The organism is Mycobacterium sp. 1465703.0, from assembly GCF_001672975.1.
In the GTDB taxonomy this organism is placed as follows: Bacteria; Actinomycetota; Actinomycetes; order Mycobacteriales; family Mycobacteriaceae; genus Mycobacterium.
In genome coordinates this window covers 1-57671 of sequence record NZ_LZKU01000053.1, presented here as the reverse complement: position 1 = coordinate 57671, position 57671 = coordinate 1, and the positions used below count along the sequence as shown (strand labels likewise).

Sequence of the window (57671 nt, the reverse complement as noted above, 5' to 3'; positions counted from 1 at the left end):
GAGGACGGTGCCCGACTGCAGCCGGGCCAGCCGTTGCTCACGCTGCGAGCCGAAACCCGCGGCTTGTTGACCGCCGAGCGCACCATGCTGAACCTGATCTGCCACCTGTCCGGGATCGCCACCACGACCGCGCACTGGGTGGACGCCGTGCACGGCACCAAAGCCAAGGTGCGCGATACCCGCAAAACGTTGCCCGGGCTGCGGGCTCTGCAGAAATACGCGGTCCGGGTCGGTGGCGGGGTGAATCACCGGCTCGGGCTCGGCGACGCGGCGCTGATCAAGGACAACCACGTGGTGGCCGCGGGGTCGGTGGTCGAGGCGCTGCGGGCGGTGCGCGAAGCGGCACCGGATCTGCCGTGCGAGGTGGAAGTGGATTCACTCGAGCAGCTGGACGAGGTGCTGCCGGAAAAGCCCGAACTGATCCTGCTGGACAACTTCCCGGTGTGGCAGACGCAGATGGCCGCGCAGCGCCGCGACGCGCGCGCACCTGCCGTGCTGCTCGAGTCCTCGGGCGGTCTCGGCCTGGAGAACGCGGCGGCCTACGCCGCGACCGGGGTCGACTACCTGGCCGTCGGCGCGCTGACCCATTCGGTGCGGGTGCTCGACATCGGCCTCGATATGTAGATGGCGGCGGGGTTTCAGCGACGGGCGGCGGGGTGTGCATCGTGGGTGACGAGTGTGAATCCTGGGCGGGGTTTCTCGGCGTGTCGCCGCCCTGGACGCACACTCAGCGCCAGCAGCGCGCACTCGAAGCGGCCCCTGCGTCTGGGTGGCTCAGGCGATGTCGGCGACGAACACCCCTATCCGGCGCAGCTGTACGCGTGCCAACCCCGGCAGGCCGTCCCCGTCGGAGCCGGCCGGAAGAATCCGCGGGTTGATCACGTGTACCGTCCGGTTGCGGCTGAATTCCACGTCCGCCTCCCCGGCGGCCAGCACGTTCTTCACCCAGTTGGTTTTGCCGTGACCCAGCGCGATCGCCAGCGTGTTGCCCTTGCGGTACGCGGTCACGATCGTCTGGTAGGGCTTACCGGAGGTGCGGCCTCGGTGCTTGATCGTCGCGGTCCCGGGCAGGTACCGCGCGATCGGCTTCAGCGCCGGGTTGACGTATTTGATCTGAAAACGCTCAAACCAGGGCGGGAAGACCATCGGGACGCCCGGCGCATTGTTCGGGTGATCCTTGGCGGACATGACGGCTCCCTGGGTCGGCAACGCGGGGTACGGCCTCGATACCGGCACTGTACCGGTCGGAAATCGACTTGAGTTCCTCTGGGACAATGGACACCGTGAGCACCATCCAACCGTCGCCGATGGCCCGCATCGACCTGCGGGGCGCGGAGTTGACGGCTGCCCGATTGCGGTCGGCGCTGCCGCGCGGCGGCGCCGACGTGGAGGCGGTGCTGCCAAAGGTCCGGCCGATCGTCCAGGCCGTCGCCGAGCGCGGCGCCGAAGCGGCCCTGGAATTCGGTGCCACCTTCGACGGAGTCCGGCCCGCGGCCATCCGGGTGCCCGACGCTGCGCTCGCCAAGGCCCTGACCGAACTGGACGCGGGCGTGGCCGACGCGCTGCGGCTGATGATCGAACGCACCCGCGCCGTGCACGCCGACCAGCGTCGCACCGACGTCACGACCACCCTGGGCCCCGGCGCGACCGTCACCGAGCGGTGGGTCCCGGTCGAGCGGGTGGGCCTCTACGTTCCCGGCGGCAACGCCGTCTACCCGTCCAGCGTCGTGATGAATGTGGTGCCGGCCCAGGCCGCCGGCGTCGCCTCGCTGGTGGTGGCCAGCCCACCGCAGGCTCGCTACGACGGACTGCCGCACCCGACCATCCTGGCCGCGGCCCGGCTGCTGGGGGTCGACGAGGTGTGGGCCGTGGGCGGTGCCCAGGCGGTGGCGTTGCTGGCCTACGGTGGCACCGATCTCGACGGCGCCGAACTGGCGCCCGTGGACATGATCACCGGGCCCGGCAACATCTATGTCACCGCCGCCAAGCGGCTGTGCCGGTCGCGGGTCGGGATCGACGCCGAAGCCGGCCCGACGGAGATCGCGATCCTGGCCGACCACACCGCCGACCCGGCGCACGTGGCGGCCGATCTGATCAGCCAGGCCGAGCACGACGAGATGGCGGGCAGCGTGCTGGTCACTCCCAGCGCCGATCTGGCCGCCGCCACCGACGCGGAACTGGCCACCCAGCTGCAGACCACCGTGCATCGCGAGCGGGTAACGGCCGCGCTCGGCGGACGTCAATCGGCGATCATCCTGGTCGACGACCTGGACGCCGGCATCACCGTCGTCAACGCCTACGCCGCCGAACACCTGGAGATCCAAACCGTGGACGCCGCGTCGGTGGCGGGCCGAATACGTTCGGCGGGAGCCATTTTCGTCGGCCCATACGCCCCGGTGAGCCTGGGTGACTACTGTGCGGGATCCAACCACGTGTTGCCGACCGCGGGCAGTGCCCGGCATTCCAGCGGCCTGTCCGTGCAGACCTTCCTGCGCGGCATCCATGTCGTCGACTACACCGAGGCGGCGCTCAAAGACGTGTCCGGACATGTGATCGCGCTGGCCGAGGCCGAAGATCTGCCGTCACACGGCGAAGCGGTACGGCGGAGGTTCGAGCGATGACCGGACAGCCCGGGCCCACCTTGGATGACCTGCCGCTGCGCGACGACCTGCGCGGCAAATCGCCTTACGGCGCACCGCAATTGGACGTTCCGGTGCGGCTGAACACCAACGAGAACCCGCACCCGCCCAGCCAGGCGCTGGTGGACGACGTGGTGCGGTCGGTGGGTGAGGCGGCCGCGGATCTGCACCGCTATCCCGACCGCGACGCGGTGGCCCTGCGCATCGACCTGGCCCGCTACCTCAGCGCCCAGACGGGCGTCCAGCTTAGAGTCGAAAACTTGTGGGCGGCAAACGGTTCGAATGAGATTCTGCAGCAGCTGTTGCAGGCGTTCGGCGGTCCGGGGCGCACTGCGATCGGGTTTGTGCCGTCCTACTCGATGCACCCGATCATCGCCGACGGCACCCGCACCGAATGGCTGCAAGCCGTCCGGGCGGACGACTTCAGCCTGGATGCCGATGTCGCGGTCGCCGCCATCACCGACCGCCGGCCCGATGTGGTGTTCCTGGCCAGCCCGAACAACCCGTCCGGGCAGAGCGTTTCGTTGCCGGACCTGCGACGGCTGCTCGACGTGGCGCCCGGCATCCTGATCGTCGACGAGGCCTACGCCGAATTCTCTTCACAACCCAGCGCGGTGGAGCTGGTGGGGGAGTACCCGACCAAGCTCATCGTCTCGCGCACCATGAGCAAGGCGTTCGCCTTCGCCGGCGGGCGGCTGGGCTACCTGATCGCCACCCCGGCGGTGATCGACGCGATGCTGCTGGTGCGGTTGCCCTATCACCTGTCCTCGCTCACCCAGGCCGCGGCGCGGGCCGCGCTGCGGCACGCCGACGACACGCTGGGCAGTGTGGCGACCCTCATCGCCGAACGCGAGCGTGTCTCAGCAGCCTTGAATCGCATGGGTTTTCGGGTGATTCCCAGCGACGCCAACTTTGTACTGTTCGGAGAATTCGCCGACGCCCCGGCTACCTGGCAACGCTATCTGGATGCCGGCGTGTTGATCCGCGACGTCGGAATCCCCGGCTATCTGCGTGCCACGACCGGATTGGCCGAGGAGAACGACGCCTTTCTGCGGGTCAGCGCCCAGATCGTCGACACCGAACTCGCACCTGTGACCCCCAGCCCGGTAGGAGCACCGTGACCGCGACCGTTACCCGCCGTGCGCGCATCGAGCGCCGCACCCGCGAATCCGACATCGTCATCGAACTCGACCTCGACGGAACCGGCCAGGTCGATATCGACACCGGTGTGCCGTTCTATGACCACATGCTCACGGCGCTGGGCAGTCACGCCAGCTTCGACTTGACCGTGCGCACCAAGGGCGATGTGGAGATCGAGGGACACCACACCATCGAGGACACCGCGATCGCGCTGGGTCAGGCCCTTGGCCAGGCCCTGGGCGACAAGCGGGGCATCCGCCGGTTCGGGGACGCGTTCATCCCGATGGACGAAACCCTGGCCCACGCCGCGGTCGACGTGTCCGGCCGGCCCTACTGCGTGCACAGCGGGGAGCCGGATCACCTGCAGCACACCACGATTGCCGGCAACTCGGTGCCGTATCACACCGTCATCAACCGGCACGTGTTCGAATCGTTGGCCTCCAATGCGCGCATCGCGCTGCACGTGCGGGTCCTGTACGGCCGCGACCCGCACCACATCACCGAGGCGCAGTACAAGGCGGTTGCCCGCGCACTGCGCCAGGCGGTCGAGCCCGACCCCCGGGTGTCGGGTGTGCCGTCCACTAAAGGGGTTCTGTGACAGGCAAATCTGTTGTTGTCCTGGATTACGGCTCGGGCAACCTGCGGTCGGCTCAGCGTGCGCTGGAGCGGGTCGGTGCGTCGGTCGAGGTGACCGGCGACGCCGATGCCGCGGCCGCCGCCGACGGACTGGTGGTGCCCGGCGTCGGTGCCTTCGAGGCCTGCATGGCCGGGCTGCGCAAGATCGGCGGGGACCGCATCATCGCCGAGCGGGTCGCCGCCGGGCGCCCGGTGCTCGGCGTCTGCGTCGGGATGCAGATCCTGTTCAGCCGCGGCGTCGAATTCAGTGTCGAAACCACCGGATGCGGGCAATGGCCGGGGTCCGTCACCCGACTGCAGGCGCCCGTCATTCCGCACATGGGCTGGAATGTCGTCGAATCCGGGCCCGGCACAGTCTTGTTCAACGGGCTCGATGCCGATACCCGGTTCTACTTCGTGCACTCCTATGCCGCGCAGCGGTGGGATGGTTCGCCCGATGCGGTGCTGACCTGGGCCGTCCATGAAGGCCCGTTTCTAGCCGCGGTCGAAGACGGGCCGCTGTCCGCCACCCAATTTCACCCGGAGAAGAGCGGGGACGCCGGCGCGGCCGTGCTGAACAATTGGGTCCGTGGATTGTGACGGACCCCGCGAAAGCGCTTTCTGGCAAGCAACAGCCGACGATGCAGGTAACCCGGTGCAGTCTCGGCACACAGGAGGGAATGTGTTGATCTTGTTGCCCGCGGTCGACGTGGTCGACGGCCGTGCCGTGCGTTTGGTGCAGGGCAAGGCGGGCAGTGAAACCGAATACGGCTCAGCGCTGGACGCCGCGCTGGGCTGGCAACGCGACGGCGCCCAATGGGTCCACCTGGTCGACCTGGACGCGGCGTTCGGGCGCGGTTCGAACCGCGAACTGCTGGCCGAGGTGGTCGGCAAGCTCGACGTGCAGGTGGAGCTGTCCGGCGGGATCCGCGACGACGATTCGCTGGCCGCCGCCCTGGCCACCGGCTGCGCCCGGGTGAACCTGGGCACGGCGGCCCTGGAGAACCCGCAGTGGTGCGCCCGGGCGATCGGTGAGCACGGCGACAAGGTCGCCGTGGGCCTGGACGTCCAAATCGTCGACGGTGCGCACCGGCTGCGGGGGCGGGGCTGGGAAACCGATGGCGGCGACCTGTGGGAAGTGCTGGAACGCCTTGACGGGCAAGGATGTTCGCGGTTCGTGGTCACCGACGTGACCAAGGACGGCACACTGGGCGGTCCTAACCTCGACTTGCTGTCGGCCGTCGCCGACCGCACCGACGCCCCGGTGATCGCTTCCGGCGGGGTATCCAGCCTCGACGATCTGCGCGCCATCGCCACCCTCACCGACCGCGGGGTCGAAGGCGCCATCGTCGGCAAGGCCCTCTACGCCCGGCGATTCACTCTGCCGCAGGCGCTGGCCGCGGTGGCGGAGTAGAACCGCATGGATGTGGACACGCTGGTGGCGCAGGCGTCGGCGATCCTCGACGACGCGACCGAGCCTTTTCTTGCCGGTCACCGCGCCGATTCCGCGGTCCGCAAGAAAGGCAACGACTTCGCCACCGACGTCGACCTCGCAATCGAGCGTCAGGTGGTTGCCGCGCTCGTCGAGTCCACCGGGATCGGGGTACACGGCGAGGAATTCGGCGGTTCGGCCGTCGACTCGGCCTGGGTATGGGTATTGGATCCCGTCGACGGCACCTTCAACTACGCGGCCGGATCACCGATGGCCGGGATCTTGCTCGGCCTGCTGCACCACGGCGACCCGGTGGCCGGACTGACCTGGTTGCCCTTCTTCGGGCAGCGCTACACCGCCGTGGCGGGCGGCCCGTTGCGCAAAAACGGGGTGCCGCAGCCACCGCTGGCCTCCATCGACCTGGCCGACACCCTGGTAGGGGCCGGATCGTTCAGCGCGGACGCGCGGGGCCGGTTCCCCGGGCGCTACCGAATCGCGGTGCTGGAAAACCTCAGCAGGGTTTCGTCGCGGTTGCGCATGCACGGCTCCACCGGCCTCGACCTCGCCTTTGTTGCCGACGGAATACTCGGCGCGGCAATAAGTTTCGGTGGCCATGTGTGGGACCACGCGGCCGGGGTCGCGCTGGTGCGAGCCGCCGGCGGTGTGGTCACCGACTTGGCCGGTGAGCCATGGACTCCCTCGTCGGATTCCGCGCTGGCTGCCGGTCCTGCCGCGCACGCCGAGATCCTCGAACTCCTGCGCAACACAGGCCGCCCGGAGGACTACTGAAATGCCTTCCCATCGCAACGGTCTGGCGGTACGGGTGATCCCGTGCCTGGACGTCGACGGCGGCCGGGTGGTCAAGGGGGTCAACTTCGAAAACCTGCGCGACGCAGGCGATCCGGTGGAACTGGCGGCCGCCTATGACGCCGAAGGCGCCGACGAGCTCACCTTTCTCGACGTGACCGCGTCGTCATCGGGACGGGCCACCATGCTCGAGGTGGTGCGGCGCACCGCCGAGCAGGTCTTCATCCCGCTGACCGTCGGCGGCGGGGTGCGCACCGTGGCCGACGTCGACGTATTGCTGCGTGCCGGGGCCGACAAGGTCTCCATCAACACCGCGGCGATCGCCCGGCCCGAGCTGCTGGCCGAGATGGCGCGGCAGTTCGGTTCCCAGTGCATCGTGCTGTCCGTCGATGCCCGCACGGTGCCCGCGGGTTCCGTGCCGACACCATCGGGCTGGGAGGTCACCACCCATGGCGGCCGCCGCGGCACCGGGCTCGATGCGGTCGAGTGGGCTTCGCGCGGAGCCGATTTGGGTGTGGGCGAGATCCTGCTGAACTCGATGGACGCCGACGGCACCAAAGCCGGATTCGACCTGGAGATGCTGCAAGCGGTGCGCTCGGCGGTCACGGTGCCGGTCATCGCGAGCGGCGGCGCCGGGGCGGCCGAACACTTCGCGCCCGCGATCGCCGCCGGGGCCGACGCGGTGCTGGCGGCCAGCGTGTTCCACTTCCGCGAGCTGACCATCGGTCAGGTGAAGGCCGCCATGGCCAAGGCGGGAATCGCGGTAAGGATGGCGCGATGACGCTTGACCCGCAGATCGCCGCGCGGCTGAAGCGTAATGCCGACGGCCTGTTCGCCGCCGTCGTGCAGGAGCGGGGCAGCGGCGACGTGCTGATGGTCGCCTGGATGGACGACGCGGCGCTGGCCCGCACCCTGGAAACCCGTGAGGCGACGTACTATTCGCGGTCTCGTGGCCAGCAGTGGATCAAGGGAGCGACGTCCGGTCACACCCAGTACGTCCACTCGGTGCGACTGGACTGCGACGGCGACACCGTGCTGCTGACCGTCGATCAGGTCGGTGGCGCCTGCCATACCGGCGACCACAGCTGCTTCGACGCCGACGTGTTGCTGCAACCGGAGCGCTGACCCGCCCAGCACAGCGGTGCGTGAACCCGCGCCAGCGTGTCTACGCTCACTTCCACAGGCGCGGCCCCCTCGCTTCGACAAGAATGGCGGGCGATGTCGAAATGGCTGTCCTGGAACGTCGTCGTGCCGGTGCTTTCCGTCGTCGTGCTGGCGTTCATCTGGGGCGAACGGCTGGGACCGGTGCTGGTCGGGGTGGCGGCGCTGTTCCTGGTCGGTGCGGTGGTCGCCGCAGTGCACCACGCGGAGGTGGTTGCACACCGGGTAGGTGAGCCGTTCGGGTCGTTGGTGCTCGCGGCCGCGGTGACCGTCATCGAGGTGGCCCTGATCGTCGAGCTGATGGCTTCCGGGGGCAACGAGACGGCGACGCTGGCCAGGGACACGGCGTTCGCCGCGCTGATGATCACCACCAACGGAACCGCCGGATTGTCGCTGCTGCTCGGTTCCCGGCGCTATGGCGTAACCCTGTTCAACGCCGAGGGCAGCGGCGCCGCGCTGGCCACGCTGACCACGCTGGCGACGCTGAGCCTGGTGCTGCCCGCGTTCACCACGACGACCGTGGGCAAGGAGTTCTCACCCGGGCAGCTCGCCTTCGCCGCGGTGGCCTCGCTGCTGCTCTATCTGGTGTTCGTGTTCACCCAGACGGTGCGGCATCGCGACTTCTTCCTGCCGATCGCGCAGAAGGGCCAAAAAAGCCTGTTCACCGACGAGAGCCACGCGGAGCCGCCGACCACCCGCGCGGCGCTGACCAGCCTCGGGCTGATGCTTGGCGCCCTGGTGGCAGTAGTGGGCCTGGCCGAGGAGGAGTCCCCGGCCGTCGAGAAGGCGGTGACCGTCGCCGGCTTCCCGCAGTCGTTCGTGGGGGTGATCATCGCGGCGCTGGTGCTGCTGCCCGAGACGGTCGCGGCGGTGCGTGCCGCGCGGCAAGGACGCATCCAGATCAGCCTGAACCTGGCCTACGGCTCGGCGATGGCCAGCATCGGGCTCACCATCCCCGCGATCGCGCTGGCCTCGATCTGGCTCGAGGGGCCGCTGGTGCTCGGCCTTGGCGCCATCCAGCTGGTGTTACTCGCGCTGACCGTCGTAATCAGCGTGCTGACGGTGGTGCCCGGGCGGGCCACCCGCCTGCAGGGCGAGGTGCATCTGGTGATCCTGGCCGCCTACGTGTTCCTCGCCGTCAGCCCCTGACCGTCAGGCCCGGGCGCGCAGCGTGGCCAGCGCCTTGTCGGCGTGGCTGTCCATGTTGAATTCGCTGGAGATCACCTCGAGCACCGTGCGATCTGTGTCGATGACGAACGTCGTCCGTTTGACCGGCATCAGCTTGCCGAGCAGGCCGCGCTTGACGCCGAACTGGGTGGCCACCGTGCCGTCGCTGTCCGACAGCAACGGGTAGTCGAACTTCTGCGTGTCGGCGAACTTGGCCTGCTTGGGCACGGCGTCGGTGCTGATCCCCACCCGGTTGGCCCCGACCGCGGTGAATTCGGAGGCCAGGTCGCGGAAATGACATGCTTCCTTGGTGCAGCCGGGCGTCATCGCGGCGGGGTAGAAGAACAACACGACGGGCCCGCTGGAAAGCAGGTCGCTGAGCTTGCGGGGCGCCCCGGTCTGATCGGGCAATTCGAAGTCCGCGACGGTGTCACCAGGTTTCATGGCGGACACGCTACGCCGCCGTCGGCGTCGGGTTGGGCCGAAGCCCAGCAACGCGTCTGGGAGGATGGATCAGTGCACGCCCACCTCGCCGCGACGACCTCACGAGAGGATTTCCGCCGGCTGGCAGCCGAACACCGGGTGGTTCCGGTGACCCGCAAGGTGCTGGCCGACAGTGAGACGCCGCTGTCGGCGTACCGCAAACTCGCCGCCAATCGCCCGGGCACTTTCCTGCTGGAGTCGGCCGAGCACGGCCGCTCCTGGTCGCGGTGGTCGTTCATCGGCGCCGGCGCACCGTCGGCATTGACGGTGCGTGATGACCAAGCCGTCTGGCTGGGCGTGGTGCCCCAAGACGCACCGACCGGGGGTGACCCGCTGCAGGCGCTGCGGGACACGCTCGAGTTGCTGGCCACCGCGCCGCTCGAAGGGCTGCCGCCGCTGTCGGGCGGCATGGTCGGTTTCTTCGCTTACGACATGGTGCGGCGCCTGGAGCGGCTGCCGGCACTGGCCGTTGATGACTTGGGCCTGCCGGACATGCTGTTGCTGCTGGCCACCGACGTGGCGGCGGTCGACCACCATGAGGGCACCATCACGCTGATCGCCAACGCGGTGAACTGGAACGGGACCGATGAGCGGGTGGACGAGGCCTACGACGACGCGGTCGCCCGCCTGGACGTGATGACCGCGGCGCTGGGCCAGCCGTTGTTGTCCACCGTCGCGACGTTCGCAAGGCCTGAGCCGCGCTACCGCGCGCAGCGCAGCGTCGAGGAATACGGGAAGATCGTCGACTACCTGGTCGACCAGATCGCTGCCGGTGAAGCGTTTCAGGTGGTGCCATCGCAGCGCTTCGAAATCGATACCGAGGTCGACCCCATCGACGTGTACCGGATATTGCGGGTCACCAACCCCAGCCCCTACATGTATCTGATGCACGTGCCGAATGGCACTGGCGGAACTGACTTTTCGATCGTCGGGTCCAGCCCGGAAGCGTTGGTCACCGTCGCCGACGGCACCGCGAGCACCCACCCGATCGCCGGAACCCGGTGGCGCGGGGAGACCGACGAAGAGGATCAACTGCTGGAAAAGGAGCTGCTGGCCGACGAGAAAGAACGGGCCGAGCACCTGATGCTGGTCGACCTGGGCCGCAACGATCTGGGCCGGGTCTGCGCGCCGGGCACCGTTCGTGTCGAGGACTACAGCCACATCGAGCGCTATAGCCATGTCATGCATCTGGTGTCGACGGTGCACGGCACTCTCGGCGAGGGTCGCACCGCGTTGGATGCGGTGACGGCCTGTTTCCCGGCCGGCACGCTGTCCGGCGCGCCGAAGGTGCGGGCCATGGAGCTCATCGAAGAGGTGGAGAAGACGCGCCGCGGACTCTACGGCGGTGTGGTGGGCTACCTGGACTTCGCCGGCAACGCCGACTTCGCGATCGCCATCCGCACCGCCCTGATGCGCGACGGCACCGCCTACGTGCAATCCGGTGGCGGGGTAGTGGCGGACTCCAACGGGCCCTACGAGTACACCGAGGCGACCAATAAGGCCCGTGCGGTGCTCAGCGCGATCTCGGCCGCCGAGACGCTGACCGAACCGGCGGGCGATGACTGAGGCCCGCGCGGGCGCCCGCCGGCTCAACAGCCGGTGGATGATCCGGATTGCCCAGGCGATGCTGGCGATTGCCGCGGGCGCCTTATGGGCGGCCTCGCGTCTGCCCTGGGTCGTCATCCGGTCATTTGATGGGCTGGGACCGCCCAAACAGGTGACGTTGGCCGGTACGGCGTGGTCGACGGCGCTGCTGCCGTTGGCATTGCTGCTGCTGGCCGCAGCCGTCGCCGCCATCGCGGTGCGTGGCTGGCTGCTGCGCGCGCTGGCCGGACTGTTGGCGGTGGTCAGCCTGGCGGTCGGCTACCTCGGCATCAGCCTGTGGGTGCTGCCCGACGTGGCGGTCCGCGGCGCTGAACTGGCCCACATCTCGGTGATGTCGCTGGTCGGAAGCGATCGGCGGTACTGGGGTGCGGGCGTCACGGTGGCCGCAGCCGCGTGCGCGCTCGTCGCCGCGGTCTTGCTGATGCGATCGGCCTCGGATGCGGGGTCGGCCCGTTCGAGCGCAATGAAGTACGGGACACCGGCGAGTCGTCGGTCGATTGCGCTACGCAAAGAGCCCGATGGCGCGATGCTGGAGCAGCCGGAGACGCCGGAAATGTCGGAGCGGATGATCTGGGACGCGCTTGACGAGGGACGCGACCCAACCGATCGGGCACGTGAGTCTGACACCGAGGGTCGGTGACGGACCGCAAGCCGTGGGCCGCTACCCTTCATTGACGTCGTCGTAATCGGCCGGGACAACGCAGTGGCCGTGGGCTGACAGCGGACGACAGGGCGAAGGGAAACGACAGGCATGAGTCCGGCAACCGTGCTTGACTCCATCCTCGAGGGAGTCCGGGCCGACGTTGCCGCGCGCGAAGCGCTCATCAGCCTGTCCGAGATCAAAGCCGCCGCAGCAGCCGCGCCACCGCCACGCGATGTGATGGCCGCGCTGCGCGAACCCGGAATCGGCGTCATCGCCGAAGTCAAGCGTGCCAGCCCGTCTGCGGGTTCCCTGGCGACCATTGCCGATCCGGCCAAACTGGCCCGGGCCTACGAAGACGGTGGCGCCCGCATCATCAGCGTGCTGACCGAGGAGCGGCGTTTTCACGGCTCGCTCGACGACCTCGACGCGGTTCGCGCGGCGGTCTCGATACCGATTCTGCGCAAAGACTTTGTCGTGCAGCCCTACCAAATCCATGAAGCGCGTGCGCACGGCGCCGACATGCTGCTGCTCATCGTTGCCGCGCTGGAGCAGTCGGCGTTGGTGTCGATGCTGGACCGCACCGAATCGCTGGGCATGACGGCGCTCGTCGAGGTGCACACCGAAGAAGAAGCCGATCGGGCACTCAAGGCCGGGGCCAAGGTGATCGGTGTGAACGCGCGGGATCTGGCGACGCTCGAGGTGGACCGGGATTGCTTCGCGCGCATCGCTCCGGGGCTGCCCAGCAACGTCATCAGGATCGCCGAATCCGGAGTGCGCGGTACCGGAGATCTGCTCGCGTATGCCGGTGCGGGCGCCGACGCCGTCCTGGTCGGCGAAGGTCTGGTCAAAAGTGGCGACCCGCGCGCCGCGGTTGCCGACTTGGTCACCGCGGGCACCCATCCTTCCTGTCCGAAACCGGCTCGTTAGTCACTACCTCACTGAAGAGCCCCGGCGCTGAAACCCCTGAACCCATGAGCCATCCCCACGTAGAGCCCTGGTGATGGTGGACCTGTCCCACCCGAACCCGCCGCTCCCGAGCGCCGCCATCGCCGAACCCACCCGTCACGAACCTGATGCCGGTGGCCATTTCGGCGTGTACGGCGGCCGCTACGTCGCCGAAGCGTTGATGGCCGTGGTCGAAGAGGTCACCGCCGCGTACGAAAAGGAACGTGTCAACCAGGACTTCCTGGACACGCTTGATTACCTGCAGGCGAACTACGCCGGCCGGCCGTCGCCTCTGTATGAGGCTTCCCGGCTGTCCGAACAGGCCGGCGTGCGAATCTTTCTCAAGCGAGAAGACCTGAACCACACCGGTTCTCACAAGATCAACAACGTGCTCGGTCAGGCGTTGCTGGCCCAGCGGATGGGCAAGAAGCGGGTGATCGCCGAGACCGGGGCCGGCCAGCACGGCGTGGCGACCGCCACCGCGTGTGCGTTGCTCGGCCTGGAGTGCGTGGTCTACATGGGCGCCGTGGACACCGAGCGCCAGGCGCTCAACGTGGCCCGGATGCGCTTGCTGGGGGCAACGGTCGTCTCGGTCGAAAGCGGTTCCAGAACGCTCAAAGATGCCATTAACGAGGCATTCCGGGATTGGGTCACCAACGCCGACACGACTTACTACTGTTTCGGCACCGCGGCGGGCCCGCATCCCTTTCCCGCCATGGTGCGCGATTTTCAGCGCATCATCGGCCTAGAGGCGCGCGCTCAGATCCAGGCCCAGGCGGGCCGGTTGCCCGATGCGGTGGTGGCCTGCATCGGTGGCGGATCCAACGCCATCGGCATCTTCCATCCGTTCATCGACGATCCGGCGGTGCGGCTGATCGGATTCGAGGCAGCCGGCGATGGCGTCGAAACCGGAAGACACGCTGCGACTTTCACCGGCGGTTCACCCGGAGCGTTTCAGGGATCGTTCTCATATCTGCTTCAGGACGAAGACGGGCAGACCATCGAATCCCATTCCATTTCAGCGGGTCTCGATTATCCCGGCGTGGGTCCGGAGCATGCGTATCTGCGCGAGACCGAACGTGCCGAGTACCGTCCGATCACCGACGCGGAGGCGATGGATGCGTTCCGTATCTTGTGTCGCACCGAAGGGATCATCCCGGCCATCGAATCCGCGCACGCCGTAGCCGGTGCGCTGAAATTGGGCCCGGAACTGGGCCGGGGAGCCATCGTCGTGGTGAACCTGTCCGGGCGCGGTGACAAGGACGTCGAGACGGCCGCTAAGTGGTTCGGGCTGCTGGGGTCCAGCGACCGATGACGGTCAAGCAGAGCGAAGCAAGCAGGCTCACGGCGATCTTCGATGGCTGCCGCAACGACAATCGCGCGGCGCTGATCGGCTATCTGCCCACCGGTTACCCGGACGTCCCGACGTCCGTGAACGGAATGATCGCACTGGTCGAATCGGGTTGCGACATCATCGAAGTCGGCATTCCCTACTCCGACCCCGGCATGGACGGCCCCACCATCGCGAAGGCGACCGAGGCCGCACTGCACGGGGGCGTGCGCGTCCGCGACACCCTCGCCGCGGTCGAGGCGATCAGCGCGGCCGGTGGACACGCGGTGGTGATGACCTACTGGAACCCCGTGTTGCGCTACGGGGTTGACGCGTTCGCCCGCGATCTGGCATCGGCCGGCGGTTACGGCATGATCACCCCCGATCTGATCCCTGACGAGGCCGCGCAATGGCTGGCGGCGTCGGAGGCGCATGGGTTGGACCGGATATTTCTGGTGGCGCCGTCCTCGACGCCGCAGCGGTTGGCGCTGACGGTCGAGGCGTCTCGCGGGTTCGTCTATGCGGCGTCGACGATGGGCGTGACGGGTGCGCGTGACGTGGTATCCAACGCCGCGCCCGAACTGGTGAGCAGGGTCAAAGAGGTATCCGACATACCCGTCGGTGTCGGGCTGGGGGTGCGGTCGCGAGAGCAAGCCGCTCAGATCGGCAGCTACGCCGACGGTGTCATTGTCGGGTCCGCGCTGGTGTCGGCACTGGGGGACGGGGGGTTGACCGCATTGCGTGCACTGACTGAGGAACTCGCCGCCGGTGTTCGTCAAAGGGCGGTTGCCTCGTGACGACGTTGCTGGCTTCTTTCCCGAGCCCACCGCAGGGCGTGTGGCACCTTGGGCCGGTGCCCATCCGGGCTTACGCGCTGTTCATCATCGCCGGCATCGTGGCCGCGCTGCTGATCGGTGACCGGCGCTGGGCGGCGCGTGGCGGTGAGCGCGGAGTGATCTATGACATCGCGCTGTGGACCGTGCCGTTCGGATTGATCGGTGGCCGGCTGTATCACCTGGCCACTGACTGGCGCACGTATTGGGGTCCCGGTGGCGCGGGACTCGGGGCGGCCGTGCGGATCTGGGATGGCGGCCTGGGCATTTGGGGCGCGGTCGCGCTCGGTGGCGTCGGCGCATGGATCGGCTGCCGTCGGCACGGGATTCCCCTTCCGGCCTTCGCCGACGCACTGGCTCCGGGAATCATTCTGGCGCAAGCGATCGGCCGCCTCGGTAATTACTTCAACCAAGAGCTCTACGGCCGTGAAACGACGCTGCCGTGGGGCCTGGAGGTCTTTTACCGCCGCGATCCCTCCGGATACATCGATCCGCACTCGCTGGACGGCGTCTCGACGGGCCAGATCGCATTCGTTGTGCAGCCGACGTTCCTCTACGAATTGCTCTGGAATGTCCTGATTTTCGTCGCTTTGATCTACGCGGACCGCCGCTTCACACTAGGCCACGGCCGACTGTTCGCGCTTTATGTGGCTGGCTATTGCGTTGGGCGATTCTGCGTCGAGTTGTTGCGCGACGACACCGCCACCCACATCGCCGGCATCCGGATCAATTCGTTCACATCGACTTTCGTGTTCATTGGGGCCGTGGTGTATCTGATGGCGGCGCCCAAGGGCCGCGAAGATCCCGAAACCCTGCGCGGCAAGCAGTACCTCGAGGAGGAAGCGGCCGAAGCGGAGTCGGAGCATGAACCCGCGGCGGTGGCGGGCGCTGCGGGAGTGGCGGGCGCTGCGGGAGTAGGTGTCGGTGCCGGTGACGCACCCGCAGAGTCTGCGAAGCCGGCGGAAGCTGACGGAATCACCGCAGCCGAGCCGGAAACGGAAGAACCGGCAGCGGACTCAGCGGAGGCGATCGCCGGGGCGCAGGCCGGCGAGAAGACCGACGAACCCGAGGCTGAAGAGTCTGAAGCTGCGGCCGTAGAGACCGAAGAGGCTGAAGAGCGCGAAGCCGAACTGCCCGAGGCTGAAGAGCCCGAGGCTGCCGCCGAGGAAGCTGCGGAGCCGGAAGCTGCGGCCGAGGAGGCTGAAGAGCCCGAAGCTGCGGCCGAAGAAGCCGAAGAAGCCGAAGAACCCGAAGCCGAAGAACCCGAGGCTGCCGCCGAAGAGGCTGAAGAACCCGAAGCTGCGGTCGAAGAGGCTGAAGAGCGCGAAGCCGAAGAGCCCGAAGCTGCGGCCGAGGAAGCCGAAGAGCGCGAAGCCGAAGAGCCCGAAGCTGTTTCTGAGAAAGCTGCAGAGCCCGAAGCCGAGGAGCCGGAAGAGCCCGAAGCTGCGGCCGAAGAGCCCGAAGAACCCGAAGCCGAAGAGCCCGAAGCTGCGGCCGAGGAAGCTGAAGAGCCCGAAACCGAGGAACCGGAAGCTGTATCGGCCGAAGGCGATGAGCCGCAAACCGAAGCTGCAGCCACAGAGCCGGAAGCCGAACCCGAAAAACCGGAAAGTCAACCCGCCGCTGAGGATTCAGCAGACGAGCCCGTCGAAGACAAGCCCGACGCCGGTGCCGATACGACCGACGATGAACCGGCCACTGAGACCGCATCCGAGGAACCCGCCACGCCAGAAGCCGTCGATACCACCCCCGCTCAGCCGGAAGCCAAGCGGCGATGGGGCTCGCGACTGAGGAACCGGCTGTCTCGCCGCTGACCGCCTGATCTCACCGGGCGACGGCCTGGATCTGGCATGCTGAAAAGCGTGACCAACGCAAGGTCAGCCGCGAGATGATGCAACCTCATCCGCCCGCACATCATCCCGGACAGCCCCAGCCAGACAGTCTGCGGCGTCATCGGCGCTACCTCGCGGCCGGTACCGGCGTCGTACTGGGCGGTGCGCTCGGCTACGTCGCGCTGACCGACCCGCACCGTCCGAGCTCGATTTACCCGCTGTGTCCGTTCAAGTTGCTGACCGGTTGGAATTGCCCGTTTTGCGGTGGACTGCGGATGACGTATGACCTGTTGCACGGTGACCTGGTGGCCGGTATCCACGACAACGTCTTTCTGCTGGCAGGAATCCCGCTGCTGGTCGCGTGGGTGCTGGTGCGCCGGGCGCGGGGCAAGGTATCGCTGCCACGACCGGCGTGGCTGACGGTCATCGTCATCGCCACGATCGCGTGGACGGTGCTGCGTAACCTGCCCGCCTTCCCGTTGTTTCCCACCGTTCTTGGTGGCTGAAAGCACACTGCGCGGCGTCCGCTATCTGCGGGCCGTGCGGGTGACACACGACTATGCTGGGTCGGCGTGAGTAGACGCGGGAAGATCGTCTGCACCCTTGGCCCTGCGACCAATTCGGATGAATCGATTCTGGCGCTGGTCGAGGCCGGAATGGACGTCGCCCGGTTGAACTTCAGCCATGGCGACTACTCCGATCACAAAGCCGCCTACGAGCGGGTTCGGTCGGCTTCCGATGGCACCGGCCGCGCCGTCGGTGTGCTCGCCGACTTGCAGGGTCCCAAGATCCGGCTGGGGCGCTTCGCCACCGGCCCCACCTACTGGGCGGACGGCGAAACGGTGCGGATCACCGTCGCCGACTGCGAAGGCGACCACGACCGGGTATCCACCACCTACAAGAAGCTCGCCGAGGACGCCGCCGTCGGTGACCGAATTCTGGTCGACGACGGCAAGGTCGGGTTGGTGATCGACGCCATCGAGGGCGACGACGTGGTCTGCACCGTCGTCGAGGGCGGTCCGGTAAGCAACAACAAGGGCATCTCGCTGCCCGGCATGAACGTCTCCGCACCGGCCTTGTCGGAGAAGGACATCGAGGATCTCAACTTCGCACTGGATCTCGGCGTCGACCTGGTTGCACTTTCTTTCGTGCGTTCCCCATCCGACGTCGAGTTGGTGCACGAGGTGATGGACCGGGTCGGCCGGCGGGTACCGGTGATCGCGAAGCTGGAGAAGCCGGAAGCCGTCGACAATCTGGAAGCCATTGTGCTGGCCTTCGACGCCATCATGGTGGCCCGCGGCGACCTGGGCGTCGAACTGCCCTTGGAAGAGGTTCCGCTGGTGCAGAAGCGGGCCATCCAGATGGCCCGGGAGAACGCGAAACCCGTCATTGTGGCCACCCAGATGCTCGATTCGATGATCGAGAGCTCACGCCCGACTCGCGCCGAGGCCTCCGACGTCGCCAACGCCGTCCTCGACGGCGCCGACGCGGTGATGCTGTCCGGGGAAACCTCGGTGGGCAAGTATCCGCTGGCGGCCGTCCGGACCATGTCACGCATCATCTGCGCGGTCGAGGACAATTCCACCGCGGCACCGCCGTTGACCCATGTGCCACGCACCAAGCGCGGGGTGATCTCGTATGCGGCCCGCGACATCGGCGAGCGGCTCGATGCCAAGGCGCTGGTCGCCTTCACCCAGTCCGGCGACACGGTCAAGCGACTCGCGCGCCTGCACACCCCGCTGCCGCTGCTGGCCTTCACTGCGTGGCCCGAGGTCCGCAGTCAGCTGGCCATGACCTGGGGCACCGAAACGTTCATCGTCCCGATGATGACCTCTACCGACGGCATGATCCGTCAGGTCGACAAGTCGCTACTGGAACTCGGCCGCTACCGACGTGGCGACCTGGTGGTCATCGTCGCCGGCGCGCCACCTGGCACAGTAGGGTCAACCAACCTCATCCATGTGCACCGGATCGGGGAGGACGACGTCTAGCCAGAGGAGAGCGTGTGCCGGCCGGCAATGAGCCGAATGCGGTAGCTGAAGCCGCGACACAGACCCATCCGGATTTCGCGGAGCTGCTGGCGACACTCGACCTCACTCGTGTCGACGATGACCTGTTCATCGGCTCGCATCCCAGCAAGAACCCGATGCGAACATTCGGTGGTCAGCTCATGTCGCAGTCATTCGTCGCCGGAAGCCGCAGCCTGGTGCGTGACGACCTGCCGCCGAGCGCCCTGTCGGTGCACTTCATCAACGGTGGAGACACCGCTAAGGACATCGAATTCCGGGTCACCAGGCTGCGTGACGAACGCCGCTTCGCTAATCGGCGCGTGGACGCGGTGCAAGACGGCACGCTGCTGTGCTCGGCGATGATCTCCTACATGTCCGGCGGCCGCGGCCTGGAACACGGCATCGAGCCGCCGCAGGTGGCCGAGCCGCACACACAGCCCACCATCGGGGAACTGCTGCGTGGGTACGAAGAGACCGTCCCGCACTTCGTCAACGCCCTGCAGCCCATCGAATGGCGTTATACCAACGACCCGGCCTGGGTGATGCGCACCAAAGGCGACCGGCTTCCGCACAATCGGGTCTGGGTGAAAGCCCTGGGCACGATTCCCGAAGACCCGATATTGCACACGGCAACAATGGTGTATTCCTCGGACACCACGGTGTTGGACTCGGTTATCACCACGCACGGCCTTTCCTGGGGATTCGACCGGATATTCGCCGCCTCGGCCAATCATTCGATTTGGTTTCACCGCCAGGTCAACTTCAACGACTGGGTGCTGTACTCCACATCGTCGCCGGTAGCAGCCGATTCGCGGGGGCTGGGCACCGGGTATTTCTTCGATCGGTCGGGGCAACCACTGGCCACCGTGGTGCAAGAGGGCGTGCTCAAATATTTCCCCTCTTCAGGCCGGTAAAGCGTTACACAATAGCTGCCGTATATCTGCCTGAATTCGCTTCGATGCGGCCCTGATCGGCGTAGCTTTGACCTAGTCGGGTAATCGGTGCAGAGGCGGTGAACGAGCCGTCCAGCTGAAGTCAGCGCATCGGAGGTGAATGTGAACGGGCCAGTGGTGGACGTCACAGCGAAATCCCGCGCGCGCGAACGCGTTGTCGTGTCCGTCGATTCACTGGCAGTCCGCCTGATCGGCGCGTTGGCGCTGTTTGCCGCCGCGTGCTGGTTCATCGAGATCCTCGCTCGTCACCACCGCTATTCCGACTACACCGATCGGTTGGCGTGGTCACTGACGGTGTTGGTGGCGGTGGCCTGGATGGCCCGCGGCATCTTCCTGGGCCGCCCGGTGACGACGATGCACGCCATCGTCGCCGCGATGTTCGTTCTGGGCGGCCTGGGCCTGCATGTGTTGTCTTTCGATCTGCTCGGTGATGTGGTCATCGCCGGTTCGGGCCTGGTGCTGATGTGGCCGACAACCTCGCATCCGCAGCCCGGCGACCTGCCGCGGATGTGGCAACTGATCAACGCGACCAGCGGTGACGCGCTGGCGCCGTTCACCATGCAGACCGGCAAGAGCTACCACTTCACCGCCGACGGCAGCGCCGGGCTGGCGTACCGAACCCGGATGGGAATAGCGGTGGTCAGCGGGGATCCGGTCGGTGATGAGGCGCACTTCCCCGAACTAGTCGCCGATTTCGCCGCCACCTGCCATGCCCACGGATGGCGCATCGCCGTAGTCGGGTGCGGCGAGCGGCGGCTCGATCTGTGGAACGACTCGGCGATACTGGGACAAACGTTGCGGCCCATACCGATTGGCCGCGATGTGGTCGTCGACGTGTCCAGCTTCGACATGGTGGGCCGCAAATTCCGCAATCTGCGTCAAGCGGTCAAGCGCACCCACAATTGCGGCATCACAACCGAAATCGTGGCGGAGCAGGAACTCGACGGCAAGCTGCTGGCCGAGCTGACCGAGGTGGTGCGGGAGTCATCGAAGGGCGCCCACGCCGATCGCGGATTCCACATGAACCTCGACGGCGTGCTGGAAGGCCGATTCCCCGGCATACAGCTGATCATCGCCCGCGACGCGACGGGCAAGGTGCAGGCATTTCACCGCTACGGCACGGCCGGCGGCGGCAGCGACATCACTCTCGACGTCCCGTGGCGCCGGCGCGGTGCCCCCAACGGGCTCGACGAGCGGCTCAGCGTCGACATGATCATGGCCGGCAAAGAGGCTGGGGCACAGCGGGTGTCGCTCGCGTTCGCGGCTTTCCCCGAGATATTCGATGACAAGAACCGGGGCTGGACACAGCGCATCTTCTACGGGTTGACCCACGTGCTCGACCCGCTGATCGCCCTCGAGTCGTTGTACCGGTACGTGCGCAAGTGGCACGCCCTTGACGCTCGGCGCTATGCGCTGATCTCCATGACTCAGATCGTCCCGCTACTGTTCGTGCTGCTGTCGCTGGAGTTCATGCCGCGCCGGCGACACCTCTGAGTGCGCCGCCGGTGCGCGGTTCTCGTCGATTCTCAGTTCCTGACAGTCAATGCCCTCAGGCAGGTGATGAGTGGCCAGCACCACCGTCCGGTGTGGGGACAGCAACCGCGAATCCGGAGCCAAGAGATCGCGGAGGATCTGTTCGGCGTCGGTGACATCGAGGTGCTCGGTGGGCTCGTCGAGCAGCACGATCCGCGCGGGGGAGATCATTGCCCGGGCCAGCAGCAATCTTCTGCGCTGACCGGCCGAAAGGGCTTGTGCGCCACCGGTGAGGACCGTGCACAGACCGTCAGGCAAACCGGCGAGCCACGCTCCGAGGCCGAGCGCGTCCAGTGCCGCGCTCAGTTCGTCGTCTGGGCAGTCTCCGCGGGCGACCAGCAAGTTGTCGCGGATGGTGGTGGCAAAGATGTGCGCGTCTTCGGCGAAAAACCCGACAGCACTGTGCAAATCGGCTTCGTCGAAATCGGTCAACGAGGTACCGTCCAGTGACACCTGCCCGTCCAGCGGAGGCAGCAGGCCGGCCAGCGTCATCAGCAGGGTCGTCTTACCGGCACCGCTGGCGCCGGTTACCGCCAATCGACTACCTGGCGGCAAATCCACCGCGATGCGGGTTGAGCCTGTCCCGCCGTCGTGGCCGCAGCGCACGTCGGCGGACAAGCCGGGGGTGCCCACCGGTCCGGGCGCGCTGCCGGTTGGGTTTTCCGCCCCGGGCGGGGTCAGTTCGAGCAACCGGCGCGCGGCGAGCCGCGACCGCGTCAACTGGACGGCGGCGGCCGGTAACGGGGTCATTGCCTCGAACGCCGACAGCGGCAACAGCATGAGCACGGCCAGCGTGGTGGGTGCGACCGCGTGCGCCAACCCGATCCCGGACACCACCGCACCCAACACGCTGGCCCCGATCGCCGCGGTGGGCATCGCCTCGGAAATCGCCGCCGGTGTGGCGGCGGCGTCCAACGCCTCGCCCCAGGCGCGTTGACGGCGTTGCGATTCGGCGATGACATCGGGCAGCAGGCCCGCAACCCGAAGCTCGGGGGCGTGTTCCAGAGCGATCATGGCCGACGTGTCGCGCTCTGAATGATGCTGTCGCGCAAGGTCTTCCTGGTTTGCGGCGGCACGGCCGGCAAGGCGAGGCGCCACGAAGCCGGAGATCAGCAGGCAAATGGCCAGCACCACGGCCGCCGAGGGCGAAATGGCGGCGACGACCGCGGTCGCCGATACCGCCAGCACCACGGCGACCCCGATCGGCACCAGGGCGCGCACCAGAACGTTGGCCAATTCGTCCACGTCGGCACCCACCCGGGCCACCAGTTCACCGCTGTGCAGCCGGACCGCGGCCGCTGCCGGTCCGCGCGCCAACCGTCGGTAGATCTGCACCCGCGCGGTGCCCGCCGCGCGCAAGGCCGTGTCGTGAGTGGCCAGTCGCTCGCAGTAGTGCAGCACGGCACGCGAGATCGCGAACAACCGGACCGCGACCGCCGCGACCGACAGGTCCAGCACCGGGGGCATCTGCCACGCGCGAGTGATCAGCCATGCCGAGACACCGGCGAGTGCCAGCGCGCTGCCCAGCGAGAGCACCCCCAACGCAATCGCCGCCAACACCCGAGGTAACCGCGGGCGCAGCAGGTCGGCCACGGCCGCCCAGGGGCCACTTTGGCCGCGACGCGTCACGGGATCAGGCCGGCGCATAACGCACCCCCCGATCGGCGACCACTTCGATGATCTGGTCGCCGATGCCCAGCACCGTCGCACGGTGGCCGACCACGACCACGGTCGCACCGGCCCGGGCTCGTTCGACGATGGCCCGCAGCACGCGTTCCTCGGTGGATGCGTCCAGGTGCGCGGTCGGCTCATCGAGCAACAGCACTCCGGCCGTCGAACCGAGCGCTCGAGCGAGACCCAACCGTTGGCGTTGCCCCAGCGACAACCCGACACCACCGCGCCCCAGCATGGTGTTGCCCGCATCGGGCAGTTCGGCCAGCACCGCATCGAAACCTGATTCTGCACAGGCTTTTTCGATGGAGTCGAGCTTGCCGAGCAGCATCAGGTTGTCGTCGACGGTGCCGGGCACCAGCACCGGGCGTTGCGGCAGCCAGGACAGCTGCGCCCACCACCCGGTCGGCTCCAGGTCGGCGACATCGACTCCGTTCACCACGACCCGGCCCGAGGAGGGCACGCTGATACCGGTGATCGCCTGTAATGTGGTGCTCTTGCCGGCGCCGTTTCGTCCGGTCAGCACCGTCACCGAACCGGGTTCGATGAGCGCGTTCAGATCACATGGTGACTGGCCGTCGCGGCCGTCCACGGTCAGATGTTCGAGGCGAATTCGCGCGCCGCGGGCGGTCACTGTCCGCATGCGGGCCCGCGGTGCGGTGGGCTCACCGATCAGGGCGAACGCAGCGTCGGCGGCGGTGCGGCCGTCTTGTGCCGCATGGAATTCCACCCCGATGCGGCGTAGCGGCCAGTACACGTCCGGTGCCAGCAACAGGACGGTCAGACCCGTCGTCAGGGTCATCTCGCCGAAAACCAGGCGCAGGCCGATTCCGACGGCGATCAATGCCACCCCGAGGGTGGCCAACAGTTCCAGCACCAGTGCCGACAAGAATGCGATCCGCAGCGTCGCCATGGCCGAGCGGCGATGCGCGGCAGCGAGTTCGGCGATCCGGTGTTCCGGGCCGACGCTGCGTCCCAGTGCCCGCAGTGTCGGGATGCCGGCGATCAGGTCCAGCAACCGGGCCTGCAGTGTCGTCATCGCGGCCAGTGCCGCCGCTGACCGGTCAGCGGTTGCCAGGCCGATCAGCACCATGAAGATCGGTATCAGCGGCAGCGTGATCGCCACGACCACCGCCGATTTCAGGTCGTAGGCCGCGATCACAGCCACGGTGGCCGGGGTCAAAACAGCGGCCAGTAGCAACGTCGGCAGGTAGCCGGTGAAATAGGGACGTAAACCGTCCAGGCCGCGGGTCACCACGACGGCGGCGGCGTCGCGTTGGGCGGCGAGCTCAGCGGGTTGTCTGGCCGTCACCGCCGCGAGCACCTGGCCGGACAGATCGCCGATGACCTCGCTGGCGCCGCGTTGCCCCAACCGGGCCTGAAGCCAATGCGTCACCGCGCGGACTACCCAGAGCACCAACAGGATTGACAGTGGACACAGCCAGCCGCGCAGGCTCCGGGCGGACGGCTCACCGACCACGCGGGCGACGATGCCTGCCAGCACGATGGCCGAGCCGATCGCGCAGCCGGAGATCACGACGCCGCAGCCCACAACGGCGACCAGATAGCGGCGCAACGCCGTCGATGCTCGCCATAGCCTCGGGTCCAGCGGTGCCCGGCTGGTACGTTCGGTACCGCTCAGGACGCGCGCCTAGTCAGGCCGATGGGCGCCGGTATCCGGTCAGCCGAAATCCGTTGCCGGAAAACCCAATACGTCCACGCCTGATAGATCACCGTCAGTGGCGCCATGATCACCGTCACCCACGTCATGACTTTGAGGGTGTAGTGGGTGGAGGAGGCGTTGTAAATGGTCAGGCTCCACTGCTTGTTCAGCGTCGAGGGCACCAAGTTCGGATACAACGAGCCGAAGAGCAGGATCACCACGGCCGCGACCACCAGCGCGACGCAGGTGAACGCCCAGCCGTCGGATAGGCGCCGCCACACCAGCAGCACCGCCGTCAGTTGCGCTACCACCGCCACGGCCAGCACCAGCCACGTCCAGTCTTTGCCATGCGCCAGCTGCGTCCAAAGACCAAAGGCGGCAACCAGTCCGGTGACCGGCAACGACAACCAGACGCCGAATCGGTGCGCGTCCTCGCGGATGGCACCGGAGGTCTTCAACCCGACGAATGTCGCTCCGTAGAACAGGAACAGCCCGGCGGTGGCCAGTCCACCCAACAGCGTGTAGGCGTTGAGCACATCGGTGATCGAGAGGTGGATGTGGCCGTTGGCCTCCACCGGCAGCCCGCGCACCAGGATGGCGAACGCGACACCCCACAACAGTGCCGGCAGCCACGATCCTGCCGCGATGCCGAAATCGGCCCAGCCGCGCCATCTCGTGTCATCGATCTTGCCGCGCCACTCGATCGCCACGGCGCGCACGATCATGCCGAACAAGATCGCCAACAGCGGCAGGTACAGCGTGGAGAACACGGTCGCATACCAGGCAGGGAAAGCGGCGAACATGGCCGCGCCGCCGACGATCAGCCACACTTCGTTGCCGTCCCACACCGGTCCGATGGTGTTGAGCGCGGTGCGGCGCAGCGGTTCGGGTTCGCCGATGCCGACGCGGGCGAACGGTTCCATCAACATGCCCACGCCGAAGTCGAAGCCCTCGAGGACGAAGAAACCCACGAACAGCATCCCGAGGATGCCGAACCACAACTCCTGCAGTCCCACTCCGATCAGCTCCTTTCGGCGTCGGTCAGCCCCGGTCGCCCGTCAGTAGGCGAAGGACAGCGGTGCCACCTCGTCGTCGCTGGGCGTTTGCGGGGGAGCGGGTTCCGCGTCGTGTTCCAGCGGCCCTTCGACCACGTAGCGCTTGAGCAGAAAGAACCACAGCACCGCGAGCACCGCGTAGACGAGGGTGAAGACCACCAGAGATGTGATGACCATGCCGGGCACGTGATGCGAGACCCCTTGGCGGACGGTCATCCGGACCAGTTGGTCTCCGGTCGGGTTAGGCGCCACCACCCATGGCTGGCGGCCCATCTCGGTGAACACCCATCCCGAGATGTTCGCCAAAAACGGGGTGGGAATGGTCAGCAGGGCGAACCAGGACACCCAGCGGTTCTTGGGAGTTCGCCCGCCGCGGGTCACCCACAACACGGTCAGGGCGAACAGCACCGGAATCACCAGGAATCCGATCATCGCCCGGAAGGACCAATAGGTCACGAACAGGTTCGGCCGGTAGTCGTCGGGTCCGAAGCGTTGCTGATACTCCTGCTGCAACTCGTCCACCCCGCGCAGCGTCACGCCGCTGAACTTGCCTTCGGCCAGGAACGGCAGCACGTAGTGCACCTTGATCACTTCTGCGACGCTGCCGCAGTTGTTATGCGTTCCGATGGTCAGCACCGAGAAGTCGGGATCGGATTGGGTGTGGCACAACCCCTCCGCCGAGGCCATCTTCATCGGCTGCTGGACGAACATCAGCTTGCCCTGACGGTCGCCGGTGAAGAACAGCGCGACAGCCGCGATCAGTACAACCCCGCAGCCCAGGATGGCCGCCGGTCGAAACATGGTGCGGGCGTCGGTTTGCGCTTCGGGGGTGGACGACTCCGCCTTGCGCGAGCGCACCATCCACCATGCGCTCACCGCTGCCACGAACGTGCCGGCAACCAGCAGCGCCCCCGTCACGGTATGTGTAAACGCCGCCTGCGCAGTGTTATTGGAGAGCAGGGCGAAGATGTCGTCGAGTTCTGCGCGTCGCGTCGCCGGGTTGTAGTGCGCGCCGACCGGGTGCTGCATGAACGAGTTCGCGGCGATGATGAAAAACGCCGAGGCGTTGACGCCGATGGCGACGATCCAGATGCTGGCCAGGTGGATGAGTTTTGGCAGTCGGCTCCAGCCGAAGATCCACAAGCCGATGAAGGTGGACTCGAAGAAGAAGGCGAACAATCCCTCCATCGCCAGGGGTGCACCGAAGATGTCGCCGACGAACTTGGAGTACTCGGACCAGTTCATCCCGAACTGAAATTCTTGGACGATCCCGGTCGCCACGCCGATGGCGAAGTTGATCAAGAACAGCTTGCCGAAGAACTTGGTCAGTCGGTACCAAGCGGTGTTACCGGTCGCCACCCACACCGTTTGCATGATCGCGATCAGCGGCGCCAAACCGATCGTGAGCGGCACGAAGATGAAGTGGTAGACGGTAGTGATACCGAACTGCCACCGCGAAATATCGACGACATTCATCTGTCATCTCCCAAACTGCGGAGGCCCGACCAACGGCTACGACAGAGTGTAGTAGATGAGTCGGCGCCGGCGCTAGCTACGCCCCCGTGGTGTCGAGGGTCTTGGACGCCTTGCGGATTCCGAACGACGAAACGATCTCGAACACGCCGATGACTACCAACCACGCGCCGACCACGATGGCCAGGGTGAAGAGCGACTCAAGCGGCGAGGCCAGAATGACGACGCCGGCGAGCAGGCTGATGACGCCGACAAAGATTGACCACCCTCGCCCCGGCAGTTGCGGATCACTTATGGCCGAGACCGTCGTCCCGACACCACGGAAGATGAAACCGATGCCAATCCATATGGCTAGGAAGAGGATTGCGGTCAGCTGATCTCTACCGAAGTGACGAAACGCCAGCACCGCGAGTATGAGCGACGCCGCCCCACTGATGAACAGCAGGATCCGGCTTCCCGCCGAGACATGAAGGCTGAAGGCAAAGAAAACCTGTGCTGCACCGGTAATCAGCAGATAGACACCGAACAATATGGCAGCGGCCAGAATGGTTTTTCCCGGCCACGCCAGTACCAGGACACCGAGGACAAGCGACAGAATTCCCGACAGCAGAGCGGATTTCCACAGATGCGGCAGCAAGCTTGGAACGGGGTGGGTTCCAGGAGAGCCAGGGGAGATAGTCATGGCCGCAGTCTGGCACAAACGTGAGCTGTGGTACAGGGACTTCCGTCAGACTTGGACGGTGCGGGGATGCTCGGCACGCAGGTCGGTAGGTTCCTCGCCGGCCTTACGGCCGATGAGATACCAGGTGCGCATGACGCCCTTGCCCTTGACTTCGATCCGCCCGCGTTCTTGCAGAACGAAGTCGTGTTTGAGGCGTTCGTACATCCCCTCGGGAACTTGGATTCGGCCGACCGAATCGGTGGACTCCATCCGTGAGGCGACGTTGACCGCATCACCCCACACGTCGTAGAAGAACCGGCGCGAACCCACCACACCGGCCACGACCGGTCCGCAGGCCATGCCCACCCGCAGCGGGACCGCCCGGCCGTGCGGATCATTCAGCGCGGCAACAACATTGGCCATGTCGAGCGCGAAGTCGGCGAGAGCGAAGGCGTGGTCCGGCCGCGCGCGGGGGACCCCGCTGACCACCATGTAGGAGTCTCCGCTGACCTTGATCTTCTCCAGGCCGTGTTTGTCCACCAACTCGTCGAAAGCGCTGTACAGCCGGTCCAGGAACCGCACCAGATCGGTCGGCGCTGTGCTGCTGGCACGTTCGGTGAAACCGACGATGTCGGCGAACAGGACCGAGGCCTCGTCGTACTTGTCGGCGATGATGTTCCGGTCGGTGCTTTTGAGACGTTCGGCGATGCTGCCCGGCAACATGTTGGCCAGCAGCGCCTCCGAGCGCTGATACTCGGATTCCATCACCGCCTCGGCGCGGGCGGTGTCACGCAGGGCGAACCACACCGTTACCACCACCATCACGACGCTGGAAATCGCGGTGACGACAAAGCCGGTCGACTGGACCCACGCCGGCTGCAGGCCGGTGTTGCGGGGGACCAGAAACTCGACGGCGATGATCAGGCCGGCCGCGACGGCCGCCAGCACCGAGGCCAACACGATGTGTTCGATCCCCAGCAACAGCACGACTATGCAGGCACCCACCAGAAAGAAGAACTGACCTCCCGCGCCGGTACCTATATCCAGACAGCTGGCGAACACCGAGACGTAGGCCGCGCCCAAAAAGGTAAGCGGCGCAACCAGTTCGCCGAAGCGCTGCAACCATGGAACCATCGCGAAGACCATGACGCCGACGACATTGATCGTGCTGACCTGCCACAGCCACGTTCCGCTGAGGATCTGCACCAGCACAAAGCTCACGCTCACCAGGACGGCCAGCCATGCGGCGATGGTGAGGATCCGGGCTCGGCGGGCCGCGCTGTCGGCGTAGTGCTCATTGCGGGCGCGTGACTGAGTCCGCGCCGCGGCCACGCTGTCCGGGCGCTTCGACGAGCCGTCTGAGCACCTTGATGGGGCGCCACACATCTTGGCCGCCACGCCGTAAGCCTAACCGCTGACCTCGGTATTTGTCGGCGGTCCGGTCATGGTGAATTGAAGATGGCGAAGCCTCGAGGTCTGTGCGAGGCGATTCGTCAGTCGATCCTGCCGGTGAGGTCGAAATCGGCGAGGGTGCGCGCGGCCAGCTCACGCAAAGCGGGCTTTGTGTTCACGGCACCCGGTTGGTAGGCGTTGACGGTGATGTAGATGTTGGAGCCGCCCGTGCGCCAAGACTGCAGTGTCATCTGGCCGCCCGTTCGGTCGAGCCACTCTCGCGTCACGTGCTGCCCGGTCGCCCGCGTCATGGCGAGCTCGCCGTCGGTGCCATCGAGGCAGCACACGAGCGGATCGAGGTCGCCGAGATTCGAGCAAAGCATGGGGACGTCGGGGTCGTTGAGCCCGGCATCGACCATCCGCTTCAACGCCCGCTTCGGTGTGAAGGGGATCAGCGAGCGCAGCTGCAACGCCTCGTCTGGCTCTTCGCGCAGGGTCTTTCGTGCCTGCCGGATGGCGGCGCGAAGGCCAGTCAGATCCGTCGTCACCCGCGTTGGATCGACGCAGACGGTCGCAATCGACATTGCATTCGCCCGCACATCACCCTCGGCGCGGTCGTTCATCGGCAGGTGCAAGGTGACCATGCCGTCACCGGCGCGTCGGCGTCCCACACGCTCGGCAAATTTCGCAGCAAAGCCCGCGACCAGCGTGTTACCCATTCCGCCAAGGTCCTTCGCGCGGGCATCCCAGTCGTACGCGTCGACGCGGATCCAGGTAGCCGGCACGACGATCGGGTCATCGCCGTCACCGGCACGAAGCGCGACCGGTCGCACCGCAGGTGATCCGGCGAGCTCGCGGCGCGCACGACGGGCCACGCGTGCTGTCGTGACAAGAGCCCGGGCAACCTCAGGCATGTCGTGCGCCGTGTCGCGGGCATCCTGCACTATCGCGCGGGCTCGGGTACGTGAACCCGGTGGCGGATAGCCAAGCTCGCGGGTCTTGCCCAGGGCGGCCTCAGCTAATGCAATGGCGAGCCCGAGGCCGTCGAGCAGGTAGTGGGAAAGCACCAAGCTGACTGCGGTAGAGCCGTCGGTGAGGGGCAGCGCGGCGAGATGCCAGCCGTGGCGTCCTTCTGGATCGATGGGCAGTTGTGAGCGTTCGTCAGCCCAGTCGGTGAGTTCAGCCGGCGGACGGGCGCGGTCAGCGATCTCGATGTCCGGCAACCCGCGATTCAAGACCCACCGCGGCCGGCCGAACGGCAGGGGCGAAGGTTCAATGCGCCGACCCAACAGCCCGTAACTGAGGTTGTGGTGAAAACGCACAAGCCCCGCGACGTCGATCGCCTGCTGATAAATCCATACGCACTGGATGACTAGGTTCAGACCGGCGGCACGATGCCCCGCGAACAAGCCTTGGTCCACCAACGCGAGCCGATCATCGGATCGCGCATCGCCGTCGGACATGCGGCTGTTATCGGAGGCGCGGGCACGACGTATCCGGGCTGCCATCGATTAGCGTCCGGTGACACCGGATTCGCCCGCGACTGGCGGGGTCCAGAATTCGTCACGTAGCGCAACGCTGTCCGCGACGGCGCGGGTCTCGATGATCTCGTAGCAATTCATCGCAACGAGACTAGCTGATCGGTTGCGATCGGTTTGGATGAATAGCACGGGGCGAGCGCGGGATTCTCTCGGATATGAAGTGTTTCAGGGAAAAGCGTCCTGAGCCGTCGACTAATCTGTCGCCATGAATCAGCGCCGACCCAACAACGCGAATGGGGCCAAGGCTTTTCCTTTCGTGCATCAAAGGACAGCGCCGCATGCGGCATCGCGTTTGGACTCAATCTCGTGACCCCAGCCGCACAGAGCGGGACTGCGGGCCGCCCGGTCCTTTTGTTCGTGCTGGGGATGAACCGGTCCGGGACGTCGGCGCTCACGCGGGTTCTGTCGCTCTGTGGGGGTGCGCTCCCGGCCCGGCTGGTGGGCGCCATGCCGGGGAATCCAAGCGGTCATTGGGAGCCGCGCGCAGCCAACTACCTGAACGAAGCAATTCTGCGCCGCTGTGGCAGCACCATGTTCGACCCGACACTGCGCCTGCGGGAGGAAGGGGCGTTCGACGCCGAGCAGAAGGCCGCCGCAATCGCCGAGATCGGGGCGTTTCTCGCCACGTTGCCGCCCCAGCCGCTGGTGGTTATCAAGGACCCGAGGATCACGTTGCTGTGCGACTTGTGGTTCGAGGCGGCGCGCCTGGCTGGATTCGACATCGCGACAGTGATTGCGGTGCGCCACCCGCAGGAGGTCACCGGGTCGTTTGCGGAGCGCGCCGGAGACATGCCGGCGCTCGCGAGTGCTCTGTGGCTGAAATTCAATCTGGTGGCCGATCAGGACACCCGCGCGGTGCCGCGCGTGTTCGTCGAATACACCAATCTCCTCGACAACTGGGGTCAGGAAGTGGAACGGATTTCCAGGGCGCTGGGCATCGACCTCAGCAGGCGGGATGAGGGCGCGATCGACGAGTTCCTCAAACGTGATCTACACCGCCAGCAATACTGCGGGCCGGTGACGGAGTTCTTCGGCACAGACTGGGTTTCCACGGTCTACGCCACACTGCAGGCGGCCGCGCGGGACGAGCGCTGGGATCAGTGTGTGCTGGACCGCGTTTTCGAGGCGTATCGCGCGAGCGAACGCGATTTCCGCACGGTGTTAGGTGATTTCCAGCGTCTCGCCAAGCTCAACCGGATTTTCCGCCCATCCATCATGAAGCTGAACTACAAGCTGCTGGCAATGACTGGCCGTCGCAGCGGAACTTGGACCTAAGCGCCGTAACCGGATCGGGCGCCATGTGAGCAACCGGGTTCCAGCCGCCTGTTCAGGCGATGCCGAGGCCCTTGATCACCTGAAAGAAACCGATCACGACGAAGACAGCAATCATGACTTGTCGACGGCGAGCCAGCGCCCAGTCGTGCACCGGCCGCAGTACCGCCTGCGTTTTCGCCGGTGTTGCCAGATGGCTGATGAGGGTGATCTCGACAACCGCAAACATCGCCAGGACAAAGGCGATCGTGGCGCCGACCTGAGTGCCGATCGAGGTACCGGAGGCCACGATGGTGGTGTCCACGAACAGCACCAGCAGAGGTGGCGGCAAGCCCAGCAGTCCGAAAACCACCGAGACCCACAAGGATCCGTCGTCCCACGCTTTTTGCAGACGGCCGAGCAGCCGTCGGATCGGTGATCCGCCTTGCGTCGCCGCATCCGCCGAGATGCCCAACGGCGAGATCGGGGACGGTTTATCCGAGTCCAGCACCAGGACGGACGCATCGTCGTCGTGCGTCGGTACGCGCGTCCGCTGACGCGCGCGGGAGCGCAATGTCATCAGGGTGGCGATTGATAACGCGAGCACTCCGGAGCCGAGTTCAATGTGTCGGACGGTGGAGCTGGGAGCCGTGCTCGAGCCGGTGATGTTTTGCGCGAAAGAGGCAAACGTCGGTGTCAAGTGCAGCACCACCAGCGGAATCAGCAGGAAGACAAGGTTCACTGTTAGGCCGCCGACCCAGTAGGCCAGCAGGTTTTGCACGGGCCGCGGTCGGGAGATCATCAGCAGGATGATGGCCAGAAGCACCGGATTGATCGCCACCAGAAACGCCAGCCCGAAAAGTGAGCCCCACACGGCGGGAAACACTACACGGCTCGTTCTTGAAATTTCCCTGCTGGATTATTCGAAATTTTCTGTGCTGGCTTATTCGCGGGATCCGGTGTGAAACATGGGGCATCCGCGAAGATCGTTGACATAAAAGGGAGTGGTGTGCTGTGGTGCAACTTATCAACACCATAGGGATTCAATGAGGGTCGAAGAGCCTGCACTGCGCGATCTGTGTACGAACTCGGCGTCGCGATTTCAGCTGTGGGTCGAGTTCTTGCGGACCATTCGAGTCGAGTCGATGGCCGAAATCGGCGTCTATCGCGGTCGCTTCGCGGCCGAGATGCTCGCTGCCTGCAGTTCGATCCACAGGTACTACATGATCGATCCGTGGCGGCACCTGGACGACTGGAACAAGCCGGCCAACACGGACGACGACCGGTTCGCTGCCTATCTGGCGGAGACCAAGGCCAACACCGAGTTCGCGGGAGACAAGCGCATCATCCTGCGCGGGACGACGACGGAGGTCGTCGACCAAATCCCGGACGACAGCCTCGACTTCGCCTACGTCGACGGCGACCATACTCTGCGGGGTATCGCCATCGATCTCATCAACGTCTATCCCAAGGTCCGCTCCGGCGGCTGGATCGGAGGAGACGACTTCACCCACACGGTCTGGCAGCACGGGGATCGGTTCGAGCCGACCCTGGTGTTTCCGTTCGCCGTCCACTTCGCCGAGGCGGTGGGGGCTCGGATCTTTGGCCTGCCTCACCAGCAATTCCTCATTTGCAAGCCAGCAGAAGCGAGGACAGGCTTCGAGTTCGTCGACCTCACCGCGAGCTACCCTGACACCACTTTGCAGGGGCAATTCCGGCTCCGGCGCGTTGTCCGCGGCTGGTTCACCGACACGTTCTCGCGCGGGATGCTGGCCGAGTTGCGGAGCATGAAAGGCTAGTCTGCGCAATGGAATTTGTGCTGGCGTTCTACGGAACCCGCGGCGATGTCGAACCCGGTGTCGCGGTCGGTCGCGAATTGCTGCGCCGTGGGCACCGTGTCCGCATGGCCGTCGCGCCCGACTTGGTCGGCTTCGTCGAGTCAGCTGGGGTTGCGGCGGTAGCTTGTGGGCCGGATGCGCAGCTGTGGCAGGACGTGCATCGCGACCTGTTGACGCGTTTGTTCCGCAACTTCTGGAAGGTCGGGCAGCTGAGCCGGTCGGTACGCGAAGACTGGAAGTTGTTCGACCAGTTCTGGCAGGACACCAACAAGACCTTGATGTCGCTGGCGGACGGGGCCGACCTGTTGCTCACCAGCGTGATCGGCGAGCAGCCCGTGGCCAATATTGCGGAGTACTACGACGTTCCATTGGCCACGCTGCATACCTTCCCGGTGCGGGCCAACGGCCAACTCATTCCGGGCCTGCCAGCGCCGGTGGGCCGCTCTGCAATGACGCTGTCCGAGTGGCTGGGTTGGCCCATGGGCAAGAAGCGCGAGGACACCCAACGGCGCGAACTGGGTTTGGCAAAAGCGACCGGGCCGTCGTCGCGACGGATCGCCAAACGCGGATCCCTGGAAATCCAGGCCTACGACGAGGTTTGCTTTCCAGGGCTGGCTGCCGAATGGGCGAAATGGGGTGGCCAACGGCCCTTTGTCGGCGCGCTGACGATCGAGTTGCCGACGGATGCCGATGACGAGGTCGCCTCGTGGATTGCCGCGGGAACACCGCCGATTTTCTTCGGGTTTGGCAGCACGCCGGTCAAGTCTCCCGCCGACACCGTAGCCATGATCGGCGCGGCGTGCGCCGAGTTAGGCGAGCGGGCGTTGATTTGTTCCGCGGCAACCGACTTCAGCGACGTCCCGCATTTCGAGCATGTCAAGACCGTGGCCGCGATGAATTACGCGCCCGCGTTTCCCGCCTGCCGCGCGGTTGTGCACCACGGTGGCACCGGCACCACCGCCGCGGGCCTACGTGCCGGAGTCCCTACCTTGATCCTTCCGACGTTCGGCGATCAGACGTTGTGGGGGACCCAGGTTAAAAGACTGGGAGTTGGCTTCGCCCGGCGCTTTTCAAGCGCTACTCAGGAATCGCTGGTTGCGGACCTGCGCCGGATCCTGGCCCCGGAATGCGTTGCCCGGGCTCGGGAGATCTCTACTCGGATGACGAAATCGGTCGAAAGCGTTGCGGTCGCCGCTGATCATCTGGAACATTGCGCTCGACGGCGACATCGGCACTGACCGTCTTGGGGTTATCGGTGGTCGACCCCGACAGGATCGCCTTGCGTGATTGATGACATTGCCGCACGGTTTTCGTCGACGAAGGTTAGCCGGCAACTGACGCCCATGGCCCGGCCACATCGCGTGCAATCCCCGGTTACTGAAACCCGTCGAGCGGAGCTCGGTCCCGAGCCGATAGTGCGACAGCTGGACAGGCATGGCACTCTATTTCACGTCTGTACAGCAAGCGGTGTGACGACGGATAGGCGGGACAATGCCTGCAGGCGTGTTCGGACGTAGCGACGCCGAGATCGACTTCCTAGTGCGTGGCCAGCGGTCGGGAATAGCCGTTGTGGGTTTTGGCTACATCGGAACGGTGATTGGTGCCGTCTTGGCTGACCGCGGCTGGCCGGTGACCGGGATCGACGTGAGGCAGAGCGTCGTCGACGAGATCAACCTGGGCAAGACCACCGTGGCTGAGCCGGGGCTCAGCGAACTGGTGTCCCACAACGTACGGGTCGGCCGGCTTCGCGCCACGACCGATTTCGGCGCCGTCGCGGAAAACGATTTCGTCATCGTGAACGTCGGTACGCCGCTTGGTCCGGACTATGAGCCCGTTGTCGAAGACATCGAGGCGGCGGCCCGTGCCGTTGGAGAGCACCTGTTGCCCGGCCACGTGGTCATCCTCAAGAGCACGGTGCCGCCCGACACCACCGAAAGTCTCGTTCGGCCGATCCTTGAAGAGACGTCAGGGCTGCTGGCGGGCGTCGACTTCGGATTGGCGTTCTGCCCCGAGCGGCTTGCCGAAGGCCAAGCCATCCACGAGCTCACGTCGATCCCCGTCGTGGTCGGTGCGGTCGATGAGCGCAGCGCTCGCGCTTGCGCCACACTGTGGCGGCACGCCCTTGGAGTGGGCTCCGTTGTCGTTGACAATCCACGCACCGCGGAGATGGTCAAGCTTGCGGACAACCTGTGGGTGGACCTCAACGTCGCGCTGGCCAACGAGCTGGCCAAGGTATGCGACCGACTCGGGATGGACGCCCTTCAGGTCATCGACGCGGCCAACACGATGCCGAAGGGCGGCGGCGTGGTGAACATCTTGAGGCCGAGCATGGGCGTCGGCGGCTACTGCTTGACCAAGGATCCGTGGTTCGTCAACCACCTGGGCGAGTCCCTAGGCCTCGACCTGGCAATCCCGCGCACGTCGAGAACTGTCAACGACACGATGCCTGCCTACACCTACGCGCTGCTCAAGCAACTGCTCGCCGATCAGGGCAAGGCAATCGAAACGAGCAAGATTGCGGTGCTGGGCATCGCGTTCAAGAACAACACCGGCGACTGCCGCCTCACCCCCAGTAAGTACGTCGTCGACTTGCTCGAGGAGTCCGGCTGCCAGCTTTCGATCCATGATCCGTGGGTGTCGGACGAGGAGGCCCGCACGGTGACGAAGCGTCCCCTGACCGGAGACATCGAGTCGGCGGTCGAGGATGCCGATGCCTTGGTGGTCCTCGCGGGTCACCGACAGTTCCATCAGATCCCTCTGGTTCAGCTCGCGGACCTGGCGGGGCCAAGGTGTGTGGTCCTCGACGGACGGAATAGCTTCGACCCTGCAGCGGTGCGCGCCGCCGGCTTCGTCTACAAGGGAATCGGTCGATAGACGAAGCAAAACCCCGACAAAGAAAGAGCATTCATGTCCAACGTCGTCGTCACAGGCGGCTATGGCTTCATCGGATCGCACTTGGTCGCCGCATTGCTGGACCGCGGCGATTCGGTGACCGTTTTCGACTTCGCCAAAAGCGCCCGCGACACGAGTATCGACTTTGACCGACACGCCAACTTCCGATTCGTGCCGGGCGATGTGACCGACATCGGCGCCCTCGAGAACGCGCTCACGGCCGACGTCGACACGGTCTTCCATTTGGCCGCGGTCGTCGGCGTCAAAAACTATCTCAAAGACCCGCTGCGGGTTCTCGACGTCAACGTGACCGGAACGCGCAACGTCCTCGAACTGAGCCATCGCCATGGCGTGCATGTGGTGTACGCCAGCACATCCGAGGTCTTTGGGAAAAACCCCAATCCTCCGTTCGCCGAAGACGACGATCGCGTTCTCGGTTCGACGAGGACCGCGAGGTGGAGCTACAGCACCAGTAAGGCCATGGCCGAGCATCTTGTTTTTGCGATGCACGCGGCCTACGCATTGCCGGTGACGGTGGTTCGGTATTTCAACGTCTACGGTCCGCGACAGGCTCCGATATTCGTGATTTCACAGAGCATTCACCGGATCCTCAATGGCCGCCGGCCGTTGCTGTACGACGCGGGTGACCAAACACGGTGCTTCACCTACGTTGACGACGCGGTGGCCGGCACGTTGCTTGCGTCCGAGAGCAGCGCTGCGATCGGGCAGGCCTTCAACATCGGAAGCATGACCGAGACGACGGTGGGCGACGCTGTCACTCTCGCCATCAAGCTCGCGAATCTCGACACCGTCACTGAAACCGAAGCTATCGACACCGCAGCGCGATACGGCGATCGCTATGAGGACATCCCTCGTCGGATCCCGGACTCGAGCAAGGCGCAGCGGGAGCTGGGATGGCGCCTGCAGGTCGACCTAGAAGAAGGGATCCGTCGCACCATCAATTGGGCGCGGGCCAACCCGTGGTACCTCGAAGGGCCGGCAGGGGAGTCGTAAGGCAGCCCATGACGCGGCAGCTGCGGTGCGGTGACCTCGACGCGGAGCCGCTTTGACCCCCCATCCCTTCGGTTCGAAGGCCTTGGGTTTCATGCGCTCGGCGCAACTCTTCGGCAGCTCAATTACCCAGAGTCGAACCGATTTATCCGACCAGAGTCGCGTCATCGGGCATTCCTGCTGGAGCCCTGCGTAGTCTGCCATACTCCATTGATGCGCCTCAGCCATATATCCGGCCCGGGACTCGTGTGCGACAGCGCCGGAAATGTGTCCCACTGTTCGGGCTGCTTCACCACCGTCGAGACGTAATGCAGGCAGAAACTTGTTGGCCGGGGACCGTGTGAACGAGATTACTAGAGAATGCCGACTATGTGGGTCGACTGGTCCCCACCGCACCATCGTAGTTCGCGAGATGATGTTCGGAACCCGAGAGCGGTTTGAATATTATATGTGCGCTGAGTGCGAGACGTTGCAAATGGTGAATGCGCTCGAGGGTGAAGAGCTCATGCGCCATTATCCGCCAAAATATTATGAATACAACGCTGCACTCCAGCCAGGTATTTTCCGATGGCTCATTACGCAGGTAGACCGCTACAAATTGCACACCGGCGGCCGGCTGGTCGGCGCCCTCCTAGCGAGGCGCTTGGTCGACGGTATCCTTCGCCTTCTCGCCGGAGGAGACGTCATCGGAATGCTCGCTCAGCTTCCGCTTGAACGGGACGCGCGAATTCTGGACGTGGGGTGTGGAGGCGGTGCACTGCTTGACCGGTTGGCCGGGGCAGGATTCAACAATTTGTCCGGCGCAGATCCGTTCATCGCGGCCGATGGCCAGACGCCTCGAGGAGTGCCGCTGATAAAGCGCGATTTAAGTGAAGTGAATGGCGAATTTGATCTCATCATGTTCAATCATTCGCTGGAACATGTTCCTGACCCGGGTGCGACGCTTAAGGTGGCTTACGAGAAGCTCGCCGCCGGAGGCATTTGCCTGGCTCGCGTGCCGACGACCTCATCCGAGGCATGGAATACCTATAGGGCGGACTGGGTGCAGATAGATGCGCCTCGGCATTTCGTCGTACCATCACGGGAGGCAATGGCGCTGGTAGCTGATAAGGCCGGCCTGCGAGTGGAGCGGACATTTGACGATTCGAATTTAGGTCAGTTCATGGGGAGCGAAGCCTATCGGCGGGATGTTGCAGCGACCGACCCCAGAATTCTCCGGATGTTTGGACCCAAGCAAATCTGGGAGTGGGAGAAACGCGCGGACCAACTCAATCGACAGGGCCGCGGTGACCAGACCGGTTTTGTCTTGCGGGCCAAGTAAGGGCACGGGAAAGATTCATTAGTAGATCGTGCCGGTCAGGCCGAACTCGGCCAGCGTGTGAGCAGCCAGCTCACGCAACGCGGACTTTGTATTCGCCGCCCCCGGTTGGTAGGCGTTGACGGTGAAATAAATCTTGGAGCCGCCACCGATGCGCCAAGATTGCAGAGTCATCTGGCCGCCCACTAACTCGAGCCACTGTCGCGTTACGCCTTGCCCCGTCGCGCGCGTCAAAATTATCTCGCCGTCGGTGCCGTCCGGGCGGATCACCATCGGGTCGAACGCGTCGAGGTTCGAACAAAGCATGGGGGCATCCGGGTCGGCGAGCCCCGCATCCACCATCCTTTTCAATGCCCGCTTCGGTGTGAATGGGAGCAGCCAGCGCAACTGCAGTGATTCGTCTGGCGCCTCCCGTAAAGTACTCAGTGCCTGCTTGATCGTGCTGCGGAAGTCGGTCAGATCCGTCGTTATGCGGGCCGGGTCGACGCGGACGGTAGCTATCGACATTGCGTTGGCACGCGTATCCCCCTCACCGCGGTCGTTCATCGGCAGATGCAGCGTGACGAAGCCGTCCCTACCTCGGCGCCCGATGCCCTCGGCAAATTTCGCGCCCAACGCTGCGATCAGCGTCTTACCCGTTGCGCCAAGAGCATTCGCACGGGCATCCCATTCATCCAAGTCGACTTGGATCGAGACCGCCGGCACGACGACGACATCGCCGTCGCCTGCGCGCAGGGTGACCGGTCGCGGTGCGGGTGATCGAGCGACATCCTGCCTCGTGCGGACTTGCTTGCGGGCCAGTCGTGCCGCAGCGGAAAGCGCGCGGCCAACCTCGGGCGCGTCCCGTGCAGTTTGGCGAGCATCCTGAACCGCCGTGCGCCATCGGGTACGTGAATGCGGCGCTGGGTAGCCAAGATCGCGAGTGATGCCTCGGACCGCATCAGCTACCACGATGGCAAGCCCTAGGCCGTCGACCACATAGTGGGAAAGCACCATGCTGACCGCGGTCGAGCCATCGGTCAGCGGAAGGACGCCGAAATGCCAGCCGGGCCCCCGTTCTGGATCAATGGGCAGCTGCGAGCGTTCATCAGCCCAGTCGCTGAGTTCCTCGCGTGGCCGGGGGCGCCTGGCGACATCGATGTCGGACGGCCCGCGATCTGCCACCCAACGAGACCGGGCGAACGGCAGCGGAGAACGTTCGATGCGCCGTCCCAACAACCCATAACCGAGATTGTGGTTTACCCGCCTCAGCCCATCGAGGTCAACGTCGCGCTCATAAAGCCATACGACTTGGATCGCCAGGTTAAGGCCGGCGGCTCGATGTCCCGCAAACAAGCCTTGGTCCACCATTGCGAGCCGATTGTCCAGCCGCTCTTCCGCTTTGGGTGTGCGGCTGCTGAAGGATGCCCGTGTGCGACGTATCCGGGCTGGACCTCGACTTGTGGTCATGGCGGCAGAATAGACGGTGACCGGCGCTATCGCCGTGAATTGCTGTCCAGAACAACATCCACGGAAAACAGCGCGGATAGACGGTTCAGATGACGCCCGCGCCCCGGGCCACCAGCGAGAGCCCCACCACTGCGAAAACGGCCGCCAAAACCTGCAGACGGTGAGCCAGTGCCCATTCGTGGAGCGGTTGCAGGACCGCTTGGGTTTTGGTCGGCGACAGGAGATGGCTGACGAGGGTGATCTCAAAAACTGCAAACATTCCGACGACGAACGCGACGGCGGCGATGACCTGCGTGCCGATCGGCGCACCCGAGGCGACGATGGTGGTATCTACGAGTAAGACCATGACCGGGCCCGCCGGCACGAACGTCAAGCCGACCAGCAACGCGACCCACAACGATCCGCTTTCCCATGCGTTGTTCGCGTAGCCGATCAGCCGCCGGATTGCCGATCGGCGCTGCGTCGATCCGTCTTGGTCACGGCTCTGCGGCAGTGAGATTGCGCTCGGCGTGAAGTCGCCAACCGGCGCCAGCACGTCTTCCCGCTGGCGCGTCCGGGAGCGCACTGCAATCACCGTGGCAACCGCCAGGCCGAGTACACCCATGCCGAGTTGGATATGTCGGGCGGCCGAGTCTGGGCCCGCTGTGGCCAAATCATGCGCAATAGACCTGAATCCCGGCATGACGTGCAGCATCACCAGCGGAATCAGCAGGGCGGGAACATTCGCTATTAGGCAACCGACCCAGCAGACGAAAAGGTTTTGCAGCGGCCGCGGTCGGGAGATCAGGAGAAGGACGAGGCCAAGAAGCACGGGATTGAGCGCCCAGAGAAGCGCCATTCCCAGCACGAAACCCCACACGGCCCGGAACCCTACCGTGTCAAGCCTGGCCGCAGGCCGGTTCTGCACGGCGGGACCGGATCAGGGCTTTGAGAGAGGGGCACCCCGGTAAGCATTTCGCGTCAGTCAACCTGGCATAAGCGGGCAGAAGCTTCCAGGAGATCGGCGGCATTGGCAACGCTTTCAGCGGATTTGGTCGTCTGGGTGGCGACCTCGCGGGCCCGAGTGACATATTCGGGGCCGAGGATCCGGCGCAGGTCGGCGACCAGTGCTTCCCGGCTGACCGTTGAAAAGCGCCGCCCAAAGCCAACTTTCAGTCGCTTGACCTGAGTCGCCCAGATCGCCTGATCGGGCGCCGTCCAAAGGATCAGTGTGGGGACTCCTGCGCGAAGGCCCGCGGCGGTGGTGCCTCCGCCACCGTGGTGAACGACCGCGCGGCAGGTCGGGAAAACGGCCGCATAATTCAGCGTCTCCACCACCTTGACATGCTCGAATTGGGGCAAATGGGTGAAGTCACTCCAGCCGGAGCACACCAACGCCCGCTCGCCCAACTGCGTGCAGGCCGCGCCTATCATGGCGAGCATGTCGGCGGCCGATGCGAGCGGGGTGCTGCCAAACCCGAAGAAAATCGGCGGTGTTCCCGCGGCAATCCATGAGGCGACCTCGTCATCGCGATCCGTGGTCAACTCCAGCGTCAGCGTGCCGACAAACGGCCGTTGGTCATTCCATTTCGACCATTCGGCTGCCAGCCCAGGAAAGCAAACCTCTTCGTAGGCTTGGATTTCCAAGGATCCGCGTGCGGTGATCCGTCGCGGCGCGCGGTCCTTCGCTTTTGGCAGACCGAGCTCATGGCGCTGCGCGTCATCGAACTTCTTCACCCCGCGCCAATTCACCCACTCGTACACCGTCAGTGCGTGACGGCCCAGTGGCGGCGGCAGGAACGGCAGGAGCCGGCCGTTGGGCCGCACCGGGGAGACATGCAGCGTGGCCAACGGGATGCCGTAATACTCCGCGACATTGACGGCGGGCTGCTCGAAATTCAGAAAAGTGACCAGCAGGTCGGCCCCGTCCGCCAGCGACCGCAGGGTCGCGGTGATCTGCTCCCAACACTGGACGACCGACTCTCCGATTTCGCGCCACAACCGGACCAGATCTCGGACCTTCCAGAACTTTCGGAATGAACGTGACCAGAGGTCCCGGTGTGCGCCCCACCATTCCCGCGTATCCGGCCCGTAGGCGACCGCCGTAAGCCCGGCCGACTCGGCGAACGCAACGAGGTCAGGTGGGACTGCGATGCGCACGTCGTGGCCACGGCGCAGTAATTCACGGCCGACAGCGACGCAGGGCTCTACATCACCACGTGTTCCATAGCTTGCCAGCACACATTTCATCGCGGATCTTTCGGCATAGAATCTCCCTCTGATCTTCAGCGAACGGTTCTGCGTCCCTGGGTCGCAATTAGCGCCTAATCCACGACGGGGCGGTGTTGTGCGAGTTGTGACTATAACTTAGAAGTAAGACTCTGGACCGTTGCGACCTGCTGATTAACCCCTCGCGGCACACCGCCGGCGATAAATGACAGCGCCCGTTGTCATTTGGGATTAAGCGCTTCGAGCATACGCGGTCAGCTGTACGGTACGGCAATGGAAAACGTACTGGACCAGTTCGACCAGCTCATATTCGACATCGAGCGAGCGACGGGAGTGGTGTCGATGCCACACCCTTTCTGGGTGTACAACCGCCCGGTCGATATCGACGGTCTGCGGAAGTTCCACCACCATCTTCAGCGGGGATGGTTGCCCCGCCGCATCGAACCGTCACCATTGCGGTTCGGCCGGCACCGCTGGGTATCCGCCGACGGCCCGTCCGACATTGAGATCGTCGCGACGCCGCGCCCGCGCGCAGAACTCGACGCCTGGCTCGAGGAGCAGGCCAACACTCCCATCGATGCCGAGCACGGGCCCCCATGGCACCTTGCGGTGCTGCCTTTCACCGACGGCGGCGCCGCGGTGAGCTTGGCCGTCTCACATTGCCTCGCCGACGGTGTCGGGCTGTTGAAAGCGATGGCGGATGCGGCGGATGGCCGCGACGCCCCGATCAGCTGGCCTACGGCCGGGTCGCGCCGGCGGTGGCAGGCCTTGCGCGAGGACGCCCGTCAAGCCGTGCGCGACATTCCCGCTCTCGGCCGTGGCGCCGCCGCCGCAGTACGGCTGGCGCGGCGTGCCAACCGGGCGGGTGCGGGAGCCGCGTCGTCTACTTCGCCACTGAGGCTGCCCACGGGCGCCGACGAATCCCTCACGCCCCCAATGGCAACGGCATTTATCGATGCCGACGAGTGGGAGGCCCGCGCCCACGCACTGGGCGGGACTAGCAATGCGCTGCTGGTAGGGGTGGCGGCCCACCTGGCCGATAAATTGGGACGGGTCACCGCGGACGGCTCGGTGTTGATGAAGATGCCGGTCAATGAGCGCACCGCCGGTGACACGCGCGCCAATGCGGTCAGCCATCTGACCGTCACGGTCGACCCCGCACCCGCGACGACGGACCTGCGCGAGATCCGGGCCGGGATCAAGCAAGCGCTGATCAGCCATCGGGAGACGGGCGACGACGAGCAAGCCGTGATGTCCTTTGTTCCCCTGTTGCGCCTTTTGCCCAAGCGGCTTGTCAGGCTCGTCGACAATACCGTCGTCGCATCCAACATCGGTGTGATCGACCCCGCCGTCATCCGGCCCGACGGCACGGACGCCGACCTCTGGGCCTCGAGGGTTTCGCATCGTGGCGTGACCAAAGCGTTGATGCACCGTATTGGCGGCGTGCTGTACGTGTTGTCCGGAATTGCGCAGGGGCATGTCTTCGTCTCGGCCACTGTTTATCAGCCGGGCTATACCAACTCGAAAGAAGCATTGCGACAAGACCTTTCGAACGCCTTGAATGACTTCTCGCTCACCGGCATTTATATTGGGGCCCCTCCGATCGCACAGCAGTGACGAACCATATCGGCAGAATGCCGGCCCTCGCGTACTATTTCCCCGTCTAACCGGGTCCAGTTCGACGCGCCCGATTTGTAACCGAGTGATTCGCCAAGGGTAGGGGCTAATGACAACCGTCTTGTTCGTGTTGGGAATGGCCCGATCCGGCACCTCCGCGATGACACGCGTCCTGTCGCTGTCCGGGGCCGCGCTTCCACCCGGCATGATCGGCGCCGCGAAAGGCAACCCACGTGGCTTCTGGGAGCCACGCGAAGCCAGCTTCCTCAACGAAAAAATCCTGCGCCGCCACCACAGCACGTCCGCCGACCCCACACTGCGCCTTCTCGACGAACCCACCGACAGACAAGACATCGCCGAAATCAGCACCTACCTCACCGCGTTGCCGCAGTCGGACCTCTACGTCATCAAGGATCTTCAGATAACTCCAATAGCCGGTATGTGGTTCGAAGCCGCCCGCATTGCGGGTTTCGACATCGGTGCCGTCATCGCGGTACGCCATCCACAGGAAGTCATCAAGTCCGTCACCGCGATGATGCCAATAGTCACACCCGAACTCGCCGCCGCGCTCTGGCTGAAAAACAGTCTGCTCGCTGAACGTTACACGCGGGGGCTGCCGCGAGTGTTCTTGGAATATTCCTATCTCCTTGAGGATTGGCGTCGGGAAGTCAAAAGGATCGCCACCGCCCTAGACATCGTTCTCAACCCCGATGACACCGCGATCAGTGAATTCCTCGCCGCCGACGAATGTCACCAGCAGGCCGACGGATCCGCATGCCCGGAACCATTCGGCACCGACTGGCTGACCACTACCTACCGCAATCTGCAGCGGGCCGCGGGTGGTGACACATGGAACCAAGACGAACTCGACCGTGTCTTCGACGACTACCGTGCCGGCGAACCACGCTTGCGCGGCGTGCTAGACAACTATCAGCGGGTCACCAAGGCGCAGCGCTTTGTTCCGCGCAAACTCATCCTCGAAATCGCCGCACTCGTTCACCGACGCAAAGGCACGTGGGCCTGAAACCGAGGGCTAAGCCGCCGCTTGACCAAAACTCCGGATTGTGGATCGATAGTGCCGGTTTCGGGTTATGCTGCCGGGCGGTTGAGGCGGGAAACGCGAGGCCGCCGCTTTCATTTTCGCAGAACGCATACGGGATGTGAAAGGCCTTGATTCGCAATGAAATTCGCGCTGGCAACCTACGGGAGTCGCGGCGATGTCGAGCCGTGTGTCTCACTTGGCCGTGAACTGCTGCGTCGCGGGCACGACGTGCGCATGGCCGTCCCGCCTGACATGGTTGGCTTCGCCGAGTCGGTCGGGCTTGCGACGGTCGCACTCGGACCGGAGGTGCGGCCCATTCTGGACGCCCACCGCACTTTTTGGACCTACTTCTTCCGCAACTTCTGGAAGATCCGCGAACTGATCAGGTTGCGCCGCGAGATCGCGGGCCCCGTCGTCCAGCGCTGGGAGGAGATCTGCGCCACGCTGAAGTCGCTTGCGGACGGGGCCGACCTGCTGGTCACCGGCCTGAATTTTGAACAGCCAGCAGCAAACGTCGCGGAATACTACGACATCCCATTGGCCCCGGTCCATATCTTTCCGGTGCGGGCCAGCGGTCAGTTCCTGTCCTTCCTGCCAGCGGCGGTGGGCCGTTCCGCAATGACGATGTACGAGTGGGTGGCTTGGCGAGCGGCGAAGAAACTCGAGGACACGCAGCGCCGTGAATTGGGCCTGCCCAGGGCCACTCGTCCACTGCCACGACGGGTCGCCGAACGCGGATGGCTGGATATTCAGGCCTACGACGAGGTTTGCTTTCCTGAGCTCGCAACGGAATGGGCGAAATGGGATGGCCAACGCCCTTTTGTCGGCGCGTTGACGATGGACTTGCCGACGGATGCCGATGACGAAGTCGCGTCGTGGATCGCCGCGGGAACACCGCCCATTTTCTTCGGCTTCGGCAGCACACCGGTGAAATCTCCGGCCGACACGATCGCCATGATCAGCGCCGCCTGCGCGCAGCTAGGCGAGCGGGCGTTGGTGTGCTCCGCGGGCACCGACTTCCGCGACGCGGCCCACTTCGAGCATGTCAAGGTTGTGGACGAAATGAATTACGCAGCCGCATTTCCGGCGTGCCGCGCGGTCGTGCACCACGGCGGTACCGGGACCACCGCCATGGGCCTGCGCGCCGGAGTCCCCACGTTGATTCTCTCGACGGATATCGATCAGACGATTTGGGGGGAGCGGGTCAAACGACTGAAGGTCGGCACCTCGCGGCGCTTTTGGAGTGCTACCCAGCAGTCATTGGTCGCGGACCTCCGCCAGATACTCGCGCCGGAATATGTGAGCCGCGCCCGCGAGCTCGCCGGCCGCATGACGACCTCCGCCGAAAGCGCTGCCGCCGCAGCTGATGCGGTGGAGAAGCACGCGCGCCCGAGTTATCGATAACTTGGCCCGAAGCCCTGGGCCGTGCAGGCGCGGCTTTCATGGCACCACCGGCGGTAAACGCGTAGTTTCTGTCCGCTGAAGTGATGACCCCAAGCCTTTTCGCGTGACCCCTGGTCACCGGGCGATCGGCACCCTATTGTACTCGAGTAGGGTAGGGACCTTGTTCCACTCATGTCGACTAGATAATCGGGATCTAGGGGAATTGATGAGTATCACTGTGTTTGATGACAGGTATCGCAGATCGCGTGTGAGGGCCAACCGCGGGGAGCAAAGTAGCCCCCGGCCGACCTTCCAGCACATCTCGGCTGGCTGGCCGGTGGTTTACCGCGAAGTAGGCTGGGCTGCTCGTTTCGGCCACATCGAAAGCAAGGGCGCTGGCACCCGGTGCACAATTCTGCCCGAGGGGCTGGCAGCGGGCCGGTCCTGTTCTGAGAAGTGAGCCGGCCCTCATCGGGGGCTAACGCAGAACTTCACAATCATCTCCTTCCGCTAACGCGGGCGCAGCTGGACATTTGGCTTGCCGAGGAATCGGGTCGCTTTGGTGCCAAGTGGCAGCTGGGTGCGTTGGTGCGCATCGCGGGTCCAGTCGATACTCCTTCGCTTGAGGCTGCGATCCGTCAAGTCGTGCACGAGGCTGAGCCCCTGAGAGCCTCGTTTTTCCAGGTAGATGGTCAGGTTTTCCAAAAGCTGGTTGATTACCCCGACATCGAGCTCGCTCGCTATGACCTCAGGGGCTCAGCGGACCCCACAGAAGACGCACATCGGTTAGCGGCATCGATACAAGGGACGCCGATGCCGCTAAGCGGCCCGCTGTTCAAATTCGCTTTGCTGCAGACGCAGGTAGATGAATTTTATTGTTTCCTATGCTGCCATCATATAGTGGCGGACGGACTAGGACTGGGTCTTTTCTGTCATCGGATTGCAGCGGTCTACAATGCAATTACTTCTGGGGATCTGATTCCTCCCAATTTTTTCGGTTCGCTGCGTGATTTGGTTGAGTATGAATTAGAATACGAGACCTCTCCTGAATATCTCGATGATCAGGCTTATTGGACCAATAACCTTCCCCCGGAAAGAGAACTGCGTTATCGGTTAGCGAATGACACGGGCCGGGGTGACTCGGATGGTTGTTCTGCGCCGACCGAAATCGATCCTGTCATCGTTGGCGGCATTCGCGATCTGTCGCAGGCGTTGGGGGTGCGTCGCTCGTCGGTGATTACCGCGGCATGCGCGCTGCTGGTGCGCGGCTATGATGTCGAGGCTTCGGAGGTGGTGCTCGATTTTCCGGTAACACGGCGCGTGCGTCCCGAAGCAAGGCTGGTGCCCGGAATGGTGTCCGGGGCTGTGCCGTTAATGGTGAAAGCTTCGCCCGGATCGACGGTAGCCGCTTTTTGCGAGCATGTCGATACCAGATTACGAGAAGCATTACAACATCAGCGGTTCCCGGTGCACGTTATTGAACAGAAGGCGCGACTGCACGGCTTCAGGCGTGCGACGAATCGAGTAGCTGTTAATTTCATTCCGCCTACATATATGGCGGATCTTAATGGTTACCCGGCAGAGGCGACCCTGACTAATTCTGGCTTGGTGGACCAATTCGGACTGCTATTCACAAGAGATGGTGATCAGCTTTTTCTAAGCGCGGCGGGTGCCGGGGAGCTGTTTACTAATAGCGACGCCGACGATTTAACCCAGCGCTTGGAGCGCGTGCTGGCGGCGATGATCGCTCAGCCGGAGCGGTCACTGTCGTCACTGGACATGCTGGATGGCAGTGAGCACGCGCGGCTGGGTGAGTGGGGTAACCGGGCGGCGCTGACCGAACCGGGAAGTGCTCCGGTGTCGATTCCGGCGTTGTTCGCCGCGCAGGTGGCGCGCACCCCCGAGGCGGTGGCGCTCACCTTCGAGGGCCGCTCCATGACGTATCGGGAGCTCGATGAGGCCGCGAACCGGTTGGCGCACCGGCTGCGTGGCCAAGGCGCGGGTCCGGGAAACTCTGTGGCGCTGCTGTTTTCGCGTTCGGCCGAAGCGATCGTGGCCATTTTGTCCGTGCTGAAAACGGGGGCCGCCTACCTGCCGATCGACCCGGCTCTGCCAGCGGGCCGGATGGAGTTCATGCTCGCCGACGCCGCGCCGACAGCCGTGATCACCACCGGCGGCCTGCGCGCGCGGCTAGCGGGGTGCGATCTGCCCGTCCTCGATATCGGCGACCCCGTTGTCGAGACCCAACCCAACACCGCGCTACCGGCGCCGGCGCCCGACAACATCGCGTACCTGATCTATACCTCTGGCACCACCGGCGTCCCCAAAGGCGTGGCCATTACCCACCATAACGTCGTACAGCTAGTGGGATCGCTGCATGCAACTCTGCCAGCAGAGGGCGTGTGGTCACAGTGGCATTCGTTGGGCTTCGACGCCTCCGTCCAGGAGATCTTCGGTGCGCTGCTCGGTGGTGGCCGGCTGGTGGTGGTGCCCGAAGCGGTGGCGCGCTCACCCCAAGACTTCCACGCCCTGCTTGTTGCCGAGCAGGTCAGCGTATTAAGCCAAACCGGCTCCGCGCTGGGCGTGCTGTCACCTACGGGCTTGGAGTCGGTGGCTTTGCTGGTGGGTGCTGAGCCCTGCCCTGCCGACGTGGTGGACCGGTGGGCGACCGGACGGGTGATGATCAACGTCTACGGCCCGACCGAGACGACGGTAGACGTCGCAATCAGCGCGCCATTGACCCCGGGATCGGGGAGTCTGCCGATCGGTTCGCCGGTCTCGGGGGCGGCGCTTTTTGTGCTGGATGGGTGGTTGCGTCCGGTGCCGGCCGGGGTGGTCGGGGAGCTGTACGTGGCCGGTCGAGGCGTCGGTGTCGGCTACCTACGTCGGGCCGGTTTGACGGCGTCACGGTTTGTGGCGTGCCCGTTCGGCGGCCCCGGCGCTCGCATGTATCGCACCGGGGATCTGGTGTGTTGGGGCGCTGACGGGCAGTTGCGGTATCTGGGGCGCGCCGATGAGCAGGTCAAGATCCGCGGCTATCGCATCGAGCTGGGTGAGGTGCAGGCGGTGCTGTCCGGGCTGAACGGCGTGGATCAGGCGGTAGTGATCGTCCGCGAGGACCGCCCCGGTGACAAGCGCCTGGTGGGCTATGTCACCGGCACGGCCGATCCTTCCGAGGTCCGCAGCGCACTGGCCGAGCGGCTACCCGCCTACATGGTGCCGGCGGCGGTGGTGGGCTTGGCGGCGTTGCCGTTGACGGTCAACGGCAAAGTCGACAAACGGGCTCTGCCGGCACCGGAATATCACGGTGTCGATCGTTACCGCGCCCCGGCCAACCACACCGAGGAGATCCTCGCCGACATTTACGCCCGGGTGCTCGGCATCGAGCGCGTCGGTGTGGACGACTCATTTTTCGAGTTGGGTGGGGATTCGCTGTTGGCGATGCGGGTGGTTGCCGCGATCAAGGCCACCCTGGATGCGGATCTTTCGGTGCGTGCGGTGTTCGAGACGCCCACCGTTGCCCAGTTGGCGTCCCTGATTGGTGCAGATACGCGCGGGCTCGAGCCGTCGGTGGCCGGTGCCGGGTCTCCGGTCGTTCCATTGTCGTTTGCCCAAAGTCGGTTGTGGTTCCTTGACCAGCTGCACGGGCCCTCAGCGGTCCACAACCTGGCTGTGGCATTGCGGTTGCGCGGGCGCCTCGACGTTGAAGCGTTGGGTGTTGCACTCGGCGACGTGGTGGGCCGTCATGAGAGTCTGCGGACGCGGTTCCCTTCTGTCGAGGGGATTCCTCAGCAGGTAGTGGTGCCCGCCGAGCGGGCCGACTTCGGCTGGGACATTGTTGATGCCGCCGACTGGCCGGCAGATCGGCTGAACGAGGCCATCGGGCGCGCGGTGCGTCACCCGTTTGACCTGGCAGCCGAGATCCCTTTGTGGGCAAGGCTTTTCCGCATCGCCGACGATGAAAACGTGCTGGTGGCCGTGGTGCACGGTATCGCCTCCGATGAGCGGTCGATCAGTTCGCTGACGCGTGATCTGGATGTGGCATATGCCAGCCGGTGTGCGGGGCAAGCCCCCGACTTGGATGCCTTGCCCTTGCAATACGTCGATTACACGCTGCGGCAACGCGCCCAGTTGGACGACGGCAGCAGCCCCATCGCCGGCCAGCTGGCCTACTGGCAGGAGGTCCTGACCGGGATACCTGAGTGCCTGCGGTTGCCCATCGATCGGCCGTACCCGCCGGTTGCCGATTACCGCGGTGCCAGCGCGACGGTGGACTGGCCGGCGCAGCTGCAGCAGCAGGTTGCCCGGTTAGGTCGTGAGCACAACGCGACCAGTTTCATGGTCATCCAGGCCGCCCTCGCCGCGTTGCTCTCTCAACTCAGCGCCAGCAGCAATGTGGCGGTGGGTTTGCCGGTCGCGGGTCGGCGCGACCCCGCGCTCGATGAGCTGGTTGGTGTTTTTGCCAACACCTTGGTGCTGCAGATCGACCTGGCCGGGGATCCCACCGTCGCCGAGCTGCTGGCCCAGGTGCGCCAGCGCAGTCTGGCCGCCTATGAGCGACAGGACGTGCCCTTCGAGCTGCTGGTGGAGCGGCTCAGCCCCACCCGAAGCCTGACCCATCATCCGCTGGTCCAGGTGTCAGTCGGCTGGCAGAGTTCTGAGCCCGCCGGGGCGACGTTGGGTGATCTGCAGGTCACGCCGCTGCCGGTGGACACCGAGACGGCCCGGATGGATCTCGCGTTCACGCTGGCCGAACGCTGGACACAGGCCGGTGAGCCCGCAGGGATCGGCGGGGCGGTGGAATTTCGCACCGACGTTTTCGACGCCCGCAGCATCGAAACGCTGATCGAGCGATTGCGTCGGGTGTTGGCGGCGATGACCGCCGATCCCACCCGGCGGCTCTCGTCCATTGACCTGCTGGATGCTGGTGAACACGCGCTTCTGGACGGGTGGGCGAACCGGGCGGTGTTGACCCAGCCGGTGAGTACACCGATGTCGATTCCGGCGTTGTTTGCCGCGCAGGTAGTCCGCACACCGGATGCGGTGGCGCTGACATGCGGGGAACGTTCGTGGACTTACCGCGAGCTCGATGAGGCCGGCAATCGGTTGGCCCACCTGTTGGCCGGCTACGGGGCGCGCCCGGGACAGTCCGTGGCGCTGCTGTTTTCGCGCTCGGCCGAGGCGGTCGTGGCGGTGCTGGGCGTGCTGAAGACAGGGGCGGCCTATCTGCCGATCGAGCCGGCGCATCCCGACAGCCGGATCGCGCACATGCTGGCCGACGCCGCACCGATCGCCGCGATCACTACCGCGGGGCTGGTAGAACGGCTCGATGGCCAAGGTCTGCAGGTCATCGACGTCGAGGACCCCCGAATCCAGGGGAATCCCGCCACCGCGTTACCAGCGCCAACCGCGGACGACATCGCTTACATCACCTACCGTTCGGGTGCCGGCGGTGTTCCGGCGGGGGTGGCGGTCACCCATCGCAACCTGACCCGGCTGTTCGACTCGCTCGACGTAGGCCTGGAGCTGTCCGCGGGGCAGGTGTGGTCGCAATGTCACTCGTTGGCCTTCGACTACTCGGCATGGGAGATCTTCGGTGCGCTGCTGCACGGCGGGCGGCTGGTGGTGGTGCCGGACGCGGTGCTGCGCTCGCCGGAGGATTTCCACGACCTGTTGGTGACCGAAGAGGTCAGCGTGTTGAGCCAGACACCGTCCGCGGTGGGACTGCTTTCGCCCCACGGTCTGGGGTCGGCGGCACTGGTTGTGGCCGGTGAGCCCTGCCCGGCCGAGCTAGTCGACCGGTGGGGCCCCGGGCGGGTGCTGGTCAACGCCTACCTCAAGACCGAAACGTGGTGTGCTTCCTTCGACACGGCGACAGCTGGCTCGGAAGTGGTGCCCATCGGTTCGGCGGCGCCGGGGACGGCGTTGTTTGTGCTGGATCGGTGCTTGCGTCCGGTTCCGGTCGGTGTGGTCGGTGAGTTGTACGTGGCGGGCGCCGGGCTGGCGTGCGGATATCTGGGCAGGGGACCTTTGACGGCGTCGCGGTTCGTGGCGTGTCCGTTCGGGGAGTCCGGGGACCGGATGTATCGCACCGGCGACCTGGTGCGTTGGGGTGGCGACGGGCAGCTGCAATATGTCGGGCCTGCCGATGAACAGGTCAAGATCGGCGGGTACCACCTCGAACTCGGCGAGGTTCAAGCAGCGCTAGCGGTCCACCCCCGGGTGGGGCGAGCAGCGGTCATTGCGCGTGAGGACCGCCTCGGCGACAAGCAGCTGGTGGGCTACGTGGTGCCGGATCAGGAGACGGTGCTGGTCCGGGAGCCGGAGCGAGAAGCGCAACTCGTCGGGCAGTGGCAAGGAGTGCATGAGGGCCAGTATTCGGGGTCGAGGTCCCAGGCGGCTGCGGCGGCGCTGTTAGGGGAGGACTTCGGTGGCTGGAACAGCAGTTACACCGGGGCGCCGATCCCGTTGGAGCAGATGCGCGAATGGCGCACGGCTGTGGTGGATCGGATCCGGGGACTGCGGCCTCAGCGGGTGCTAGAGATCGGGGTGGGGTCAGGGCTATTGCTGGCCCACCTCGCCCCCGATTGCGACGAATATTGGGGCACCGACTTTTCCGCGGCGACGATCCAGACACTGCAGGCGTCGGTGCCATCGCAGCCGTGGGGGAATCGGGTGCGGCTGCGGGTGCAGCCCGCAGATGTGGCCGAGGGGCTGCCCGAGGGCCATTTCGATGTCGTGGTGCTCAACTCGGTGGTGCAGTACTTCCCCAGTGCGGGTTATCTGCTGGACGTGCTGGCGGTGGCGATGCAGCTGCTGGCGCCCGGCGGGGCGTTGTTCGTCGGCGACGTGCGCAACCTTTCGTTGTTGCGGGAGTTCACCACCGGGGTGGTGTGCACCGATTCAGCCGGTGGTGAGGTAGCCGCGGCGGTCGTTGAGCGGGTGCGCCGGCAAATGTCGGCCGAGCAGGAACTGCTCTTGGCGCCGGAGTTCTTTGCGGGTTTGCCGCAGCACCTTCCGGATGTCGCCGCGGTGGACATACAGCTCAAGCAAATGGGCGCTGTCAATGAACTGAGCGGTTACCGCTATGAGGTGGTGCTGCGCAAAGCGCCGGTGCAGGTGCGCTCGCTGGGCGACTTGCCGTCGCAGCCGTGGCAGCGGTTCGAGGGCCTGGCCGCGCTGGGGGAATATCTGCAGTCGCGGGACGTACCGGAGTTGCGAGTGGTCGGGGTGCCGCATGCCGGGATCTGGCCGGATGTGGCGCTGGCGGAGGCGCTGGCCAGCGCCGATGAGGGCGCGCCGGTAAGCGAGTTACGTGCCGGGCTATCGGCACCGGAGGCGGTGCTGCCGCAGCAGTGTCATCTGCTAGGCGAGCGACTCGGATATGCGACCGCGGTGACCTGGTCGCCGACACCTGGGCTCGTCGACGTGATCTACACCCGTGCCACCGAGGCGGCGCTGTCGGATGTGTACCTGCCGGGCACCCGGGTGGGGTCGTTGGCCGGATACGTCAACGATCCCGCCGCGATCGAACGAGCCGCTGAGTTGCGAGGTTTTATGGCGGCCCGATTACCGGCGTTCATGGTGCCGACGGCGATCATGGTGTTGGACTCACTGCCTTTGACTGTCGACGGCAAACTCGACAACCGGGCGCTGCCCGTCCCGGAGTTTGGCAGTGGGGCTGCGTATCGGGCGCCGCGGGATGAGCGGGAACAAGTATTGGCCGGCCTGTTCGGCGAGGTTCTCGGCGTCGCGTTGGTCGGTATTGACGACGGGTTTTTCGACCTGGGTGGGCAATCCCTGTCGGTGACTCGGCTTATCGCGCGAGTGCGTGCTGAACTCGGTGTCGAGGTCCCCATTCAGGCACTGTTCCAGACGCCCACCGTGGCCGGGCTGGCCAACTGGATCAGAACGCATGACCGGGAACGGGCGCGGTCCGCGCTGACGGTGCGGCAGCGGCCCGCGGCGGTGCCGTTGTCGTTTGCCCAGTCCCGGTTGTGGTTTATCCATCAACTTGAAGGGCCCTCGCCGGTTTACAACATGGCGGTGGCGTTGAGGTTGAGTGGGCGCCTTGATGCTGATGCGTTGTGTGTGGCGTTGGCGGATGTGGTGGGTCGCCATGAGAGTCTGCGCACCGTGTTTGCCGCGGCCGACGGCGTGCCGCAGCAGGTGGTGATGCCCGCTGAGCGGGTGGATTTTGGGTGGCAGGTTGTTGACGCCAGCGGCTGGTCGGGGGATCGGCTGCAGCAGGCCATCGCCGAAGTGGCGGGGCATGGTTTTGATTTGGCCGCCGAGATTCCGTTGCGGGCAAGGCTTTTCCGTCTCACCGCGGAAGAGCACGTGCTGGTGGCCGCAGTACACCATATTGCTGCTGACGGGTGGTCGATCACCCCGCTGGTGCGCGATCTGGGTGCGGCGTATGCCAGCCGGTGTGCCAGACATGCACCCGACTGGGCGCCGTTGCCGGTGCAGTACGTGGATTACACGCTGTGGCAGCGCGAAGTCCTTGGTGATTTCGACGACAGCGACAGCCTCATCGTTGCGCAGCTGGCCTACTGGGCCGACACCCTAGCCGGGATGCCCGAGCGCTTACAGCTGCCCACCGATCGGCCCTATCCACCGGTTGCCGATTACCGCGGTGCCAGTGTGGTGGTGGACTGGCCCGCGCAGCTGCAGCGACAGGTTGCTCAGGTGGCGCGCGAGCATAAGGCGAGCAGCTTCATGGTCATCCAGGCTGCGCTGGCGGTGCTGCTGTCCAAGCTCAGTGCGAGTTCCGATGTGGCGGTGGGGTTCCCGGTCGCCGGACGGCGCGATCCCGCGCTGGATGAACTGGTGGGCTTTTTCGTCAACACCTTGGTGCTGCGGGTCGATATGGCGGGCAATCCGACCTTCGCTGAGCTTTTGGCCCAGGTCCAACAACGCAGCCTGGCCGCCTATGACCACCAGGATTTGCCTTTCGAGGTGCTGGTGGAACGGCTCAATCCGGCCCGTTCGTTGACTCATCATCCGTTGGTCCAGGTGATGTTGGCCTGGCAGAACCTGCCTGGGCTGGGCACGGGTGAGCCCGCCGCGCTGGCGTTGGGTGATCTGCAGGTCACTTCGCTGCCGCTGGACACCCACACCGCCCGCATGGACCTGACATTCACCCTCTCGGAACGCTGGAGCCGGGCAGGTGAGCCCGCCGGGATCGGCGGGACTGTGGAGTTTCGCACCGACGTTTTCGACGCCCGCAGCATTGAGACGCTGATCGACCGGTTGGAGCGGGTGTTGGTGGCGATGGCGGTCGATCCGGCGCGGCGGCTGTCGTCGGTGGATGTGCTTGATGCTGCTGAGTACGTGCGTTTGGATGGGTGGGCCAACCGGGCGGTGTTGGGCGCGCCGGTGTCGGTGTCGGCGTCGATTCCGGAGGTGTTTGCCGCGCAGGTGGCCCATGCCCCGGAGGCGGTGGCGATCACCTTCGGCGGCCGGTCTATGAGCTACCGCGAGCTGGATGAGGCGGCGAACCGGTTGGCGCGCTTGTTGGCCGGCGTCGGTGCGGGTCCGGGACAGTGTGTGGCGCTGCTGTTTTCGCGGTCGGCCGAGGCGGTCGTGGCGATTCTGGCGGTGCTGAAGACCGGGGCGGCGTATCTGCCGATCGACCCGGCGGTGCCGGCGGCGCGCATCGCATTCATGGTCGGCGATGCCGCGCCGATCGCGGCGATCACTACCAACGAGTTGGCCGAGCGACTCGACGGCCATGACGTGGCGGTCATCGATATCGCCGATCCCCGGATCCAGACGTATCCGTCCACCGCGCTGCCGGCGCCCGCGGCCGATGACATTGCCTACCTGATTTACACCTCGGGCACGACCGGTGTGCCCAAGGGGGTGGCGATTACCCACCGCAATGTGATCGAGCTGTTGGTGTCGCTGGACGAAAGCTTGGAGTTGCCGGGTCAGGTTTGGTCTCAATGGCATTCGTTGGCTTTCGACGTGTCGGTGTGTGAGATCTTCGGTGCGCTGCTGGGTGGTGGGCGGCTGGTGGTGGTGCCGGAGTCGGTGACTCGCTCACCAGAAGACCTGCACGCCTTGCTGATTCGCGAGCAGGTCAGTGTGTTGAGCCAGACGCCGTCGGCGTTTTATGCGCTGCAAACCGCCGATGCGATGGCACCGGAGCTGGCTGATCAGCTCAAACTTGAGACGGTGATTTTCGCCGGTGAGGCATTGGAAGTTCAGCGCCTTAGCGGGTGGTTGGACCGTCACCCGGGTTTGCCGCGGCTGATCAATATGTATGGCACCACTGAGACGACGGTGCATGCGTCGTTCCGCGAGATCGTGGACCGCGATGTGGAGAGCAGTGCCAGTCCGGTCGGGGTGCCGTTGGCGCATCTGGGTTTTTTTGTGCTGGATGGGTGGTTGCGTCCGGTGCCGGTGGGTGTGGTGGGGGAGTTGTATGTGGCCGGTCGAGGCGTCGGTGTGGGGTATGTGGGCCGGGCGGGGTTGACCGGGTCGCGGTTTGTGGCGTGTCCGTTCGGGAGTGCGGGACAACGGATGTATCGCACCGGAGACCTGGTGCGGTGGTGTGCTGATGGGCAGTTGGAGTATCTGGGGCGTGCCGATGAGCAGGTCAAGATCCGCGGATATCGCATCGAGCTGGGCGAAGTCCAGTCCGCGTTAAGCGGTGTGGCGGGGGTTGAGCAGGCGGTGGTGGTGGCCCGCGAGGACCGCCCCGGCGATAAGCGCCTGGTGGGCTATATCACCGGGACCGCTGATCCGGTCGTGGTGCGCGCGGCGTTGGCGGAGCGGTTACCGGCCTATATGGTGCCGGCCGCGGTGGTGGTGCTTGACGAGTTGCCGGTGACGGTCAACGGCAAGCTGGACAAGCGCGCGCTGCCGGCCCCGGACTATAAGGACGTCAACCGTTTTCGCGCTGCGGGCACCCCGGTCGAGGAGGTGTTGGCGGGGGTGTTCGCTCAGGTGCTGGGTGTGCAGCGGGTTGGGGTGGATGACTCGTTCTTCGACCTGGGTGGGGATTCGTTGTCGGCGATGCGGTTGGTGGCCGCGATGAATAAGTCGTTGGGTGCTGGTCTTTCGGTGCGG

At 65.3% G+C, this 57671-nt stretch carries 42 protein-coding genes and 1 pseudogene (1 of these 43 running past the window's edge); 30 read left to right on the top strand and 13 right to left on the bottom strand.

What is annotated here, in order from left to right; translation table 11 throughout:
• Window positions 1-624, top strand: partial view of a carboxylating nicotinate-nucleotide diphosphorylase gene (nadC, locus tag A5625_RS04945; protein WP_066989595.1) — the 3' portion only. It extends 237 nt beyond the left edge of the window; 624 of the gene's 861 nt are visible here — the last part of the coding sequence; its start codon lies off the left edge, out of view; the stop codon is at window positions 622-624.
• A 150-nt stretch (window positions 625-774) separates the two neighbouring features.
• On the opposite strand, the gene A5625_RS04940 is transcribed toward nadC, so the two are convergent.
• The gene (locus A5625_RS04940; RefSeq protein WP_066989593.1) at window positions 775-1188 is read right to left on the bottom strand and encodes a nitroreductase family deazaflavin-dependent oxidoreductase; all 414 of its coding nucleotides are present in this window, start codon (window positions 1186-1188) and stop codon (window positions 775-777) included.
• A gap of 86 nt (window positions 1189-1274) precedes the next feature.
• On the opposite strand from A5625_RS04940, the gene hisD reads away from it, so the two are divergent.
• From hisD to A5625_RS04895, 9 genes are all read left to right on the top strand, one after another.
• Window positions 1275-2621 carry a histidinol dehydrogenase gene (gene hisD / locus A5625_RS04935; protein ID WP_066989591.1) on the top strand — a complete coding sequence of 449 codons (1347 nt, stop codon included), beginning with the start codon at window positions 1275-1277 and terminating at the stop codon, window positions 2619-2621.
• Window positions 2618-3760: a histidinol-phosphate transaminase gene (locus tag A5625_RS04930; RefSeq protein ID WP_066989589.1), complete on the top strand. Its 1143-nt coding sequence runs from the start codon at window positions 2618-2620 to the stop codon at window positions 3758-3760. The genes hisD and A5625_RS04930 overlap by 4 nt, the downstream gene beginning before the upstream one ends.
• On the top strand, window positions 3757-4377 hold the full coding sequence (gene hisB, locus A5625_RS04925) for an imidazoleglycerol-phosphate dehydratase HisB (RefSeq protein ID WP_066989587.1): 621 nt from the start codon (window positions 3757-3759) through the stop codon (window positions 4375-4377). Before A5625_RS04930 ends, hisB begins: the two co-directional genes overlap by 4 nt.
• A complete protein-coding gene (gene hisH / locus A5625_RS04920; RefSeq protein ID WP_066989584.1) occupies window positions 4374-4994 on the top strand; it encodes an imidazole glycerol phosphate synthase subunit HisH in 621 nt (206 codons plus the stop codon). The genes hisB and hisH overlap by 4 nt, the downstream gene beginning before the upstream one ends.
• 82 nt (window positions 4995-5076) lie before the next feature.
• Window positions 5077-5808: a bifunctional 1-(5-phosphoribosyl)-5-((5-phosphoribosylamino)methylideneamino)imidazole-4-carboxamide isomerase/phosphoribosylanthranilate isomerase PriA gene (gene priA, locus A5625_RS04915; protein ID WP_066989582.1), complete on the top strand. Its 732-nt coding sequence runs from the start codon at window positions 5077-5079 to the stop codon at window positions 5806-5808.
• A 6-nt stretch (window positions 5809-5814) separates the two neighbouring features.
• Window positions 5815-6615 (top strand): inositol monophosphatase family protein, encoded by an 801-nt coding sequence (locus A5625_RS04910; protein WP_066989580.1) that lies wholly within the window; start codon window positions 5815-5817, stop codon window positions 6613-6615.
• Window position 6616: 1 nt separating this feature from the next.
• Window positions 6617-7414: an imidazole glycerol phosphate synthase subunit HisF gene (hisF, locus tag A5625_RS04905; protein WP_066989578.1), complete on the top strand. Its 798-nt coding sequence runs from the start codon at window positions 6617-6619 to the stop codon at window positions 7412-7414.
• Window positions 7411-7758, top strand: a complete 348-nt coding sequence (gene hisI, locus A5625_RS04900; RefSeq protein WP_066989576.1) for a phosphoribosyl-AMP cyclohydrolase — start codon at window positions 7411-7413, stop codon at window positions 7756-7758. Before hisF ends, hisI begins: the two co-directional genes overlap by 4 nt.
• Before the next feature lie 93 nt (window positions 7759-7851).
• Window positions 7852-8943 carry a calcium:proton antiporter gene (locus A5625_RS04895; protein WP_066989574.1) on the top strand — a complete coding sequence of 364 codons (1092 nt, stop codon included), beginning with the start codon at window positions 7852-7854 and terminating at the stop codon, window positions 8941-8943.
• Between the two features lie 3 nt (window positions 8944-8946).
• Here the strand turns inward: A5625_RS04895 and A5625_RS04890 are convergent, their stop codons facing one another.
• Window positions 8947-9405, bottom strand: coding sequence for a peroxiredoxin (locus tag A5625_RS04890; protein ID WP_066989572.1), 459 nt, complete (start codon window positions 9403-9405; stop codon window positions 8947-8949).
• Between the two features lie 72 nt (window positions 9406-9477).
• Between A5625_RS04890 and A5625_RS04885 the strand changes: the two genes are divergently transcribed.
• From A5625_RS04885 to A5625_RS30695, 10 genes are all read left to right on the top strand, one after another.
• A complete protein-coding gene (locus A5625_RS04885) occupies window positions 9478-11010 on the top strand; it encodes an anthranilate synthase component I (protein WP_066989570.1) in 1533 nt (510 codons plus the stop codon).
• 37 nt (window positions 11011-11047) lie between these two features.
• Window positions 11048-11689 carry a TIGR02234 family membrane protein gene (locus A5625_RS04880; RefSeq protein ID WP_066989612.1) on the top strand — a complete coding sequence of 214 codons (642 nt, stop codon included), beginning with the start codon at window positions 11048-11050 and terminating at the stop codon, window positions 11687-11689.
• A 111-nt stretch (window positions 11690-11800) separates the two neighbouring features.
• Window positions 11801-12619 carry an indole-3-glycerol phosphate synthase TrpC gene (gene trpC / locus A5625_RS04875; protein WP_066989568.1) on the top strand — a complete coding sequence of 273 codons (819 nt, stop codon included), beginning with the start codon at window positions 11801-11803 and terminating at the stop codon, window positions 12617-12619.
• Window positions 12620-12692: 73 nt separating this feature from the next.
• On the top strand, window positions 12693-13952 hold the full coding sequence (gene trpB / locus A5625_RS04870; protein ID WP_066989566.1) for a tryptophan synthase subunit beta: 1260 nt from the start codon (window positions 12693-12695) through the stop codon (window positions 13950-13952).
• Entirely contained in the window at window positions 13949-14764 is an 816-nt protein-coding gene (trpA, locus tag A5625_RS04865; RefSeq protein WP_066989564.1) for a tryptophan synthase subunit alpha, read from the top strand. Before trpB ends, trpA begins: the two co-directional genes overlap by 4 nt.
• Complete coding sequence (locus A5625_RS04860) at window positions 14761-16614, top strand: prolipoprotein diacylglyceryl transferase (RefSeq protein ID WP_066989562.1); 1854 nt, start codon at window positions 14761-14763, stop codon at window positions 16612-16614. Before trpA ends, A5625_RS04860 begins: the two co-directional genes overlap by 4 nt.
• A gap of 77 nt (window positions 16615-16691) precedes the next feature.
• Window positions 16692-17138: a DUF2752 domain-containing protein gene (locus tag A5625_RS04855; protein ID WP_066989611.1), complete on the top strand. Its 447-nt coding sequence runs from the start codon at window positions 16692-16694 to the stop codon at window positions 17136-17138.
• A gap of 66 nt (window positions 17139-17204) precedes the next feature.
• Window positions 17205-18623 (top strand): pyruvate kinase, encoded by a 1419-nt coding sequence (gene pyk, locus A5625_RS04850; RefSeq protein ID WP_066989560.1) that lies wholly within the window; start codon window positions 17205-17207, stop codon window positions 18621-18623.
• Window positions 18624-18637: 14 nt separating this feature from the next.
• On the top strand, window positions 18638-19555 hold the full coding sequence (locus A5625_RS04845; protein WP_066989558.1) for an acyl-CoA thioesterase II: 918 nt from the start codon (window positions 18638-18640) through the stop codon (window positions 19553-19555).
• Between the two features lie 141 nt (window positions 19556-19696).
• A complete protein-coding gene (locus tag A5625_RS30695; RefSeq protein ID WP_066989609.1) occupies window positions 19697-21088 on the top strand; it encodes a bifunctional lysylphosphatidylglycerol flippase/synthetase MprF in 1392 nt (463 codons plus the stop codon).
• Here A5625_RS30695 and cydC read toward each other — a convergent pair.
• The 7 genes and pseudogenes from cydC to A5625_RS04805 form a co-directional block, all read right to left on the bottom strand.
• Window positions 21022-22774 (bottom strand): annotated as a pseudogene (gene cydC / locus A5625_RS04835) (thiol reductant ABC exporter subunit CydC). The gene A5625_RS30695 and the pseudogene cydC sit on opposite strands and share 67 nt — an antisense overlap.
• The gene (gene cydD / locus A5625_RS04830) at window positions 22761-24374 is read right to left on the bottom strand and encodes a thiol reductant ABC exporter subunit CydD (protein WP_066989554.1); all 1614 of its coding nucleotides are present in this window, start codon (window positions 24372-24374) and stop codon (window positions 22761-22763) included. Before cydD ends, cydC begins: the two are co-directional and overlap by 14 nt.
• 62 nt (window positions 24375-24436) lie before the next feature.
• Window positions 24437-25477, bottom strand: coding sequence for a cytochrome d ubiquinol oxidase subunit II (cydB, locus tag A5625_RS04825; protein ID WP_066989552.1), 1041 nt, complete (start codon window positions 25475-25477; stop codon window positions 24437-24439).
• A 42-nt stretch (window positions 25478-25519) separates the two neighbouring features.
• A complete protein-coding gene (locus A5625_RS04820; RefSeq protein WP_066989550.1) occupies window positions 25520-26992 on the bottom strand; it encodes a cytochrome ubiquinol oxidase subunit I in 1473 nt (490 codons plus the stop codon).
• A 76-nt stretch (window positions 26993-27068) separates the two neighbouring features.
• A complete protein-coding gene (locus tag A5625_RS04815) occupies window positions 27069-27689 on the bottom strand; it encodes an HdeD family acid-resistance protein (RefSeq protein ID WP_369829982.1) in 621 nt (206 codons plus the stop codon).
• Window positions 27690-27716: 27 nt separating this feature from the next.
• Complete coding sequence (locus A5625_RS04810) at window positions 27717-29048, bottom strand: adenylate/guanylate cyclase domain-containing protein (protein WP_066989546.1); 1332 nt, start codon at window positions 29046-29048, stop codon at window positions 27717-27719.
• Between the two features lie 95 nt (window positions 29049-29143).
• Entirely contained in the window at window positions 29144-30550 is a 1407-nt protein-coding gene (locus tag A5625_RS04805) for a hypothetical protein (RefSeq protein ID WP_066989545.1), read from the bottom strand.
• A 399-nt stretch (window positions 30551-30949) separates the two neighbouring features.
• Here A5625_RS04805 and A5625_RS04800 point away from each other — a divergent pair, with 399 nt between their 5' ends.
• Entirely contained in the window at window positions 30950-31858 is a 909-nt protein-coding gene (locus A5625_RS04800; protein WP_066989543.1) for a sulfotransferase family protein, read from the top strand.
• A 52-nt stretch (window positions 31859-31910) separates the two neighbouring features.
• Here the strand turns inward: A5625_RS04800 and A5625_RS04795 are convergent, their stop codons facing one another.
• Window positions 31911-32708 (bottom strand): GAP family protein, encoded by a 798-nt coding sequence (locus tag A5625_RS04795; RefSeq protein WP_066989607.1) that lies wholly within the window; start codon window positions 32706-32708, stop codon window positions 31911-31913.
• A gap of 271 nt (window positions 32709-32979) precedes the next feature.
• Here A5625_RS04795 and A5625_RS04790 point away from each other — a divergent pair, with 271 nt between their 5' ends.
• The 5 genes from A5625_RS04790 to A5625_RS04770 all read left to right on the top strand — a co-directional run bounded on the left by A5625_RS04790 (window position 32980) and on the right by A5625_RS04770 (window position 38896).
• Window positions 32980-33633 carry a class I SAM-dependent methyltransferase gene (locus tag A5625_RS04790; protein ID WP_197515969.1) on the top strand — a complete coding sequence of 218 codons (654 nt, stop codon included), beginning with the start codon at window positions 32980-32982 and terminating at the stop codon, window positions 33631-33633.
• An 8-nt stretch (window positions 33634-33641) separates the two neighbouring features.
• Window positions 33642-34910, top strand: a complete 1269-nt coding sequence (locus A5625_RS04785; RefSeq protein WP_066989539.1) for a glycosyltransferase — start codon at window positions 33642-33644, stop codon at window positions 34908-34910.
• A gap of 265 nt (window positions 34911-35175) precedes the next feature.
• Window positions 35176-36546, top strand: coding sequence for a nucleotide sugar dehydrogenase (locus A5625_RS04780; protein ID WP_232003438.1), 1371 nt, complete (start codon window positions 35176-35178; stop codon window positions 36544-36546).
• A gap of 33 nt (window positions 36547-36579) precedes the next feature.
• Entirely contained in the window at window positions 36580-37578 is a 999-nt protein-coding gene (locus A5625_RS04775) for an NAD(P)-dependent oxidoreductase (RefSeq protein ID WP_066989537.1), read from the top strand.
• A 337-nt stretch (window positions 37579-37915) separates the two neighbouring features.
• Window positions 37916-38896: a class I SAM-dependent methyltransferase gene (locus A5625_RS04770; protein WP_232003437.1), complete on the top strand. Its 981-nt coding sequence runs from the start codon at window positions 37916-37918 to the stop codon at window positions 38894-38896.
• A gap of 18 nt (window positions 38897-38914) precedes the next feature.
• On the opposite strand, the gene A5625_RS04765 is transcribed toward A5625_RS04770, so the two are convergent.
• The 3 genes from A5625_RS04765 to A5625_RS04755 all read right to left on the bottom strand — a co-directional run bounded on the left by A5625_RS04765 (window position 38915) and on the right by A5625_RS04755 (window position 42571).
• Entirely contained in the window at window positions 38915-40342 is a 1428-nt protein-coding gene (locus A5625_RS04765; protein WP_066989533.1) for a hypothetical protein, read from the bottom strand.
• A gap of 85 nt (window positions 40343-40427) precedes the next feature.
• Window positions 40428-41201 carry a GAP family protein gene (locus tag A5625_RS04760; protein ID WP_066989532.1) on the bottom strand — a complete coding sequence of 258 codons (774 nt, stop codon included), beginning with the start codon at window positions 41199-41201 and terminating at the stop codon, window positions 40428-40430.
• A gap of 101 nt (window positions 41202-41302) precedes the next feature.
• On the bottom strand, window positions 41303-42571 hold the full coding sequence (locus tag A5625_RS04755; protein ID WP_066989529.1) for a glycosyltransferase: 1269 nt from the start codon (window positions 42569-42571) through the stop codon (window positions 41303-41305).
• Window positions 42572-42823: 252 nt separating this feature from the next.
• Here A5625_RS04755 and A5625_RS04750 point away from each other — a divergent pair, with 252 nt between their 5' ends.
• The 4 genes from A5625_RS04750 to A5625_RS04735 form a co-directional block, all read left to right on the top strand.
• A complete protein-coding gene (locus A5625_RS04750; protein WP_066989527.1) occupies window positions 42824-44167 on the top strand; it encodes a wax ester/triacylglycerol synthase domain-containing protein in 1344 nt (447 codons plus the stop codon).
• Window positions 44168-44276: 109 nt separating this feature from the next.
• Window positions 44277-45191, top strand: coding sequence for a sulfotransferase family protein (locus tag A5625_RS04745; RefSeq protein ID WP_232003435.1), 915 nt, complete (start codon window positions 44277-44279; stop codon window positions 45189-45191).
• A 156-nt stretch (window positions 45192-45347) separates the two neighbouring features.
• Window positions 45348-46613 (top strand): glycosyltransferase, encoded by a 1266-nt coding sequence (locus tag A5625_RS04740; RefSeq protein WP_066989525.1) that lies wholly within the window; start codon window positions 45348-45350, stop codon window positions 46611-46613.
• Between the two features lie 435 nt (window positions 46614-47048).
• Window positions 47049-57671, top strand: a 10623-nt coding sequence (locus A5625_RS04735; protein WP_156747937.1) for a non-ribosomal peptide synthetase, incomplete at its 3' end; no start/stop codon positions are given.

Excerpts from the sequence above, each read along its gene's own strand:
- A5625_RS04940 (WP_066989593.1), bottom strand. The coding sequence starts at position 1,188 with ATGTCCGCCAAGGATCACCCGAACAATGCGCCGGGCGTCCCGATGGTC.
- hisD (WP_066989591.1), top strand. The coding sequence starts at position 1,275 with ATGGACACCGTGAGCACCATCCAACCGTCGCCGATGGCCCGCATCGAC.
- A5625_RS04930 (WP_066989589.1), top strand. The coding sequence starts at position 2,618 with ATGACCGGACAGCCCGGGCCCACCTTGGATGACCTGCCGCTGCGCGAC.
- A5625_RS04910 (WP_066989580.1), top strand. The coding sequence starts at position 5,815 with ATGGATGTGGACACGCTGGTGGCGCAGGCGTCGGCGATCCTCGACGAC.
- hisF (WP_066989578.1), top strand. The coding sequence starts at position 6,617 with ATGCCTTCCCATCGCAACGGTCTGGCGGTACGGGTGATCCCGTGCCTG.
- hisI (WP_066989576.1), top strand. The coding sequence starts at position 7,411 with ATGACGCTTGACCCGCAGATCGCCGCGCGGCTGAAGCGTAATGCCGAC.
- A5625_RS04895 (WP_066989574.1), top strand. The coding sequence starts at position 7,852 with ATGTCGAAATGGCTGTCCTGGAACGTCGTCGTGCCGGTGCTTTCCGTC.
- A5625_RS04890 (WP_066989572.1), bottom strand. The coding sequence starts at position 9,405 with ATGAAACCTGGTGACACCGTCGCGGACTTCGAATTGCCCGATCAGACC.
- A5625_RS04880 (WP_066989612.1), top strand. The coding sequence starts at position 11,048 with ATGATCCGGATTGCCCAGGCGATGCTGGCGATTGCCGCGGGCGCCTTA.
- trpC (WP_066989568.1), top strand. The coding sequence starts at position 11,801 with ATGAGTCCGGCAACCGTGCTTGACTCCATCCTCGAGGGAGTCCGGGCC.
- trpB (WP_066989566.1), top strand. The coding sequence starts at position 12,693 with ATGGTGGACCTGTCCCACCCGAACCCGCCGCTCCCGAGCGCCGCCATC.
- trpA (WP_066989564.1), top strand. The coding sequence starts at position 13,949 with ATGACGGTCAAGCAGAGCGAAGCAAGCAGGCTCACGGCGATCTTCGAT.
- A5625_RS04855 (WP_066989611.1), top strand. The coding sequence starts at position 16,692 with ATGCAACCTCATCCGCCCGCACATCATCCCGGACAGCCCCAGCCAGAC.
- A5625_RS04820 (WP_066989550.1), bottom strand. The coding sequence starts at position 26,992 with ATGAATGTCGTCGATATTTCGCGGTGGCAGTTCGGTATCACTACCGTC.
- A5625_RS04805 (WP_066989545.1), bottom strand. The coding sequence starts at position 30,550 with ATGGCAGCCCGGATACGTCGTGCCCGCGCCTCCGATAACAGCCGCATG.
- A5625_RS04800 (WP_066989543.1), top strand. The coding sequence starts at position 30,950 with ATGAACCGGTCCGGGACGTCGGCGCTCACGCGGGTTCTGTCGCTCTGT.
- A5625_RS04790 (WP_197515969.1), top strand. The coding sequence starts at position 32,980 with ATGGCCGAAATCGGCGTCTATCGCGGTCGCTTCGCGGCCGAGATGCTC.
- A5625_RS04785 (WP_066989539.1), top strand. The coding sequence starts at position 33,642 with ATGGAATTTGTGCTGGCGTTCTACGGAACCCGCGGCGATGTCGAACCC.
- A5625_RS04775 (WP_066989537.1), top strand. The coding sequence starts at position 36,580 with ATGTCCAACGTCGTCGTCACAGGCGGCTATGGCTTCATCGGATCGCAC.
- A5625_RS04765 (WP_066989533.1), bottom strand. The coding sequence starts at position 40,342 with ATGACCACAAGTCGAGGTCCAGCCCGGATACGTCGCACACGGGCATCC.
- A5625_RS04755 (WP_066989529.1), bottom strand. The coding sequence starts at position 42,571 with ATGAAATGTGTGCTGGCAAGCTATGGAACACGTGGTGATGTAGAGCCC.
- A5625_RS04750 (WP_066989527.1), top strand. The coding sequence starts at position 42,824 with ATGGAAAACGTACTGGACCAGTTCGACCAGCTCATATTCGACATCGAG.
- A5625_RS04745 (WP_232003435.1), top strand. The coding sequence starts at position 44,277 with ATGACAACCGTCTTGTTCGTGTTGGGAATGGCCCGATCCGGCACCTCC.
- A5625_RS04740 (WP_066989525.1), top strand. The coding sequence starts at position 45,348 with ATGAAATTCGCGCTGGCAACCTACGGGAGTCGCGGCGATGTCGAGCCG.